Annotated in this window: 53 protein-coding genes; 24 read left to right on the top strand and 29 right to left on the bottom strand. The window is 68.4% G+C overall.

Features of this window, described 5'->3' with window-relative positions:
• Positions 1 to 75: 75 nt before the first annotated feature.
• Complete coding sequence (locus tag ON04_RS01575) at positions 76 to 735, bottom strand: TenA family protein (protein ID WP_010539816.1); 660 nt, start codon at positions 733 to 735, stop codon at positions 76 to 78.
• Positions 736 to 848: 113 nt separating this feature from the next.
• On the opposite strand from ON04_RS01575, the gene ON04_RS01570 reads away from it, so the two are divergent.
• The 3 genes from ON04_RS01570 to ON04_RS01560 are packed head-to-tail and all read left to right on the top strand — an operon-like array spanning position 849 to position 3,736.
• On the top strand, positions 849 to 2,243 hold the full coding sequence (locus ON04_RS01570) for a DHA2 family efflux MFS transporter permease subunit (protein WP_010539815.1): 1,395 nt from the start codon (positions 849 to 851) through the stop codon (positions 2,241 to 2,243).
• Between the two features lie 21 nt (positions 2,244 to 2,264).
• On the top strand, positions 2,265 to 3,287 hold the full coding sequence (gene moaCB / locus ON04_RS01565) for a bifunctional molybdenum cofactor biosynthesis protein MoaC/MoaB (protein WP_010539814.1): 1,023 nt from the start codon (positions 2,265 to 2,267) through the stop codon (positions 3,285 to 3,287).
• A 2-nt stretch (positions 3,288 to 3,289) separates the two neighbouring features.
• Complete coding sequence (locus ON04_RS01560) at positions 3,290 to 3,736, top strand: molybdenum cofactor biosynthesis protein MoaE (RefSeq protein WP_010539813.1); 447 nt, start codon at positions 3,290 to 3,292, stop codon at positions 3,734 to 3,736.
• A gap of 9 nt (positions 3,737 to 3,745) precedes the next feature.
• Here ON04_RS01560 and ON04_RS01555 read toward each other — a convergent pair whose 3' ends face one another.
• From ON04_RS01555 to ON04_RS01520, 8 genes are all read right to left on the bottom strand, one after another.
• Positions 3,746 to 5,242, bottom strand: coding sequence for an HNH endonuclease signature motif containing protein (locus tag ON04_RS01555; protein ID WP_238529194.1), 1,497 nt, complete (start codon positions 5,240 to 5,242; stop codon positions 3,746 to 3,748).
• Between the two features lie 115 nt (positions 5,243 to 5,357).
• Positions 5,358 to 5,987: a nucleosidase gene (locus tag ON04_RS01550; protein WP_033443949.1), complete on the bottom strand. Its 630-nt coding sequence runs from the start codon at positions 5,985 to 5,987 to the stop codon at positions 5,358 to 5,360.
• Positions 5,988 to 6,035: 48 nt separating this feature from the next.
• Positions 6,036 to 6,614, bottom strand: a complete 579-nt coding sequence (thpR, locus tag ON04_RS01545) for an RNA 2',3'-cyclic phosphodiesterase (protein ID WP_238529193.1) — start codon at positions 6,612 to 6,614, stop codon at positions 6,036 to 6,038.
• Between the two features lie 11 nt (positions 6,615 to 6,625).
• Positions 6,626 to 7,048 (bottom strand): fluoride efflux transporter FluC, encoded by a 423-nt coding sequence (locus ON04_RS01540; protein ID WP_010539809.1) that lies wholly within the window; start codon positions 7,046 to 7,048, stop codon positions 6,626 to 6,628.
• Positions 7,045 to 7,461, bottom strand: coding sequence for a fluoride efflux transporter FluC (locus ON04_RS01535; RefSeq protein ID WP_010539808.1), 417 nt, complete (start codon positions 7,459 to 7,461; stop codon positions 7,045 to 7,047). Before ON04_RS01535 ends, ON04_RS01540 begins: the two co-directional genes overlap by 4 nt.
• Complete coding sequence (locus ON04_RS15835; RefSeq protein ID WP_010539807.1) at positions 7,458 to 8,282, bottom strand: maleylpyruvate isomerase family mycothiol-dependent enzyme; 825 nt, start codon at positions 8,280 to 8,282, stop codon at positions 7,458 to 7,460. The genes ON04_RS01535 and ON04_RS15835 overlap by 4 nt, the downstream gene beginning before the upstream one ends.
• Positions 8,279 to 9,133, bottom strand: coding sequence for an acyl-CoA thioesterase domain-containing protein (locus ON04_RS01525; RefSeq protein ID WP_010539806.1), 855 nt, complete (start codon positions 9,131 to 9,133; stop codon positions 8,279 to 8,281). Before ON04_RS01525 ends, ON04_RS15835 begins: the two co-directional genes overlap by 4 nt.
• Positions 9,130 to 9,765, bottom strand: a complete 636-nt coding sequence (locus ON04_RS01520) for a TetR-like C-terminal domain-containing protein (protein WP_010539805.1) — start codon at positions 9,763 to 9,765, stop codon at positions 9,130 to 9,132. Before ON04_RS01520 ends, ON04_RS01525 begins: the two co-directional genes overlap by 4 nt.
• A 128-nt stretch (positions 9,766 to 9,893) precedes the next feature.
• Between ON04_RS01520 and ON04_RS01515 the strand changes: the two genes are divergently transcribed.
• Positions 9,894 to 10,619, top strand: coding sequence for an enoyl-CoA hydratase/isomerase family protein (locus ON04_RS01515; RefSeq protein WP_010539804.1), 726 nt, complete (start codon positions 9,894 to 9,896; stop codon positions 10,617 to 10,619).
• A 95-nt stretch (positions 10,620 to 10,714) separates the two neighbouring features.
• Here ON04_RS01515 and ON04_RS01510 read toward each other — a convergent pair whose 3' ends face one another.
• On the bottom strand, positions 10,715 to 11,053 hold the full coding sequence (locus tag ON04_RS01510) for a histone-like nucleoid-structuring protein Lsr2 (RefSeq protein WP_010539803.1): 339 nt from the start codon (positions 11,051 to 11,053) through the stop codon (positions 10,715 to 10,717).
• 99 nt (positions 11,054 to 11,152) lie between these two features.
• Positions 11,153 to 11,860, bottom strand: a complete 708-nt coding sequence (locus ON04_RS01505) for a sirohydrochlorin chelatase (protein WP_010539802.1) — start codon at positions 11,858 to 11,860, stop codon at positions 11,153 to 11,155.
• A 60-nt stretch (positions 11,861 to 11,920) separates the two neighbouring features.
• Here ON04_RS01505 and ON04_RS01500 point away from each other — a divergent pair, with 60 nt between their 5' ends.
• A complete protein-coding gene (locus ON04_RS01500) occupies positions 11,921 to 12,703 on the top strand; it encodes a lysophospholipid acyltransferase family protein (RefSeq protein ID WP_081477099.1) in 783 nt (260 codons plus the stop codon).
• An 11-nt stretch (positions 12,704 to 12,714) separates the two neighbouring features.
• Here the strand turns inward: ON04_RS01500 and ON04_RS01495 are convergent, their stop codons facing one another.
• The 3 genes from ON04_RS01495 to ON04_RS01485 are packed head-to-tail and all read right to left on the bottom strand — an operon-like array spanning position 12,715 to position 16,045.
• On the bottom strand, positions 12,715 to 13,575 hold the full coding sequence (locus ON04_RS01495) for an NAD(P)-dependent oxidoreductase (protein ID WP_010539800.1): 861 nt from the start codon (positions 13,573 to 13,575) through the stop codon (positions 12,715 to 12,717).
• Positions 13,572 to 14,354: a phosphoadenylyl-sulfate reductase gene (locus ON04_RS01490; RefSeq protein WP_010539799.1), complete on the bottom strand. Its 783-nt coding sequence runs from the start codon at positions 14,352 to 14,354 to the stop codon at positions 13,572 to 13,574. The genes ON04_RS01495 and ON04_RS01490 overlap by 4 nt, the downstream gene beginning before the upstream one ends.
• Complete coding sequence (locus ON04_RS01485) at positions 14,351 to 16,045, bottom strand: nitrite/sulfite reductase (RefSeq protein WP_010539798.1); 1,695 nt, start codon at positions 16,043 to 16,045, stop codon at positions 14,351 to 14,353. Before ON04_RS01485 ends, ON04_RS01490 begins: the two co-directional genes overlap by 4 nt.
• A 159-nt stretch (positions 16,046 to 16,204) precedes the next feature.
• Here ON04_RS01485 and ON04_RS16810 point away from each other — a divergent pair, with 159 nt between their 5' ends.
• Positions 16,205 to 16,351, top strand: a complete 147-nt coding sequence (locus ON04_RS16810; RefSeq protein ID WP_193350573.1) for a hypothetical protein — start codon at positions 16,205 to 16,207, stop codon at positions 16,349 to 16,351.
• A 70-nt stretch (positions 16,352 to 16,421) separates the two neighbouring features.
• Here ON04_RS16810 and ON04_RS01480 read toward each other — a convergent pair whose 3' ends face one another.
• Positions 16,422 to 17,327 (bottom strand): patatin-like phospholipase family protein, encoded by a 906-nt coding sequence (locus ON04_RS01480; RefSeq protein ID WP_010539797.1) that lies wholly within the window; start codon positions 17,325 to 17,327, stop codon positions 16,422 to 16,424.
• Positions 17,328 to 17,384: 57 nt separating this feature from the next.
• On the opposite strand from ON04_RS01480, the gene ON04_RS01475 reads away from it, so the two are divergent.
• Complete coding sequence (locus tag ON04_RS01475; protein ID WP_010539796.1) at positions 17,385 to 18,854, top strand: alanine/glycine:cation symporter family protein; 1,470 nt, start codon at positions 17,385 to 17,387, stop codon at positions 18,852 to 18,854.
• Complete coding sequence (add, locus tag ON04_RS01470; protein WP_010539795.1) at positions 18,851 to 19,819, top strand: adenosine deaminase; 969 nt, start codon at positions 18,851 to 18,853, stop codon at positions 19,817 to 19,819. The genes ON04_RS01475 and add overlap by 4 nt, the downstream gene beginning before the upstream one ends.
• Here add and ON04_RS01465 read toward each other — a convergent pair.
• From ON04_RS01465 to ON04_RS15830, 3 genes are read right to left on the bottom strand one after another with little or no spacing between them, the layout of a single operon-like run.
• Positions 19,809 to 20,549 (bottom strand): serine/threonine protein kinase, encoded by a 741-nt coding sequence (locus ON04_RS01465; protein ID WP_238529192.1) that lies wholly within the window; start codon positions 20,547 to 20,549, stop codon positions 19,809 to 19,811. The genes add and ON04_RS01465 overlap by 11 nt on opposite strands.
• 45 nt (positions 20,550 to 20,594) lie before the next feature.
• Entirely contained in the window at positions 20,595 to 21,563 is a 969-nt protein-coding gene (locus ON04_RS01460) for a serine hydrolase (protein ID WP_141564587.1), read from the bottom strand.
• Between the two features lies 1 nt (position 21,564).
• Positions 21,565 to 22,137 carry a hypothetical protein gene (locus ON04_RS15830; protein WP_010539792.1) on the bottom strand — a complete coding sequence of 191 codons (573 nt, stop codon included), beginning with the start codon at positions 22,135 to 22,137 and terminating at the stop codon, positions 21,565 to 21,567.
• A 167-nt stretch (positions 22,138 to 22,304) separates the two neighbouring features.
• Here ON04_RS15830 and ON04_RS01450 point away from each other — a divergent pair, with 167 nt between their 5' ends.
• Together ON04_RS01450 and ON04_RS01445 are read left to right on the top strand one after the other, a co-directional pair.
• Positions 22,305 to 23,159, top strand: a complete 855-nt coding sequence (locus tag ON04_RS01450; protein ID WP_010539791.1) for a hypothetical protein — start codon at positions 22,305 to 22,307, stop codon at positions 23,157 to 23,159.
• 158 nt (positions 23,160 to 23,317) lie between these two features.
• The gene (locus ON04_RS01445; protein WP_010539790.1) at positions 23,318 to 24,004 is read left to right on the top strand and encodes a hypothetical protein; all 687 of its coding nucleotides are present in this window, start codon (positions 23,318 to 23,320) and stop codon (positions 24,002 to 24,004) included.
• A gap of 24 nt (positions 24,005 to 24,028) precedes the next feature.
• Here the strand turns inward: ON04_RS01445 and ON04_RS01440 are convergent, their stop codons facing one another.
• Positions 24,029 to 24,409: a DoxX family protein gene (locus tag ON04_RS01440; RefSeq protein WP_010539789.1), complete on the bottom strand. Its 381-nt coding sequence runs from the start codon at positions 24,407 to 24,409 to the stop codon at positions 24,029 to 24,031.
• Positions 24,410 to 24,605: 196 nt separating this feature from the next.
• Here ON04_RS01440 and ON04_RS01435 point away from each other — a divergent pair, with 196 nt between their 5' ends.
• From ON04_RS01435 to ON04_RS01425, 3 genes are all read left to right on the top strand, one after another.
• Entirely contained in the window at positions 24,606 to 25,664 is a 1,059-nt protein-coding gene (locus ON04_RS01435; RefSeq protein WP_010539788.1) for an NAD(P)-dependent alcohol dehydrogenase, read from the top strand.
• A gap of 132 nt (positions 25,665 to 25,796) precedes the next feature.
• Positions 25,797 to 26,180, top strand: a complete 384-nt coding sequence (locus ON04_RS01430; RefSeq protein ID WP_010539787.1) for a hypothetical protein — start codon at positions 25,797 to 25,799, stop codon at positions 26,178 to 26,180.
• 53 nt (positions 26,181 to 26,233) lie between these two features.
• Entirely contained in the window at positions 26,234 to 27,265 is a 1,032-nt protein-coding gene (locus ON04_RS01425) for a DDE-type integrase/transposase/recombinase (protein ID WP_010539786.1), read from the top strand.
• A gap of 728 nt (positions 27,266 to 27,993) precedes the next feature.
• On the opposite strand, the gene ON04_RS01420 is transcribed toward ON04_RS01425, so the two are convergent.
• The gene (locus tag ON04_RS01420; RefSeq protein WP_141564585.1) at positions 27,994 to 28,947 is read right to left on the bottom strand and encodes a WXG100 family type VII secretion target; all 954 of its coding nucleotides are present in this window, start codon (positions 28,945 to 28,947) and stop codon (positions 27,994 to 27,996) included.
• 38 nt (positions 28,948 to 28,985) lie between these two features.
• Complete coding sequence (locus ON04_RS01415) at positions 28,986 to 29,294, bottom strand: hypothetical protein (RefSeq protein WP_010539784.1); 309 nt, start codon at positions 29,292 to 29,294, stop codon at positions 28,986 to 28,988.
• 200 nt (positions 29,295 to 29,494) lie between these two features.
• On the opposite strand from ON04_RS01415, the gene ON04_RS01410 reads away from it, so the two are divergent.
• Together ON04_RS01410 and ON04_RS01405 are read left to right on the top strand one after the other, a co-directional pair.
• Positions 29,495 to 30,085 carry an HD domain-containing protein gene (locus tag ON04_RS01410; RefSeq protein WP_010539783.1) on the top strand — a complete coding sequence of 197 codons (591 nt, stop codon included), beginning with the start codon at positions 29,495 to 29,497 and terminating at the stop codon, positions 30,083 to 30,085.
• A 6-nt stretch (positions 30,086 to 30,091) separates the two neighbouring features.
• Positions 30,092 to 30,946, top strand: coding sequence for a T3SS (YopN, CesT) and YbjN peptide-binding chaperone 1 (locus tag ON04_RS01405; protein WP_033443948.1), 855 nt, complete (start codon positions 30,092 to 30,094; stop codon positions 30,944 to 30,946).
• 7 nt (positions 30,947 to 30,953) lie between these two features.
• Here the strand turns inward: ON04_RS01405 and ON04_RS01400 are convergent, their stop codons facing one another.
• Positions 30,954 to 31,580 (bottom strand): hypothetical protein, encoded by a 627-nt coding sequence (locus ON04_RS01400; RefSeq protein ID WP_081477098.1) that lies wholly within the window; start codon positions 31,578 to 31,580, stop codon positions 30,954 to 30,956.
• Positions 31,581 to 31,708: 128 nt separating this feature from the next.
• Here ON04_RS01400 and ON04_RS01395 point away from each other — a divergent pair, with 128 nt between their 5' ends.
• A complete protein-coding gene (locus ON04_RS01395; protein ID WP_010539780.1) occupies positions 31,709 to 34,645 on the top strand; it encodes a PD-(D/E)XK nuclease family protein in 2,937 nt (978 codons plus the stop codon).
• Positions 34,642 to 38,085 (top strand): UvrD-helicase domain-containing protein, encoded by a 3,444-nt coding sequence (locus ON04_RS01390; RefSeq protein ID WP_010539779.1) that lies wholly within the window; start codon positions 34,642 to 34,644, stop codon positions 38,083 to 38,085. Before ON04_RS01395 ends, ON04_RS01390 begins: the two co-directional genes overlap by 4 nt.
• On the opposite strand, the gene ON04_RS01385 is transcribed toward ON04_RS01390, so the two are convergent.
• Positions 38,078 to 39,193, bottom strand: a complete 1,116-nt coding sequence (locus ON04_RS01385; protein ID WP_010539778.1) for a DNA gyrase subunit A — start codon at positions 39,191 to 39,193, stop codon at positions 38,078 to 38,080. The two genes, ON04_RS01390 and ON04_RS01385, sit on opposite strands and share 8 nt — an antisense overlap.
• A gap of 238 nt (positions 39,194 to 39,431) precedes the next feature.
• On the opposite strand from ON04_RS01385, the gene ON04_RS01380 reads away from it, so the two are divergent.
• Positions 39,432 to 39,794: a hypothetical protein gene (locus ON04_RS01380; protein ID WP_010539777.1), complete on the top strand. Its 363-nt coding sequence runs from the start codon at positions 39,432 to 39,434 to the stop codon at positions 39,792 to 39,794.
• On the opposite strand, the gene ON04_RS01375 is transcribed toward ON04_RS01380, so the two are convergent.
• On the bottom strand, positions 39,781 to 40,620 hold the full coding sequence (locus tag ON04_RS01375; RefSeq protein ID WP_141564583.1) for a tyrosine-protein phosphatase: 840 nt from the start codon (positions 40,618 to 40,620) through the stop codon (positions 39,781 to 39,783). The two genes, ON04_RS01380 and ON04_RS01375, sit on opposite strands and share 14 nt — an antisense overlap.
• 105 nt (positions 40,621 to 40,725) lie before the next feature.
• Here ON04_RS01375 and ON04_RS01370 point away from each other — a divergent pair, with 105 nt between their 5' ends.
• Positions 40,726 to 41,676: an SMP-30/gluconolactonase/LRE family protein gene (locus ON04_RS01370; RefSeq protein ID WP_010539775.1), complete on the top strand. Its 951-nt coding sequence runs from the start codon at positions 40,726 to 40,728 to the stop codon at positions 41,674 to 41,676.
• A gap of 7 nt (positions 41,677 to 41,683) precedes the next feature.
• Here the strand turns inward: ON04_RS01370 and ON04_RS01365 are convergent, their stop codons facing one another.
• Positions 41,684 to 43,282, bottom strand: a complete 1,599-nt coding sequence (locus ON04_RS01365) for an adenylate/guanylate cyclase domain-containing protein (protein ID WP_010539774.1) — start codon at positions 43,280 to 43,282, stop codon at positions 41,684 to 41,686.
• 109 nt (positions 43,283 to 43,391) lie between these two features.
• Between ON04_RS01365 and ON04_RS01360 the strand changes: the two genes are divergently transcribed.
• Positions 43,392 to 45,119, top strand: a complete 1,728-nt coding sequence (locus ON04_RS01360) for an AMP-binding protein (protein ID WP_010539773.1) — start codon at positions 43,392 to 43,394, stop codon at positions 45,117 to 45,119.
• A gap of 47 nt (positions 45,120 to 45,166) precedes the next feature.
• On the top strand, positions 45,167 to 46,225 hold the full coding sequence (locus tag ON04_RS01355) for an SMP-30/gluconolactonase/LRE family protein (RefSeq protein WP_010539772.1): 1,059 nt from the start codon (positions 45,167 to 45,169) through the stop codon (positions 46,223 to 46,225).
• On the opposite strand, the gene ON04_RS01350 is transcribed toward ON04_RS01355, so the two are convergent.
• Positions 46,209 to 46,601, bottom strand: a complete 393-nt coding sequence (locus ON04_RS01350) for a DUF4870 domain-containing protein (protein ID WP_010539771.1) — start codon at positions 46,599 to 46,601, stop codon at positions 46,209 to 46,211. The two genes, ON04_RS01355 and ON04_RS01350, sit on opposite strands and share 17 nt — an antisense overlap.
• A gap of 92 nt (positions 46,602 to 46,693) precedes the next feature.
• On the opposite strand from ON04_RS01350, the gene ppc reads away from it, so the two are divergent.
• Positions 46,694 to 49,510: a phosphoenolpyruvate carboxylase gene (gene ppc / locus ON04_RS01345; protein ID WP_029457445.1), complete on the top strand. Its 2,817-nt coding sequence runs from the start codon at positions 46,694 to 46,696 to the stop codon at positions 49,508 to 49,510.
• A 120-nt stretch (positions 49,511 to 49,630) separates the two neighbouring features.
• On the opposite strand, the gene ON04_RS01340 is transcribed toward ppc, so the two are convergent.
• The 3 genes from ON04_RS01340 to ON04_RS01330 are packed head-to-tail and all read right to left on the bottom strand — an operon-like array spanning position 49,631 to position 52,083.
• Positions 49,631 to 50,812, bottom strand: a complete 1,182-nt coding sequence (locus ON04_RS01340) for an MFS transporter (protein WP_010539769.1) — start codon at positions 50,810 to 50,812, stop codon at positions 49,631 to 49,633.
• Positions 50,813 to 50,836: 24 nt separating this feature from the next.
• Entirely contained in the window at positions 50,837 to 51,523 is a 687-nt protein-coding gene (locus ON04_RS01335) for a LysE family translocator (RefSeq protein WP_010539768.1), read from the bottom strand.
• Entirely contained in the window at positions 51,520 to 52,083 is a 564-nt protein-coding gene (locus ON04_RS01330; protein ID WP_010539767.1) for a methylated-DNA--[protein]-cysteine S-methyltransferase, read from the bottom strand. The genes ON04_RS01335 and ON04_RS01330 overlap by 4 nt, the downstream gene beginning before the upstream one ends.
• Before the next feature lie 223 nt (positions 52,084 to 52,306).
• Here ON04_RS01330 and ON04_RS01325 point away from each other — a divergent pair, with 223 nt between their 5' ends.
• Positions 52,307 to 53,356, top strand: a complete 1,050-nt coding sequence (locus ON04_RS01325; RefSeq protein ID WP_010539766.1) for an esterase/lipase family protein — start codon at positions 52,307 to 52,309, stop codon at positions 53,354 to 53,356.
• 9 nt (positions 53,357 to 53,365) lie between these two features.
• Positions 53,366 to 53,553: hypothetical protein (locus ON04_RS16920; protein ID WP_010539765.1), on the top strand; the 188-nt coding region annotated here is incomplete at its 3' end.

Raw genomic sequence — 53,553 nt, 5'->3', positions numbered from 1 at the left:
GATGCAGGCGATTTCCTCTTCGCGGCGGGGGCGCGGCGGGGCGGGGCGCGGCGCGGCGCGGCGGGGCGGGGCCGCTCAGTTCGCGGAGTCGAGGGCCTGCTGCCAAAAATCTGCCTCCAGGCGCGTGGCCGTGCGGAACACCTCGGTGAGCTCGTCCAGACGCCGGTCGGACAGGCCGCCCGCCGTCAACGCGTCAAGCTGGGTGACCGCTGCGCGGGACGCGGTCGTGAACTCCTCGCCGGAGTATTCGGCGATCCATTCGCGGTAGGGATGATCGCTGTGCTCGGCGAGCCGAGGCTGCAGGCGAGCGCCTATCTCCGCGTAGCCGATCGTGCACGGCGCCAGCGCGACGTGTAGATCCAGCAGGTCACCGGCCATCCCTGAGTCGAGCACGTACCGCGTATAGGCGACGGTGGCCTGCTTCTCGGCGGTCGCCTCGAGCTCGGCGCGCGGGATGCCCCATCGCTCGGTCAGCGTCAGATGCAGTTCGGTCTCGGCGAGGATCGCTCCCGTCGCGGCGTGCGCGGCCTTCAGGTCGGCGAGTGTGCGGCTCTTGTAGGTGGCCAGTGCGTTCGCGCGGGCGAACTGGACGAGGAAGTGGAAGTCCTGGATCAGGTAGTCCTGGAAGACCGGCGACGCCAGTGTGCCGGCGCCGAGCTGTTCAATGAAGTCGTGCCGCGTGTAGGCATCCCACTCAGCAGCGCAGCGGTTCTTCAGGGTCTCAAACAGGGTCAACTCGGGTCTCCTGACCTACTCGACGGGCGGACAACGATCACTGGATCCGTCTCGAACCTCTCGAAGTGTGCCATCCGCTACTGCGCGGCCGGACCTGGCATACTTCCCGATAAATGGTTGCCTCGTCGTCGTCCCCGCCGGTTCCCGAGCGGCAGGCGTGGCTCGCTCTCACCGCCCTGTGCGCCGGGCTGTTCATCACCCTCATGGACCAGGCGCTGGTGGCCGTGGCGCTGCCGAGCATCCGCGCGGACCTGGGCGCGAGCATCAACCAGACCGTGTGGGTGGTGGCGGTCTACCTGCTCGCCTTTGCCGCCCCTCTCCTCGTCAGCGGCAGGCTCGGGGATCGCTTCGGGCAGCGCAACGTCTACCTGGCCGGCATGGGGGTGTTCACCGCGGCGGCCACCGCCGCGGCGTTCGCGCCGACCATTGAGCTGCTGATCGCGGCCCGCGCCGTTCAGGGGCTCGGCGCCTCTCTGCTCAATCCGCAGCCGCTGAGCATCATCCACCGGGTCTTCGCGCGAAACCGTCGTGGTGCCGCGATGGGCATGTGGAGCGCCGTGGCCAGCTCGGCCGGCCTGTTCGGCCCGATCCTCGGTGGGGTCATCGTGGGCACCGCCGGGTGGCGTTGGGTGTTTGCCCTCTACATCCCGTTCGGGCTGCTCGCCGTGGCCCTCGTCGCCCTCCTGGTCCCGCGGCTGCCCACCGGTGTCGGCCGGATCGACCTGGTGAGCGCGGTGTTCGCGATCGTGGCGGTGCTCGCCGTGACCCTGACCCTCCAGCAGGGGCCGGACCTGGGTTGGCCGCTCTGGTTGTGGGCGGTCCTCGCCGCAGGGGTCGCGGCATCGATGGTGTTCGTCTGGTTGCAGTTCCGCGCCCGCCGCCTCGGCGTCGACGCCCTGATGCCACCTGCGCTGTTCGCCAACCGGAACTTCGCGCTCGGTTCGTTCTCGGTCTTCACGCTCGGCTTCGCGGTGTACTCGATGAACATCCCAATCATGCTCTACCTGCAGACAGTGCAGGAATTGTCCGCACAGGTCGCCGGGCTCATGATGATCCCCACCGCCGTGGTCTCGCTGGTGGCGGCCCCGTTCGTCGGTCGTCTCACCGACCGCACCCCGCCGGGCGTGGTGTCGACGTCCGGCTTCGTGTCGATGATCGCGGCGATGCTGTTGTTCGCGACCATGATGACTTTCAGCGTCCCGGTACCGTGGTTGCTCGTGCCGTTGGTGCTGATGGGCGCGGCCAACGCGATGTGTTGGGCGGCGAACTCGGCGGTATCGATGCGCGGCCTGCCCCCTGATCTCGTCGGCGCCGGCTCGGGCGTCTACAACACGTCGCGCCAGGTCGGTGCGGTGGTCGGTGCCGCCGCGCTCGGTGCGGTGATGCAGGTAGGCATCCAGGCCACTGACTTCGCCACCGCGATGGGACTCACGTTGGTCCTGCCCGCGACGCTCCTCGTGGCGGGCGCCTTCGCCGTCGCCCGGTTCCAGCCCGACTCACCGCAGTGAGCGTCGACTAGCGTGGAAGACATGGCAGATCCGGAGCTCACCCACCTCGACGCCGAGGGCCGCGTACGCATGGTCGACGTCGGCGACAAGGCAATCACGACCCGCACCGCCACCGCCGAGGGCATTTTCCGCACGCACCCGGAGGTGGTGGTGAAGATCGCCGACGACGCTCTGGGCAAGGCCGACGTCCTGGCCACTGCGCGCCTGGCCGGCATCGGTGCCGCCAAGAAAACCTCGGAACTGATCCCGCTCTGCCACCAGATCCCGCTGAACTCGGTGAAGGTGCGCTTCGAGCCCGATGCCGACGCCGGCACGATCCGCGTGTCCGCGACCGCCAGGACCACCGGCCGGACGGGTGTGGAGATGGAGGCGCTGACCGCCGTGTCGGTCGCGGGCCTGACGCTGCACGACATGGTCAAGGCCGTCGATCCCCTGGCAACCATGGACGGGGTCCGCCTGGTGGCCAAGTCCGGAGGAAAGCGCGGCGACTGGACCCGCGAGTCCGATGACGACGACAACGACTCCGCCCACTCCACACGACCTGCCGCGCTCGACGTGGGCAGGACTGCCGTCGTGGTGGTCTCGTCCACGGCCGCCGCCCACGGAGACCGCGACGACACCAACGGCCCCGCCATCGAGTCCTGGCTGCGCGAGCGCGACTTCGCCCCGGTCGAGGTGCATGTGGTGGCCGATGCCGATGTGGCCACGGCCGTCGCCGAACAGGTCCGCCGGTCGCCTGCCGTGCTGTTGACCACGGGCGGCACCGGCGTTGCGCCCGATGACCGCACTCCCGAGGCCACCGCTCCGCACCTCACGCTGGCGCTGCCCGGCGTTGCCGAAGCAATGCGCGCGCGGGGCCTGGCCGCGACGCCGACCGCCGCGATGAGTCGTGGGCTGGCGGGTTTCGCCGGACGCAGTCTGGTGGCGAATCTGCCGGGGTCGTCCGGTGGAGTCCGCGACGGGTTGGCGGTCCTGGACGAACTGCTTGAGCACCTACTGCAGGTGCATGCCCACGGTGGCGGGCACAACTCGGAAAGGAATTGACCATGACTGAGTCTCGTCCGCTGGCCCGGATCACTGACTCCGCGATTGACCCGCGCGAGGTTGAGCAGGCCATCTGGAGCACCGCCGATGGTGCGATGGTCACGTTCTCGGGCATCGTCCGAGATCACGATGGCGGCCGCGGCGGTGTCCAACACATCGAGTACTCGGCTCATCCGAGGGCCGCCGACGTCCTGGAGAGGCTGTGCGATCAGATCGCCTCCGAGATGAGCGGTGCCGCCGGGCCTGTCCGGGTGGGTGCCGTGCACCGGGTGGGCGTGTTGCCGGTCGGCGAGATCGCTGTGGTGGCAGTGGCGGTGGCGCCGCACCGGGCGGAGGCATTCGCGGCGTGCTCGGATCTCATCGAGCGGCTCAAGCACGGAGTGCCCATCTGGAAGCGTCAGCTCTTCTCCGACGGATTGTCGGAGTGGGTCGGCGTCGGCGACTGCTGACACGCGTGGTCAGGCGGAGCGGGCCTGCGTGCTGGTGCCCGGCGGATTAGCGATGTAGCCGTCTGGAGACATCATCCGGTCGACGTATCCGCCCCACGCGCGTTCTCGGATGCCGTCACGCGCCCGCGCCAACGGGCCCCGGGGTTTTGTGCGGTGCTGATGCCCGGTGTCGGTGGTGATGATGAGTTCCCCCAGCGGACCCGGCCTGTAGGCGTTGGTGCCGAACGTCTTCTCTCGGTGGTGCTTGCGGCACAGGCACACCAGGTTCCACTCCATCGTGGGGCCGCCCAACTCGGGTTTTTCCCGGTCGAAGGCGATCACGTGGTCCACATCACAGTTGCGGGCAGCCACCGAGCACCCCGGATGGCGGCAGGTGCCGTCCCGCAGCCGGATCCGCTCGGACAACGCCGTGGGGATCACGTAGCGCAAGGCCCGGTCGGGACGGTCCACCGCACCTGGGGCGGGGTCGATGACCTCGAACCGGACCCGCGCATCCTCCCCCTCCAGCAGTTCCCGGCAGAGCCAGTCGAAACTGCTGTACGCCCCGTCCACGAACTCCACACGGTTCGGCACGCCGCGCACGGCTGCGGATATTACGCTGATCCGGATCGCTTGACCTGCTCCGGCGGCGTTGCCCAACGACGGGCGGGGCAGGTCCGCTCCCACCCGCACGTCACCGAGCTCGATCCCGTCCTCTGCGCCTGGGCCCGCGCCGCGGCAGGCCCCGGCGCAGCTGTTGCCTGTGTAGACGGCCAACGCCGCCAGGGCATCGGCGCGCAGTTGGTCCATGGTTCCCGGCACACCGTCTTCGAAAGCGGCGCGAGCATCGGCCTCCAGGCGCTGACGCAGTAGCTCCGCCTCCGCCACCGGCATTCTTGCCCACAGTGACGCCATCCCGTTGCGATCGGGGCGAATCCGCACCTTGCGGGTTCGGATAGCAGCCTCAGCGGCGTCCTTCGCCCCGGCCGGATCGTAGCGCTCGACCGCCCAGTCAATCCGCGAATCCACAGACCTGCGACTGGGCCGGTGCCCACCATTGAGGTCGTCGCGGATTCCGGCCATGACCTCTTCCTCGACATCGCGCACAATCGCGTCCGGCACGTCCGCGAGCCTGCACCCGAGATCGATCGCCAGCTGCTCCGGAACCAACCCCTTAAGTACCGCCGACCGCAGTCGAGGCAACCGGGTGAAGATCTGCACCCCGGCAGTCACCAGTCGCAGGGCATGCCAACACGTGAGCTGACATGCGGCCGCAAGGTGATCACGGGCACGGGCCCGCGGATCCAGTCGGGCGTACCCGGGGCGCCGGGAGGTCCCACCGCAGCCTTCGTCCTCCGCCTCGGCGGCGCGGGCCATCTGCGCGACCAGTATGTGCGCGGCCTGCAGCCGCGTGGCCGCCGCCAGATTCTGCCCGAGAGTCGCCGACCGCGCCGCGTCGCTGACCGCCTCGAAGTCGACCTCGTCTATCGAGTCACCCACAGCGGACAGCCCACTCGTCGTCGTCACTGTTGTCACTTCATCCACCCCCGAGCCGCCACCTACTAGAACATACGTACGATGCTACCGGCCGTGCCGCGCTAGCGCAAGCGTTCGAATAAGGCAAATGGTGGCGGATCGGCGCTCACCCCAGCCGGGTACCGACCCACTGCGCCAACACACGCCCACATGCGTCGACACTGTCGACCCAGGTGTCGCCGGCGGACTCGTCGGCGGGGTCGGACACATGCTTGACCAGCCGCGTAGGAACGCCGAGCACCGCGCCGGCCGCGGCCACGGCGTAGCCCTCCATGTCCACGAGGTCGGCGACCGCAGCGAGACGGTCCCGCAGGGGCCCGCCGGCCACAAAGCTGTCGCCGGTCGCCAGTACGGGCTGCGCGGGACCGCCCGGCACGGTCGGCATCCGCTGGTGGGGGTCCGGCGTAACCGCGCGGGCCACCGAGAGCCCCAGCGGCGGGCCGTCGTGTCGACCGGTGACGGCGTGGAGGGCGGGGTCGTCAAAGTCGTGCTGGAAGACGGTGGCGATCTCGTGGGTGCCCTCCATCCCCGGATGAAGACCTCCGGCGGTGCCCACGTTGACCAACTCGCGGGGCCTGGCCCCGCCTCCCAACGCATACGCCACGGCCAGCGCCGCGCGGACCTTGCCCACGCCGGTGACCAGCACCGGGAAGTCGGTCACAAAGTGCCGCGCCTCCTGCTCGAGGGCAACGACGATAAGAGGGCTCGCGGCATCAACGGTTCCGATCAGTTCCACGCGCCATACGGTAGCCGTCGGCGGGAGCACCCGGGATATCCGCCGGATTCAGCCCCCGGGCGGGTCCCACCAGCGTCGCTCGTGCGCGCCCAGCGGAAGCCGGGCCACCACCTCGTGGCGGGCTCGGCCGCGGGGTCCCTCCCCGAGGAACGAGTCGACCAACGCGATCTCAGAGACCTCCCAGTCGCTGCTCGAGAACGTGTCGAGCACCCGTAACCACGCGGTGGCGTCGTCACGGCCGGCCAGTCGGGCGAGGGTGAGATGCGGCCGGAACCGGGCACCGTCCGGGACGCAGCCCGCGGCATTCGCGGCCGACCGGGCGCCCGCGGCGAGGGCGTTGAGTGGCCGCTGGTCAGGCTGGTCGACGCCCGCCCACAGCACCTTGGCCCGCTCGACCGACGGGAACGCCCCGGCACCGGCGAGTCGCAGTCGGAACGGTTCATGCTTGCGGGCCACCGCCTCCAGCCGCTCGGTCAGCTCGTCAAAGCGCCAGTCGTCCACATCTGGGCAGAACGTCAGTGTGAGGTGCCACTGGGCGGGGTCGGTCCACGCCAGGCCAGGTCGCGGCTCGCGGAACCGCTCCATCTCTTCGCGTACTTTCTCCGGCGGCATTACCGCGACGAACATCCGGTGCCCCATCACCCCACCGTGGCCCACCACGCGCCGAGCCACAAGCCCACGGCGGCGACGGCAAACGTAGAGACCATCGTGCCCACCGCATATGCCAGCGCCATGCCTACCCGACCGTCCCGGGAAAGGCGCAAGGTGTCGTAGCTGGCGGTGGAGAAAGTTGTGTAGCCGCCGAGGAGGCCGGTACCGATCATGGCGACGGGCAGCGAGAGCTCGTCGGCCGCGCCGCCCGCGTACAACCAGCCGATGAGCAGCGCGAGGGCGAGGGAGCCCGACACGTTGATGAGGAACGTCGCCAGGGGGAACGTGCGCCGCCAGCGCGCCGACACCGCCACGTCCACCGCATGCCGCAACGCCGCGCCGGCGCCGCCCCCGAGTGCGATCCACCCGGCCAGCAGGGCGTCATCCCACGCCACGGGTGCAAAGGTCATGATCGCGCGTCCGCCCGTGCCCCGCTCGATCGCCGCGGGGACGCCAGCACGATCCCGAGAAGTGTGGCCACGGCACCAGCTGCCAGCGTGATGGCGCCGTACGCAACCGCGACGGGGAGTTCGCCTTGCCGGAGGAGCGTGGCGGCCTGCAGCGCGATGAGCGAGTAGGTGGTGAACCCGCCGCAGAATCCGGTGCCGAGCAGCAGTCGCAGTCCTCGTCGTCGTCCACCAGCCGCGTTTCCACCATCGGAGAGTCGGGTGAGCAGAAATCCGAGCGCGAACGCCCCCACGATGTTGACGGCCAGGGTCGAGGCGAGCGCCGGATCGGGGATGACCAGGGACACCACGACGCGCGCGTAGGTGCCGACGGCCCCACCGAGGGTGACCAGGGCGAAGGCGGCGGGGAGTCTCACGCCGTGAGCCCGGCCTCCAGGACAGCGTCCAACGCGGCGCGGTCGCCGGTCACCTCGAGGCCGGGGGCATCGGCGTCCACTCGGCCCCACAGGAGCAGAGCCAGCGTTTCGGGCGGGCCCGTGACCACAGCCTCGGGCGCGCCGTCGGCACCGGGCAGAACCCACTCCAGGTCCGAACCCGGATCCAACGCCCCCACGGGCTCGGCCCCACTCGCCAGCCCCTCGGGCGCCTGCAGCATCGCGCGCACCCGCAACGTCGCCGGCAGCTCGCCGCTGAGCAGCGCCATCAGTGGTCTCATAGAAGTGCAGAACTCGTCGACGGTGTCCACGGCCACGTCCTCGGACAGCGGCGTGGTCCCGGACGACCCCTGCAGCGCCTTCTCTAGGTCCCAGCGGTGGATCACGGTCTCATGCAACTGCCGTCGCATCCAGTACCCGGCGCGGCCGGGGCCGGCGAACGTCCAGGCGGGGTCGTCCGGGTCGCCGTCCGTGTAGATCTCGAGGGCATCGACGGCGAGATCCGCGTACCACCCGGCCAGCGCGGCGGCGCCCTCAGTGGCCGGCGGCGCAGACTCCATGACCGCGCGCATGCCGCGGGCCCGGGCGTCGGGATTCGCGTCACGGACGTTGGCTCCGCCCCACCAGTTGGCGGTCCCGATGTGGGCCACCAGGTCGTGGACCGTCCAGTCGGGGCACGACGGCACCGGCGTCGCGAGGTCGACCTCCGGCCCCGAGCCGTCACCGACCAGTGCGTACCTGATCAAACCGACCTGCGCCTCAAGGGCGTCGAGCATCCGGTCGCGGGTCAGTCGGCCGATCACGCGCGCGTCCCCTTCTCCGAATCGGAGACGGGGCCGCGTTTACTGAAGTCGATCTGGCGGCCCGCGTTGGACACGGCAAGGACCGTGCCGGTGCCAAACACGCCGTCGCGGTCGAACAACGTGGCCGAACCCACTGCCACGCCGGCGTCGCTGATGTGCTCGTCGGCCTCGATACCGATGTCCTCCGACCGCGGCAGGCGGGCCAGCGCCACCGTGAGGTCCGCGTTGATGAATCCGATGCCCTCCGTGCCCCAGTGCGACATCAGGCTGGTCGACTCCGCCAGCGTCGCGGCCCGCTGGAACGGGGTGGCCGGGGCGCTCTCGATCACGTCGAGCGGCCGGTGCCAGAAACTCTTGCGGCCGCTGCCCTGCGCGGCGCCCATCTCCGTGGACCAGCGGCCCGGCGCGGAGTCGCTGCCGAAGTATGGCCGCTGACCGGGGCGCAACGGCTCGGTGAGCACCTCTTCCGGCGGCTCGGTGACACGGCCCGAGTGCCAGATCTCGCCCGGCGGCTGCTCACCGTGCCGGAGTTGCACCAGCGTCGCGCGCGCGACGGCTCTGCCGTCCTGCTCGATGTACGCGTCGGACACGCGGATGCGGTTGCCGCTGCGCACTTCCTCCGTGCGGATGATCAGTGGCTCGAAGCGCACCGGCGCAAACAGGTCGACCGTGAGGCGGGCGGGTAAAAACCCCTCGAGGCCGTGCTCCTCCTGGAGGGAGCGTGCCGCCGCGGCGACCACCGCCGGCCCGTTGATCATCTCGTCACTCCAGGCACTACTAGCGAATCGGGTGGGCAGATACTCGCCGCCGGACCCGAGAGTGAAAAACGAGTAGGGGCCGTTCTCGCTCATCCGACAGCACCTTCCGCACGCGCGGCGCCGGACCAGGAGCGCAGGATGGCCGCGAGTTGCGTCTCAAAGTACTGCTCTGCGCTTGGCGACTCGCGCCACACACTCAACTCGAGCGACACGATCCCGTGCAGGGAGGCCCAGATGGCCGTGGCGGTCTCCAGCACGTCCGACGACCGGAAGACGCCCTCATCGACCAGCGCGTCCACCACTTCGAGCAGCGGCTCGCGCCACCGGGCTGCGGGCTCCTCGGTCCGATGCCGGGCGCCGGTGTGCGGCGCGCGAACGGGCTCAGCCACCACGAGACCATAGAGGCCCTGGTGGTCGAGTGCCCAGCGTCTGTACGCGCGGCACAGTGACCGCATGTCGCCCTCCACGCTGTCGTGCCTAAGCGCCTCCCGAAGCGCGGTGGCCAGCTGCCGGTCCGCCTCCTCGGAGACCGCCGCGAGCAGTCCCGACTTGCCGCCGAACATCGTGTAGATCGCGGTGGTGGACGTGCCCTGAGACGCGGCGAGGGGCCGCAGTCCCAGCTTCTCCGGCGTCGCGTCCGTCAGCCGCCTCGTGGCCTCGGCGAGGATCCCCCGCCTCAGCGACTCGTCGTAGTGAGCGTGGGCGGGAACGGAGCTTGGGGTCACCCAGGCAGGGTACGACGACGACGTGGTGATCGCGTCATATCAGCGTGGCGTGTCTCGGGAAGCGCAGTGATACAGACGTCACAACACTCCCATCACGCTGTCCTACCTGCGGGTCTACGCTGGCAGGCATGCCTACTGATCAGCCGATACCGAACCTGAGCCGCAACGGGCCCGTCTTTGTCCTACGCTTCTCCGAGCCGGCGCCGACGCAGACCGCGTCTCCTGACGATGCAGCCCCCGACAACGCCTTCTCCCCCGCGTTCCTCGACGTCCTGGACGCCCTCCTGGACGAGGTGGAGGCCTCCGAGGGGCCGGCCGCCCTCGTCACGACCGGCGTCGGGAAGTTCTACTCCAACGGGTTGGACCTGGGGGTCCTCGCCGGCGATCCGGACGGGCTTCCCGCGTACGTCTCGCGGGTACAGAGGGTGCTCGCCCGGCTACTGCAGCTCGAACTGCCGACGGTGGCGGCGATCAACGGACACGCGTTCGGTGCGGGCGCCATGTTTGCACTGAGTCACGATCATCGGGTGATGCGTTCGGACCGGGGGTTCTGGAACCTCCCCGAGGCGCAGTTGGGGATGCCGTTCCCACCGGGAATGAACGCGCTCATCTCGACCCGTCTGAGTCACGCAGTAGCGAGCACCGCCATGCTCACCTCCCGTCGCTATGGTGCCCAGGACGCGATGGCCGCCGGGATCGCGCACGAGGTCGCCGATGCGGACGCGGTACTCGACCGCGCAGTGGAGGTCGCCTCCGACCTTGCCCAATTCCGCGGGGAGAACTACGCCGGTATCCGCCGGGGTCTCGTGGCCGGAATTCTGACCCATCTGGTCGAGCCCATCGACGAGCTCTGAGCATGCCGGGTAACACCACAGGGCCCACATCCCTCAACGGGAATGTGGGCCCTGTTAATTCCGCGCGCTTTAACTACCGCTCGTCAATAGCGTTATCAGTTTGCCGCGGCGTAAGCATCCATGATGTCGGCGGGGATTCGTCCGCGATCGGAGACGTCGTAACCATTGGCGCGAGCCCATTCACGAATGATCTTGGTCTCACCCGATGAGGCCTTTGCGGAGGACTTACGTGCCGGCTTCACCTTGGTACCGGTCACGCGGCTCCCGTTCTCGATGTACGGAGCCATCACCTGACGGAACTGCTCTGCGTTCTCGTCACTGAGATCGATCGAATATTCTTTGCCTTCAAAGGCAAACGAGATGGAATTGGCCTCGCTTCCGAGGTCCGTTCCGTCGAGGTCGTCAATGTACTGCACCTGAAACTGCTGTGCCATTTTTTCTCCCTGCTCCGGCCTGTCCTCTAACAGGGCCATTATGCACGCAAGACTGTGGATACGCACACAAAAGAATTATCAAGAAATTCTCCGCGTTCTTCATCCATCGATAACCCCGCAATTCTCCAGGTATCTCCGCACCAGCAAATCGATGATCTCCGAGTGCGCGCCGAGTGGTTCGGAGGAGATATCGCCGCCCGCCGCGGCCATTTTGTTCGCGAAGAAGCCCGGCGCGAGAAGGTGGGTGGCAACCGCCACGCGACGATGCCCGGCGGCCCGCGCAGACTCGACAGCCTCGGCCACCGTAGGGCCCGCGGTGGAGGCGAAACCAGCGGTCACGGGCACTCGAAGCACTGTCGACAACATCTCGGCGAGAGCCCGGGTCTCCGCCAGTGACGACTCGTCACTGCTGCCCGCCGCGCCCAGGACCACCGCGTCCGCACCGAACGCCCCCATCGCGCCCGCCTCGGCAAGGCGCTGGACCAGCGCCCGCACGACCTCGGGCTCGGCTCCCAGGTGGGGTGTCTGCACCACCGGGCCGGGCGCATTGGCGCAGGCCTGGCCCACATCGTGGATCACGTGGAATCCGCGGGCGAGGAACGCCGGGACCACCACAGTCGGGACGCCGTCCTCCAGGACCCGTGCCGGGCCGGGCGCCTGCACGTCCACCCAGGCAAGTCTGCACTCCACGCCATCCGCGCCGGCCCGGAGACGCTTGCGGGTCTCGAGCAGGAGTCTGCCCACCACGCGGCGCCCGGTGGCGGAGCGGGTCCCGTGCGCCACCAGCAGTAGTCGGGGGCTCGTCATGGGTTCCAGCATGCCGCAATCCGGGTGCGCGGCCGCGGCCACTCGACGACAATGCGAAGAATGAACGCAGGTTCGAGGCGGAGGTCACATCCCGAGGTGACGGTGTCCAACTACGCGGCCGTCTACGACTACTACGGTCCCGGCCGCCGCAGTGACCGGTTCACGCACCCGCTACTGCGATTTGTCGACGCTCTCTACCGCCCGCGGCTGCGGATCCCCGACGAGACCGTGGCCGAGGTGCACCGGCTCCACCGCGAGGGGGTGGGCATCGTCGTTGCCGTCAACCATCCGTCGAAGCATGACCCGTTGGTCCTGGCCTCAGCATTGTTCGACAAGCGGATCCGATTCCTGTCGGGCGGGACCGGCCTGACCAAAGACCCGCTGTTTCGCAGCTTTCTACGCCCGGTATTCGAGTACACGGGCACCATCCCGGTGTTCCGCGCCAAGAACTACGAGGGCACCGCGACCGACGTGCACGCCGCAGCCGCGGGACGGCTCATCGACGTGTGCGTGGACAGGGTCGTGACCGGTGGTGTGGTGCTGACCTTCGTCGAGGGCACAAACTCCTCGGCCGATGACCTTCGCACCCTGCGCCTGGAGTCGGTCAAAAAGGGCGTGGGGCTGATGGTGGCCGGCGCCCGCGAGGCAGGTGCGCCGGTGGCTGTGCTGCCGATGGGCCTCGGCTATCAGGGTCGCGACCACAACACCCTGCCGCCCCGGCGTGCGGTGGCGGCCACCGGGCCGATCCTGCACTGGGAGTCCGGGCCGCCGCCCGGCGTCGACGACGTGCGCGCGGCGGTCCGCGGCGGGATCGACACGGCTATCACCGCAGCGTGGGCGTGAACGACCCCGCCTCAGACGACCCCCGGAACCAGCTGGAATTCCACCCCGACGGCCTCGAGCTCGCGGGCCGCCCTAGCCATCATGGCGGCGCCGGCGATCCGAACGACCCCAAGTCCGGCCGCGTACCGGGCAGCCACCAATTCGGCGACGTGGGCCGCGGGCAGGTCCGGTCCGATCTCAAGAACCTCGACGTCGTCGTCGAGCTCGGCCAGTAGGCCCGCATCGGTCACACCGTCCACCACCAGCACGTCGGCGGCATGGACCAGACGGCGGGCACGCACGGTGAGGAGGTCACCGTCGCCGCACCCACCCGCCAACGCCACCCAGCCGGTGTCTGTCCGGCGGCGTGCGCGCAGTCCGGTCGGCGCGGTGGCGAGCGCCCGCGCGACCTGGCGCCCCACCTGGACGGACCTGCGCGGATCACCCGAGTCCACCGCGATGCGCACCAGCCCGGCGGGCGTGGTGACGGCCGTGCGCGCGGGCACCCGCACCGATCCGAGCGCTGCATCCCCGGCGGTCACGCACCAGATCCGGCGCTCTTCGCAGAGCGCGGCGACCTCAGCGTCAACCACCGCGTTCCCGGTCGCGGTGTGCACCATCCAGGGCGTGTTTAGGTCGGCGGCGGTAAAGGACCGGACGACGACGACGAGATCGCCACACGCCCGCTCCGCGAGCTCAGCCATGGCCGGGTCCACGACGGGCGCCACCACCCGGACCCGTGCCCCGGCCTCCAGGAACGTCGCCGCCCTGCGGGCCGACACGGGGCCGGCGCCGACGAGCAGCACCTCGCGCCCGGCCAGCCCAACGGTGAGCGGGAGCCCGTCCAGCGCAGGCGCGGGTGCAGATGCGGGTGCTGTGAGGGACGCGGTCACAGGTGGATGCCGCACTCGGTCTTGGACGATCCCGCCCAGCGACCAGAACGCGGGTCGGCGCCGGCCTCGACCCGGTGGGTGCACGGCTCGCAGCCGATCGACGGGTAGCCGTCGTCGAGGAGCGGGTTGAGCAGGCAACCGTGCTCGGCCGCGTAGTCGTGGACCCGCTCGAGGGTCCACGCGACCAGCGGGTTGATCTTGATCATGGAGTGCTTCTCGTCCCACTCCACGATCGCCGCACCGGCACGGTGGTCGGTGTCCACGCGGCGCAGACCGGTGATCCAGGCCTCGTAGCCCGAGAGGGCGGCGTCCAGCGGCTCGACCTTGCGCAGACGGCAGCACATCTCCGGATCGGTCTCGAAGGGGCGCGGGCCTAGAGCGGCCTCGTGCTCCTCGCGCGTCGCCGGGCTGCGGACGTCCACCACGTTGAGTCCGGGAGTGGCGGCGAGGGCATCGCGGACACCCACTGTCTCGGAGAAGTGGTAGCCGGTGTCGAGGAACAGCACGTCCACACCAGGGGCGTGGGGAGCAGCCATCTCGGGCACCACCGTATTGGCCATCGAGCAGGCCACGGCCAGCGCATCACCGAACGTCTCGCCGGCCCAGGCCAGGACCTCGGCCGGGTCGATCTCCGCGTGCTTGCCGTAGATACCGCGGTCGTCGAATCGACGCGCGGCCTCGTCGGCGATCGCCTTGAGTTCCTCGGTGGTACGCCGACGACCGGGACCCGGCGTGAGCACCGTGCTGCGGGGAAGCAGGTCCAGGCTCACAGCGGTCATACGAGAACCTCCTCATCCGCTCGGTGTGCCCACTCGGCGAATGTCTCGCCGGCGTCGCGGTGCTCGACGTACGTGCGGATCACGCGCTCCACGTAGTCCGCCAGATCGGAGGTCTTCACCCGCAGCCCGCGGACCGTGCGGCCGAGGCCACCCTCCTCGCGGTGGCTCGCGGCCAGGCCGCCTCCGAGATGCACCTGGAAGCCGGGGGTGTCGCCGTCGAGAAGCTGGCCCTTCAGACCGATGTCGGCGGTCTGGATGCGGGCGCAGCTGTTGGGGCAGCCGTTGAGGTGGATCGACAGCGGCGTCTCCAGCGGGGCGTCGCCCGCAAAGCGCTTCTCCAGCTCGCCGACCAGCTCGGTGGCCGCATCCTTGGTGTCGACAAAGGCGAGCTTGCAGTACTCGATGCCCGTGCACGCCATGGTCCACCGGCGGAACGAACTGGGTCGGGCGTGCAGGTTGACCGCCGCGAGCCCCTCGATGAGGGCCTCGACCTTGTCCTCGGCCACGTCCAGGACGATCACGCCCTGATGCGGGGTGAACCGGATCCGCTGCGAACCGGCAGCCTCCGCCAGGTCGGCCACCTGAGTGAGAACCTCGCCGCCGGCCCGGCCGACGGTGGTGGTGGCGCCCACGAAGAAGCGCCCGTCCTTCTGCTCGAACACGCCGATGTGGTCGCCCGGAGCCGTGGCCTTGGCGGGCGCCGGACCGTCCGCGAGTTCGCGGCCGAGGTACTCGTCCTGCAGGATCTGGCGGAACTTCTCCACGCCCCAGTCCTTGACCAGGAACTTCAGGCGGTTGCGGGTGCGTTGGGCGCGGTATCCGTAGTCACGGAACACACTGGTTACCCCGTGCCAGACCTCGACCGCCTCCTCGGGGCGGACGAAGGCGCCCAGTCGCTGGGCGAGGAGAGGATTGGTGGACAGTCCGCCGCCCACCCAGAGGTCGTAACCCGCGCCCAGCTCCGGGTGAACGACGCCGACGAACGAGATGTCGTTGATCTCGTGCACCACGTCGAGGCTGGGATGGCCCGTGAACGCGGTCTTGTACTTGCGCGGCAGGTTGGAAAACTCCGGGCTGCCGATGTACTTGTCCTTGATCTCCTGGATCGCCGGGGTCGGGTCCACGATCTCATCGGCGGCGATGCCGGCGACCGGGCTGCCCAGCACGACACGCGGGCAGTCGCCGCATGCCTCCATGGTGGTCAGTCCCACCTCGTCGAAGCGACGCCAGATCTCCGGGATGTCCTCGATGCGGATCCAGTGGTACTGCACGTTCTGCCGGTCGGAGATGTCCGCGGTGTCGCGGGCGAACTCCGTCGAGACGCCGGCGATCACCCGGAGCTGGTCGGTACTCAGGGCGCCGCCGTCGATGCGCACCCGCATCATGAAGTACTCGTCCTGCAACTCGTCGGCCTCGAGTTTGGACGTCCTGGCTCCGGAGATGCCCTGCTTACGCTGGGTGTACAGGCCCATCCAACGGAATCGTCCGGAGAGGTCGTCCGACGGGATCGACGCGAACCCCTCCTTGGAGTAGACGTCCAGGATGCGCTGCTTGACGTTCAGCGCGTCGTCCTCGGACTTGAACTCCTCGTTGTGGTTCAGGGTGAGCTTGCCGTCGATCCTCCACTGACCCTTGGGCTTGGGAGCACGCGCGGGACGAGCGGGGCGGGGGGCGGCTTCGATACCGGTCATGGCGGCGACAGTAACCGAGGACAGACCAGTCTGTCTACTAAGGGTTGACTACCCTGCCGGCGGCTGGCGGGCGAACTTCGGTGGCGACCCGGAGGCAACGGGCATAGCATATGAGACGTAGGTCACAGACAGTGGCTACCAATTCGAAAGGAACGCATCATGTTCTCTGCATTCTGGGCGAAGCTTGCCACCGGGTCGGCCGCGCTCGCGCCCTCCGTGGGCTCCGACGCCGTCGATGGCCTCCTGAACCTGCCCGCATACATTCTCGGAACCCTGAGCGGCGGAGCCGCGCTCTTCGGATCCTGATCACGGCTCGTCGCATTGAACGCCGCGGTCGCATACTCCAAGCGACCGCGGCGTTCCGCATCTATCGGACTCAGAGTCCGCAGAAGTCCAGCCAGGAGTCGACTTCGCGCCGGGCCTGTTCCCTGCCTAACGTGTACGCCTCAGCGAGCCGATCGATCCTGCGCTCGTAGCTGCGGATCATCACGCGATCGGGCCGGAACACAATCGCGCGCCCCTGCTCCTCCATTTCCTCAATCTCATCAAGTGTCTCGTTGTAGAGCGCCCACCTGTGCTGTAACGCCTCCCCCACCGCCGGGAATCGGCGAAAGTACGACCGGTAGAACGGCGTGAGCCGGCGTGGCGGGGCCTTGCGGTAGCCCTTCGGCTGAGTGAGCACCACCAGGAATCTCTCGAAGCCGGCTTCCTGTGCCGCGGACAGCGGCACCCCGCCGTCGTGGCCGAGCGCGCCGTCGACGTAATACTCACCGTCGATCAGCACCGGCGGCATCCAGACCGGCATCGTCGACGACGACCGCACCATCCGCATGAGATCGTTCATCGAGGCGACATCGTCCTCGTTCCAGAAGACGGTCTCACCGTCCGAACATCGGAACGTCCCGATCCGAACCGCGGTCTCGCTCGCGTCGAACGTCGTGAAGTCATACGGCAGCGCCTGGTCCGGTAGTCCGGCCTGCTCGTAGATGTATTCGGCATTGAACAAACCCTTGCCGCGAGCAAAACTCCGCCAGTCCCCGAAGTTCGGATCCGCCGCCATCTCCACGAAACTCTTCCGCGCGCGGATCGCGTCGCGTGAGACGTAGTTCGCCAGATGGGAGGCGCCAGCCGAGATGCCCCCGACCAGACCGGCGTAGATGTCCGCCTCGATGAGCGTTTCCACGACGCCGGCGGTGTGCACCGCCCGCATCCCGCCGCCTTCGAAGAGCAGTGCAACGTCCGGAGCGGTCGGCTCCAGCCCTGTCGGTCCCGTGTCAGTCACACCCCCACCCTAGGAGCTTCAGTGGCGGGACCGCGCATACGTTACTACTGTCGACACGTGACCCAACTCACCGAACTCGTCGCCAGCGTCAACGACGTCTACTGGTACGGCGTCATCGCCCTACTCCTGTTCGCCGGCCTGTACTTCTCCGCCAGAACACTGATCGTCCAGGTCAGGATGTTTCCGGAGATGCTCCGGACCATCGCGGAGAAGCCGTCGGACATCGAACCGGACAAAAAGGGCATCTCGGCCTTTCGCGCGTTCACCATCTCCGCCGCGTCCAGGGTGGGCACGGGGAACATCGCTGGTGTGGCGATCGCCATCACCGTCGGCGGGCCGGGAGCGGTGTTCTGGATGTGGCTCATCGCGATCATCGGCGGGGCTACGGCGTTCATCGAGTCCACCCTCGCGCAGCTGTACAAGGTCAGGGGCAAGGACTCCTACATCGGCGGCCCGGCGTACTACATCCGCGACGGCCTCGGATGGAAGCCGCTGGCCGTCGCGTTCGCGGTGATCATCACCGTGACCTACGGCTTCGTGTTCAACGCCGTCCAGGCCAACTCCATCTCCCAGTCCGTCCGCAACCAGTTCGATCTGCAAGGCACCGGCGCGGGACTTGCGATCGGCGCCGGGTTGGCCGTCGTGACGGGCCTAGTGATCTTCGGCGGCGTACGACGCCTGTCCGCGGTCACCGAGATCCTGGTTCCGGTCATGGCGGTGGCCTACGTCGTCGTCGCTCTCATCGTCGTGGCCATCAACATCACCGAGGTGCCGGAGATGGTCTCCCTCATCGTCGGCCACGCTCTCGGTTTCCGCGAGGTCGCGGGCGCCGCTATCGGCGCCGCGATCATGCAGGGCATGCGCCGCGGATTGTTCTCCAACGAGGCCGGCATGGGCTCGGTTCCCAACGCCGCGGCCACCGCCTCGGTCTCCCACCCGGTCAAGCAGGGCCTGGTCCAGGCGCTAGGCGTCTACTTCGACACCTTGGTCGTGTGCTCGGCCACCGCGTTCATCATCCTGTTGTCCAACCCCGAGTTCGGCGGAGAGAGGGAGGGCATCACCCTCACCCAGGACTCGCTCGCCTCGCAGGTCGGCGACTGGGGCGTGCCGTTCCTCATGGTGGTCATATTCTTCCTGGCCTTCTCCTCGATCCTCGGCAACTCGTACTACGGCGAGGCGAACATCAACTTCCTCCGCGAGAGCCCCAAGTCGATCAACGTCTTCCGCGCACTCGTGTTGGTCGCGGTGGTCGGTGGCTCGCTCGGCTCCGTCGATCTCGTGTGGGGGCTCGCGGATCTGTTCATGGGCTTCATGGCCACCATCAACCTCATCGCGATCATCCCGCTCGGCGGACTCGCCGTGGCGTTGCTCGGGCACTATCTGCAGCAGAAGGCCCAGGGGCACAACCCGGTATTCCACAGCGATGACCTACCGCAGGCCAAGAACGTCACGGCCTGGGACGGCAGCGATCCCATCACGCACCAGCACATCGCCGACGACGCCCGCGAGGTCAAGGCCGAGGAATGACCGCTCGTGCCCGGTTCACGGCCCTGCCCAAGGCACATCTGCACCTGCACCTCGAGGCCGCGATGCGGGAGTCAACGCTGCGCGAATGGTGCGCCGAGGACTCCTTCGAGCCGCCGCCGCTGGTCGACTTCGCGGACTTCACCTCGTTCCTCGATGCGTACGGTCTGCTGATCGAGCTGCTCCGGACCCCCGAGCGGGTGGCGAGGATGCTCGACGAGGTGGTGGCCGACGCGGCCGCACAAGGTGTGGTGGCGTTGGAGTTCGCGTCGATCCCCGAGAAAGCGGTGGCGTTCGGGTCCGCTGACGAGGCGCTCGAGTTCATCCTCCCGACCGCCGCCGACGCCGGACGCCGGCATGGTGTGTGGACGGGGTCCATCGTGAGTATCGACCGCGGGGCCGGACCTGATCACGCCGTCGAGGCCGCGCGACTGGCCGCCCGGTTCGCCGACCGGGGTGTGGTGGCGGTCGGCCTGGTCGCGGACGAGCGCGGCAATCCGGTGGCCGGGGCAGCCGAGGCGTTCGCGATCGCTCGTGACGCCGGGCTCGGAGTGGTGCCCCACGCCGGCGAACTGTCGGGCCCGGACGAGGTCCGGGCCGCGGTGACCCTGGGGGTTGACCGCATCCAACACGGCGTTCGGGCCGTCGAGGACCCCGAGGTGGTGGATCTGTTGGCGAACAGCGGCGTTTGCCTGGACGTGTGTCCCAGCTCGAACGTGATCCTGGGGGTCTCTTCGTCACTCGAACAGCACCCCCTTGCGGCGCTACTCGAGGCCGGGGTGCGGTGTTCGATCAACGCCGACGACCCGCTGCTGTTCGGGGTGGACGTGGTGGACGAGTACGTGCTGGCCCACGAGCGGATGGGAATCCCGGAGCCCAGGCTCATCGGCTGCGCCCGGACGTCAGTCGAAGCTTCGTTCGCGCCTGATGCGGTCAAACGAGATGCCCTGGCGCGACTCAGCAGGTGACGAGCTGGGACGGATCACTGGTGGTGTCGAGCCACCGCCCGTAGGCGCCGCCCGGTGCGACCGCCACGTCCGCACACACCTCCGCCCTCGTGTAACCGGAGTCGCGGTACACCGCATAGATGACATTGCCGTTGTCGTCCCTCTGCCGGAGCGACGGGCACGACTGGTCGGTCCGCAGGTACTTCGCACCAGGATTGTTGGCCAGGGCGGTCCGGATCTCCGACTCGTAGGCCCCCGGCGTGACCGCCGAGTAGAGGACGACGATGCCCCGGCCGTCGCAGCTGGGGCGGGTGATCGGCGTGGATAGACCGAGGTCGCCACTGCCCCCGGTATTTTCTTGCGGCGCGGCCGGGGCCTCGGTGGACTGCGTAATCGTGGTGGTCTGTGTGGCCGTGGCGATCTCCGAGGTCGAGGCGGTCTCTCCGGTGGTGGACGTCCACGGCGTCATGGGGGTGGAGCCAGCCCGGTCGTCAGCCGCGACCACCCTCTCCGCGCCCCCGCCCGAGTTCGTCGCCAGCACCACTACACCGGAGCCGCCGAGGACCACTCCGAGCGTCGCCAGCAGCGCGCCCACGACAACTCCCGGCCGCGTCCGGCCCGGCCCCGCGTCCGCCCAGTCGGCGTATCCCGTGACCGCCGGCTCGCTACCAGCACGCCCGCCGGCCACCATGAGCGCGATGCCCGCCACGAGCGTCAGTACACCGGCGACGAGCAGGATCAGAGCAATCATGTTCACAGGGGGAATCGTCTCACTCTCCAGGCGGGCGCGGGGGCGTCAACGGCACTGTCCCCCGTGCAGACTTCCGGCCTCGGCGGCGACCCGGTCCGCGATCTCGCTGAGCTGCATCGCTCCGCTGCCCATGTCCGCGGCGTACGTCGCAATGGCCACGCCTGCCCTGCCGCCGGCCGTGTCGATCACCCCGAACTGCCTGACGAGATAACCGGTTCCGCCCGCACCTGGCCCCCATCCGCCTTTGAACAATGCCCCCGGCACCCGCCCGAGTCCCCACTGCTGCGAGGGGTCGATACGCGCCATCATCCCGAGTACGGCATCAGCGTCCGGCATGCACGCGACTCCCGCGGCGAACAGCGCCTGATCGCCGAGTGCCCACCGGGTCTGGCCGAAGATACTGAAACCAGGTCGCAGGCGACTGGTCGGGACGCGGGTGAGGCCGTCACCGCCGGCCTGCGCCATGACCCCCTCGACGGCGGCCGACGCTCCGGGCTCACCACCGAGGGCGGCCCAGAGAGTCTCAGCGGCGGCGTTGTCGGAGACCGTGATGGCCTGCTCCGCGACGCCGGCCAGGTCAGGAGAGACGCGAAGTGCGGCGATCGCGAGCGGGACCTTGATGGTGGACCATGCGACGTCGGTGCTGATGTCCCCGGCCGTGCGCAGCAGATCGGGACGCCCGACCGGCGCCACGGCCAGTCCTGAGCCGGCCGGCAGGGCCGCGGCGATCCGATCGAACGCGTCCGTCGCGGCGGGTTCGGGCTGGTCGGGCTCGGGGGCGGGCTCGGGGGCGGGTGCCTGATCTGCCACCCCGCCCTGGACCGGCGCGGTGACGACGGTGGTCACCGTCCCCCGCGGAGCGTCGACAAGAGCTGTGGAACACCCAGTAGCAACGAGGACGACGACAACGACGATCAGCACGACGACGAACGCAGTCCATGACCCACGAATCCGTACGGGGCCGGTAAGTCCGGTCTCGGATTCGGTGGCCGGCACCCCGGAGGTGGCTACCACGTCAGTAGAGGTAGACGACGGCGTTATTGCCACCACGACAGGTGACGACATCGCCCCCGGTGCAGCGCATCTGATAGCTCTGGCCTGTCACCGGGCTGTATGCGTCGACCGTGGCGGACTCGCCCGGACGTGCGGTATCGAGGTAGGCGTCGCGCACGGAGTTCGCAAACGGGCAACTCGTGGCCTGCGTGCCCCGGCCCGAGCGGGGCAGATCCGGGCCACCCGAGTCGCTGCACTCCTCGACGAGGCCGCCGGGCGCGGAAGCGCGGGTCCTCGTCGTCGTCGTCCGTTCGGATCTCGACGTGCTGGAGCCGGACACTGAGGTCCCCGTCGGCGCGGTCGAGGTAACGGTGACAATCTCTCCCCCGGTCACGGGGCCGCCGTCTCCCGAGCCACGGAGCTGGATCACCAGGACGACGAGAAGCGCCGCCACCAGGAGCACCACCGAACCGGCGGCCAGCGCGATGGCCAGCCCCCGGCCCGATGACCGTGGATCGGCCGCCGTCCAGTCGTATTCGGGCCCATCAGGCGTTCCCTGCTGGTACCAGTCGTGGTAGCCACCGTTTCCGGTCATCGCTCCCCTCCCGGACGATCCCGCGTCGTCCTGAGTCACCTAATGATCGCCTGTGGTTCGTGCGGCCAGGCTCGGATCCCCCAATGTCGGAGACCTCCACTACCATTCGATTACTACACGATCCGCGTATCCGGCCCGACGTCGGACTAATAAGGAGTTTCTTCGCGATGACCGAAGATGACCGGTCTGCGGCCTCAGAGCCCAAGCCAGCACCCGGACCGGAACCGACACAGCAGTTTCCCACGTTCGACGGCCCGCCGGCCGCCTACTCGCAGTGGGAGTCCGCAGAGGCCTGGAAGCAGTCGGGCCACCAGCCGCCCGGCTACCCGCACCCCGGTTACCCGCAGCCGGGCCAGCAGTACGCCGGGGCCGCAGCCGCGATAGCCACTAACAGCGCGCGTCGCGTGAAGTCCATGCCGTGGCAGGAGCGGGTCATGCGACTGCCCGGTGCGCTCGCCGTCTTGGCGGGATTGCTCACGTTGATGAGCTGCCTGTTCTCCTGGTGGGCCATGTTCGACCGATCGATGGGCGAAATGGTCGAGTACACCGTGGCGCCGTTCCGGGGGGTCTCGGCCTCCAGCGGGAGCCGCTGGGGCGACATGGCAATGATGAACTCGCTCTCCGGGTCCGACCTCGACTCCGTCAGGGCGATCACCATCTCCATCGGGATCCTCCTCGTGGTGGCGGCCCTGTGCCTGGTGGCGGGCGGAGTACTCGTCGCGATCGCTCGCGCACAGCTCCTGGGCGCCTCACTGATGCTGCTGGGAACCGTGTTCCTCGGCTATGCCCGGATCCCCTCCGAGATGGTCGGCAATCTCGCCGAAGCCACCACCAAGGCCGGCTCCGCCCTGACCGACCCGACCGACGTCTTCTCCGACCTGTTCGGCTCGATCATCCCGGAGGCCCGGTTCGGATTGGGCCTGTCGACCTTCGCCATGACCCTCATGACGCTGGCGCTCCTCATCTACCTGGGAATGATCATCTACCGCGAGACGATTCGGATCAGGAGGTGGATGGCGTGAGTGGACCACAGGAATTTTACGATCAAAACCAACCCCCGCGAAACCAGAACCAGAGTCAAAACCAGAGCCAGCAGCAGTTCGCCCCGCCCGGCTATCCCCAGCCCGGCTACGCCCCTCAGCGACCCCCACGTCAGAGGTCGCAGCTCGGCACACGGCTGATGGCGTTCACCCTCCGTGACATTCCGGCGCTCGTCGCGGCTGGCATCACTATGGTCATGGGGCTGCTGCTCCTCATCGCGCCGAGCCTGGCATGGATGAGGGACAACTCATTTGACCTCGTCGACGGCACCATGACAGTCAGCGCACGGGGGTCGATAGGCCTCAGCTCCGCTGCCCAGCGTGGCCTCTCGAACAGCGACGCCCTCGAGCTCGGCTTCTTCGAGATCATGCTTCGGACGATGCTCGACCCTCTCGCCGGGATGCTGACGCTGTCCGCCGTGCTCATCCTGCTCGGTGGCCTGCTCATGCTCACCACAGCCCGCCAACTCGGCGCGGTCGTCGCGATCATGGGTGTCGTCCCCCAGGTCATCATCGCCGCGGTGACCATACTGGCCGTGGTGATCACCGACGACTCGCCACCGTCGTCCGAGCCGTCCGATATCACCTCGGGGGTCAGCGCAGGAGCAGGCCTGTACGTGACGGTGGTGGCGTACGTGATCGTCATCATCTGCGCGGCGTTGGTCGCGCTTCGACGCGAAGGTCCCCCGCCGGCCGCTGCGACCACACCCGGGCCGGCGTTCCAGCCGCCAGCCGGCCCGAGCGCGCAGTACCCGGCCGCGCAGCCGGAGACACAGCAGCAGTCTCAGCATTACGGCCCCGAGGACCAGCCACCGACCGGTAGTTAACCAGGACTCCGCCGCGGCGTCAGCTCAGGCGCTGCGGCGGATCCGGTCGGCCGCGAGAATCATCGGCACCTGCAGTGGCAGTCGACCCCACGCGATCACCTGGTACGGCCACACCGGCTTGTTCCGCCACGCGCGGACCATCTGCATGTTGCCGGGTAGAACGCCCAGGAACAGGGCCATCGCCGCGGCGCCGCCTAGTGCTCGGGTGTCCCGGTTGGCAAGTAGCCCGGCCACGGCCAGTTCAACGACGCCAGACCCGTACGTCCAGGTTCGCCGACTACCGGGCAGCTCGGGCGGAACGAGCCCGTCGAACTGTCGGGGCGCCACGAAGTGCAGCACGCCCATCGTCCCCAGAGCAGCGGGCATCGCCCAGTACCGGACGGCCTTCGCGGTGGAATATCTCATACGCCGAGACTACGTCCGCAGGCATGCAACCCACACCGTTCCGGCGGTAGGCAGCACCTACTGGCCGGATGCCGTCAGCACTGGTGAGGCGCCGGTCACCAACGCATCGGGTTGAACGCGCTTACTCTGGCGCAGAGAGCCGTCAGGCACCTTTGCCTGCCAGGCACTCGTTATCCCCGATCCGAAGGAGACCCACATGGACGTCGCCGCCTTCACCGCGACCGCCCCGGACGCCCCACTGGAGAAGACCACCATCCGGCGTCGGGACACCGGTCCAGAGGACGTGCAGATCGAGATCGAGTTCTCCGGCATCTGCCACTCAGACATCCACCTCGCCCGCGGCGAGTGGGGTCGCACCCCCTACCCGGTGACGCCGGGCCACGAGATCGTCGGCATCGTTCGCGAGGTCGGCTCCGAGGTCACCCGCCACAAGGTCGGCGACCGCGTGGGCGTCGGCTGTCTGGTGGGCGCCTGCCACGAATGCGCGTCATGTCTGGCGGGCCAGGAGCAGGAGTGCGAGCGCGGATCCGTGGCAACCTACGGTTCACCGCTGCCCGAGGGGCATCCCGAAGGCCCCGTGACCCAGGGCGGGTACTCCACACACATCGTGGTGGAGGAGCAGATGGTCGTCTCCGTGCCAGAGGGACTCGACCCGGCCGCCGCAGCGCCCCTGCTCTGCGCGGGCATCACCATGTTCTCACCGCTGCGCCAGTGGAACGTCGGCCCCGACAGCAAGGTCGCCGTGATCGGCATGGGCGGCCTCGGACACGTGGGCGTGCAGCTTGCGGTGGCTATGGGTGCCGAGGTCACGGTGCTCTCCCAGACCACGTCCAAGCGCGACGACTCCCTGAAATTCGGCGCCGTCGAGCACTACGCGACCGCCGGCGACGAGGGGAAGGAGAACCTACGGAAACTACGCGGGACCTTCGACGTCATCCTCAACACCGTGTCCGCCAACCTACCGCTGGACCGGTATCTCGGCGCGCTCAAGCCGCGTGGGGCGATGGTGGAGATCGGCATCCCGACCGAGCCGATGTCCCTCCGTGCCGGCTCGGTGACCGGCGGACGAAAGATCCTCACCGGCTCCATGATCGGCGGCATCCCCGAGACGCAGGAGATGCTCGATTTCTGCGCCGAGCACGGTGTCACAGCGCAGATCGAACTCATCGCCGCGGACAAGATCAACGAGGCCTACGACCGAGTGGTGGACTCGGACGTCCGGTACCGGTTCGTGATCGACGCCAAGACGTTCTGATAGGTCAGCGCCAGCCGAGGAACCGCATCCCGAGCAGAGTGACGCCGATCGCGACGGTCGACAGTATGAGGACTTCGCGTGAGCCCTGAGGGGCAGGATGGTTGTGAACCGGAGGTCAGGGAGTTGATGGCTATGAGTGTGACGGTCGAACCTCGGCAGTTCACGCCGGATCAGATCCGGGAGCACGTGTTGGCCTATACGCGGACCAAGCACGGGAGGAAAGCGGCGTACTTGGAGGTGCATGAGATCGGACGAGATCAGATGTACCGGTGGCGGGCGGCGTTCACCGACGGGGACCTCGACTCCGGCAAGATCCCGCGTCAGTCTGGTCGTATGACGCACAAGGATATCTCCGAGATCGAGCGACTCAAGCGACTGCTCGCCGAGCGTGATTCCCAGATCGACGAGCTCGAAGGTGAGATCGATCGGTCCCGGAAAGTGGCTGATGCGCTGGGAAAAGCTATCGACGTCATGCACTCACATGGCGTCGAACCCGACAAGGCGGAAAGCGACTGACCGACCAGCAGCAGGCCTGGTTCGACGAGCTCGTCGCCGCCGAAGGTCGACTGTTGGCCGAGCTCACCGGCGCTGGAACGACGCAGACGGCCGCGATGGCGTTGATCGGGTTGGCCAAGTCGGCGCTGCACTACCGGCGAAATCCCAGGCCGGGCGTGGCCGAGCCGATTGCGCACCGCGATCGGCGCCAGCCCACGGCTATCACTGACCAGGAGCGGGCGTGGATTATCGACCAGCTCAATGCCCATGACGGGGTGCCGGTCGAGCAGGTCTACTACCTGAGCCTGGACCAGGGTGAGGGCAGCTTCGTCAGCCTGGCCACGTTCCACCGCATCGCCCGGGTGATCGAGCGACCCTCGTGCCGTCGGCAACGCCGGGCCGGCACCCCAGATGCGGCTCGGCGACAGGCCCCGGACCTGCGGGCCACCGGCCCGGGGCAGGTGCTGTGCTGGGACATCACGGTCCTTCCTGGGCAGTACCGGGGACAGTCGTTCGCCTTGTACGCGGCGATCGACCTGTTCAGCCGCAAGGTGGTCGGCCACACCGTGCAGCCGCGTGAGGACCACATCGTGGCCGCGAAATGGATGGGCAAAGTGCTCGATTCCCTCGGCGGACGAACCAGGGTCGTGCACTCGGACAACGGCGCGGCGATGACCTCCAACAAGATGAAAGACCTGCTGGGAAAACGGGGCGTGACCCACTCACTTTCTCGGCCCGCGGTCAGTAACGACAATCCCCACATCGAGTCCTGGTTCTCCACCGTCAAGTACCACCGCCAGTACCCACAACTGTTCGACGACGTCCACGATGCAGCCAGCTGGTGCGACGAATTCATCGAGCACTACAACAGTGCCCACCGGCATTCCGGGGTCAACGGATACACCCCTGACCAGGTCTTCTCCGGAACCTGGCGCGAAGTGCACGCACGCCGTCAAGCCAGCGCCGACCAGGCCTACAACACCACGCCCATCCGATTCCGACGACCACCAACCGTGCCCGCCCCGCCCGAGCACACCCGCCTGGCCGTCACCGCACGCAAAGCACCCACCGCGACGAGCACAGTCGAACAACTACTCGCGGCTTAAACCAAACAAAAGTTCAAAAGAGGTTGACACCAAGCGAGTGGTCGTTTTTCCAGGCCAGCTCAATGAATAGCCGCTTGAACTCAGTATCAGACCGCCGTAAAACCCGGCCGAATACACTGGATATTTCTCAAGGTCACGAAAAAGTGTCGCAACATACTCGCGAAGTCTTCTTCGCTCCGATCTCGCGTGCCGACCCGGCATCCAACTGACTTCCTGTCACCCCACGCGACTCACAACCAGTACGAAATCCCCCACACGCCCGGTCCAGACCCTGTTCGCTCGCCGACTCTCCTGGCATCGCGCCCGCCACGTCCGCAGTCACATGCGAGAAATCGACGTCTTCGATCGGGTCGCCAGCATCGCAGAATACCAAAACCGCATACTCGATCTTCGGAGCATCTGCTCTGATCGTCCCGTCGGGCACGGGCCCTCCTCGTCGTCGGCCGAATGGCGAAGAGCCACTCCCCGCAGTCGCTCTTCCGCGGAAGAGCTTCCCGCATCAGGTGAAAATCAAACCCCAGAGCAATGTCAGAATGAAGATTGCGCTGCCGAGTACGAGAATCAACCGCGTTTGTTCGTTCCTCCACGCCAATAACACGAAGAGGCGCTTGAACTCACTCCATCTACCGGCCCAGTATCCGGGTCCGTCATCGAGAGCTGGATACTCGTGGGGACCCGCAGGACCCTGGGGTGACCCGCGTCGCCATAGCTTCTCTCCGTAGTTCATATCATCCCTCTGGTCGCTCATCGAAGAACCTTTCGTGCGCTTCATCTCCGGCCTTCTGCCCCAGGTAAGTACCGACAACCGCCCCAACCCCAGCGCCCACAAGAGTGCCGACCGGGCCGAAAAACGTCCCGGCGACTGCCCCTGCGGCGGCGCCGCCGGCTGCTCCCCCCACAACGGCACCCGTCGTCTCAACAATGGCCTCACCGGTCGAGGTTTTCCCCTCGGCATGGGCCTTCATCCCGTCGAATAGGGTAAGTCCCGTTCCCAGCGGCCCGGCTGCCTTCCCCAAGACCCGCAAGCCCTTCGCCGCGTTCCTTCCGAAATCGTCCGGAGCGGGATTTAACTTGTGCTTGCCGCGGGTTTCCGGATCGAGTTCCGCGGCCAATGCGGGATAACCCTGGCCCATCGCCCCTGTCATCGCGTCCACCCCTCTAGCTGGCCACGGGTCGTCCGGGCCCGGGATCGGCGAGCGGTCAACCTTCGGTGGAATCGCGTGATGGAGTCGGCTGGCGATCTCATCGATCTCGCGCCCGAAGTGCTCGTCGAGCGATCGCACGGTGTCGAGCGCCGAATTGATGGCCTCGGCGTGCAGGTCAACGGCTCGCTGATCGGCAGTTTGATCACCGCGACCGCCGCCGGGCCCCAGCGCCCGAGCAATCGATGTGTCGGTGACCGCGAGGCCGGCCGCCTCGGCGTCCCCAATGCGATCCCGTACCGACTGCACGGCCGGCCCGAGCGCCGCGTGTGCTCGTCGCACCGTGTCGGCAAGGTCTTCGAGTCCGTCGGTCAACCTGGTCACATGGTCTTTCTCGCCTTCGACCGCGCCCAGGACAGCATCCGCCGCGAGACCATCCCAGCCCTCGTCCAGCGCTTCTGCTCCGCTGACGAGCGCCCGGCGGGCGTCTTCTGCTGCCGCTCTGCGCTCACCGAGCTTCTCCCCGGCCGCGATAAGCACAGCCGTGTCCCAGCATCGAACGTCCCCGACCGAGTAGCTCACCGCTTGGCCACCGCCTCGAGAAGTGCCGCGAAATCCTCGTCAGTCGCCTCGAGAAACCGGTGAACCTCGCCCGCGAAGTCGGCCAGGCCCGCGAGTCTGCCCGAGCCACGCGACGCAGCAACCGCCGCCGCTCCACACGCCCGGTCCAGAGCCTGCTCGATCGCAGCCCCTCCGGGCATCGCGCCCGCCACGTCCGCAGTCACATGTGAGAAATCCATATCGTGAACCAGGTCGCAGGCATCGCGGAACACCGAAACCGCGTGCTCGATCTTCGGAGCATCCGCTCTGATCGTCCCGTCGGGCACGGGCCCTCCTCGTCGTCGTCCCCGTCTTTTCCGGGCCGTCACCTTTCGCCCTCACGATGTACGACGTACTCACCACCCCGATCGGTTCCATCGTGTCGTACCCGTGGTGTCTACTCAGAGTGTGGAGGGAGCCCCGGCTCCGCCCCACAAACCCAGCGGCGTCGCCCGGCGCTGGGAGTCCTCCCCTAGAGGAGTTCGCAATGCCACTTACCTGGAGTCCCACCGTCGACCGCGCGCTCGCGGTGGCCGCCCGCTGTCACGAAGGCCAGACCCGCAAGGACGACCCGACGCCCTACATCGCCCACCCCGTGGCGGTGGCGATGATCGTCTCCGACTTCACCGACGACCAGGACGTGGTGGTAGCCGCCCTGCTCCACGACGTGCTGGAGGACGTGCCGCCGTCGGTTTACTCCGCCGACGACATGACCGCCGAGTTCGGAGCGCGAGTCACCGAGATGGTTCGCGGAGTGTCAGAGGAGAAGACCGCCGGCGAGGAAACACCACCATGGCGAATTCGCAAAGAGGGCTACCTCGCGCAGTTGGCCACGGATTCCCCCGAATGCCTGCTCATCTCGGCCGCCGACAAGATCCACAATCTGCGCTCCATGGTCGTTGCGCACGACCGGATGGGCGAGGAGATGTGGGGCCTCTTCAACGCCGGACCGGAGGAGAAGCTGTGGTTCTACAGGTCCATCGCCGATGCGGTGACCGCGAGACTGGGCGAGTGTCCCGCCACCCGTGACCTACGTCGGGCGGTTGACGACGTGGCCGCGCTCGCTCCGGCGCAATGACCGGTCATGCGTGATCAACTCTCCGGCCCGGGCAGCGCCTCCCTGCGCCCGGCCGAGGACCCGTGGGAAGGGTTCGAAGAGAGTTTGACCGGCCTTCTTCGGAGGTCAGGGGCGGTCGGAGCAATGGAGTTCTCGGCTCCTACCGAATCCGCCGGTGGGCAGGGTCGATGCCTCGTCCAGCTCACCCCTGACGGCGTCGCCTGGGTGACCGTTCGTGCGGCCGACCAGCAACTCATCGACGAGATGGTGGCGTGGACCGAGCCGACCGACCCGGCGCGCGTGGCAGGCTCCGTTGTGCAGGCCTGCCGAGACCGGCTCATGGTCCCGCACCCGCAACTGCTGACGTTGCGGTGCGAAGGTCCGGTCGGTCTGCACACCGGGTCGCTGCGCCTACTCCGCGCCGACTCGGTTCCCCTCGGCCAGGACCCGGCCGACTATCCGAACGCCGTCGACGTGGCCGTGGAGGTCGAAGACCACGAAGACGCGCGGGAACTGTACGAGACGCTGGTCGAGAGGGTTACGGGCCGGCCCTGCGTCGTGGACGACGACGGGTGTCTCGTCTTTGATCACGACGGCCACCGGATGCACGTGGAGTTCACCGAAGGTCTGCCCTACGCGCGGATCTGGGCGTGGGTCGTGCGGGGAGTGCGCTCGCGGTCGGGTGCGGCACTCGAAATCGCCCGGCTGAACCTCGAGGACGAGCTCACCACCTGGGTGCTGGACGGGCGTCACATCCTGCAACGAACCACCGTGCCGGTCGCCCCGTTCCTTCCGCGGCACGCCCAGACCGCATTGGAGCATTTTCTCTTTACTTTCGCCAGCACGCGCGACACCATCGCGCACAAGCTCGGGCCGCGTTAGCCCGAGGTCAGCCCGCCCAGAATTGAACCATCGGCTGGCTGGAGAGTAGTTCCCCGCCCTCATAGATCAGCATCTCCGAGGGGTCGATGACGTACATCACGCCATTGTTAGTGGCTGTCGCGGAGCGGCCGAAAACTTCCGGGTCGTCGATCTCCACGCCCGATCCACCTGACGATCCCCGATAGTAGTAACGGCCGTTATCCGGATTGACGCAGATGGAGAACGACGCCTGGGTGGTCTTGCCGATCATCGCGGCCGGGTCGCCGGCATTGCATCGCGCCTGGCTATTGGAGACCCACCCCGATGAATCGGCCCCGGAGGGAATTGCCGTAGACCCCTGCGGGCGCGTGCGGGGAGCCTCGCGGGTCACCGTGACCGTCTCCTGTTCCGGCGGGGTGGTGTACTCGGTCACCGGGGGCCGGGACGACGGTGCGGACGGGCTCGACGATGATGCCGCCACCGCCTGCCCCTGCTGGCTCGCGTAAGTTTTGTCGGGCCGGAGTGCGAGGTAGGCGATCGCCGCAAGCAATGCCAGCACCAGGACCCCCAGTACCGCGACAGCCACGATCACCGGAGCGGAACCTTTACGCTGCGGTTCGGGCTGATACTCGTATCCCTGCCAATGCTGAGTCATTTTTGCGCTCCCTCTGCTCCGTATGCCGCAGTTCCAACCGGCTTGAGCGGAAGATAGCAGCAGACTCTGACGCCTCACCCCCGGCCGATCGGCCCGACCTTGTCGTACCCGTGGGGCACCATGTCGGTGTGACCGGATCCCAGGACCCCTCGCTCTCCACCACCGCGGCCATCGCCACCGAGGTGCGTCTCGCCCGCGGCACCGACCCGCTCGGCCGTATCACCGTCATAGTCGCATCGTTCGGCGCCGCCCGGGACCTCGTGAGGGCGCTCGCGTTAACCGGTGGCGCCTTCAACGTTGCCGTGCGGACGGCCGCGCAGGTGATCGCGGAGCTAGCCGGCCCCGTCCTCGCCCCTCGGGCGGCGCTGCCGTTCCCACTCCTGGCCGCGGCGGTGGACAAGGCGCTGGACGCCGACCCCGGGCAGTTGGCGGCGGTCGCCTCCGAGCCCGTCACCGGTCAAGCGGTTGCCCGGGCCTGTCTTCGACTGGGCACGGTCGATCCGAGCACGGTCACGCCGGAGACGCCGCTGCACCGCGAGGTCCTTCGACTGGGCTCGCAAGCCCACTCCACAACCGGGCCCGCCTACTACACGCAGTTTGAGGCCGTGACAGTCGCGCTGGAACGGCTGGACAACCTTGGGCACGTCGTGCTGGCCGCGCCTCTGCGCGGAACCAATGCCGAGCAGCGGCTGCGTGAGGCGCTGGACGGACGCGGGATATCCGCGCTGCCAGGGACGGGGACGGACAATCTCGCGGGTGCGGCCGAGCCCGATACCCCGGAGGCCGTCACAGGGAGCCATGTTGTGCACGCGTCGGATTCGGACGACGAGGTGCGGGCCGTGATCCGCTTCGTCCGCTCGCGTCTAATCGCCGGAATGCCCGGACACAAGATCGGCGTCTACTACCCGTCACCGGACCCCTACCTGCGGCTACTGCACCGCGCGTTCGGCGAGGCTGGTATCACCGTCTACGGGCCGACCGACTCCGGTCCGGGCCGCTCCCCCTCCGGACGTTCACTCATTCGACTGCTTCAACTCGACACTGACCTCATGCCCCGCGCCGAACTGCTGTCAGTCGTGGCCGAGGGCGCGGTGGTGCCGTTCGACCGCGATGGTGTGCCGGTCTCGTCCCGGAGGCTCGAACTCCTTACCCGCACCCGGTTTCCCGTTATCGGCGGCAGCGACTGGGACCGGCTGGCAGCTGCCCTGCATGACGAACCCCAGAATTTCCACGACTCCGATCGCGCGGCGGCCACTGCCCTTCTCAACCTGATCGAATCGATCCGATCCGGTCTGGCCGTCGTCGACGCTGCACGCACCTGGTCCGAGGTCGCTACTGCGGTTGGTGACCTGCTCACCTCCACGGCGCGGCAGACTCCCGACCACGCGGCCGTCCTTTCCGCGGTCAACTCTCTCGCCGATCTGGACGCGATCGCCCCCGCGATCACCCGGGACCGCGTGGTGGGGGCCGTGACCACCCGACTGGACGCGATCAGCGACCGGATCGGAGAGGAAGGTGTGGGAGTAGCGATCGGGCCCATCGACGACGCCGTCGGGCGAGATCTGGACACCGTGTGCGTGGTCGGCATGGCGGAGGGGCTGCTGCCAGTCCTCCGCAGGCCCGACCCGCTCCTGCCGGAAGGTTCCGTGGAGCCTTCAGTGTCCGAGGTGCTCGATGAGCGTTACCGGGTCCTGCAACTCGCGCTCGCCTCAGGAACGGCGCACCGGCTGTGTTCCTTCCCCCGAGGCTCCATGCGCGGTGGCGGCGACCGAATCCCCTCACGCTGGCTGCTCCCCACACTGTCCCGACTCGCTGGTGTCAGGGTCGACGCGACCAGTTGGCAGGAGACCGTGGCCGGATGCGAGGCGATCACCGCGGTGCCCTCGTTCGTAGACGGGGTACTGACCCCGCCGTCCATCCTCGGCTCCGACCCCGCTACCGCAGCCGAGCTCCGTATCCGCGAACTCGCCGCCGACGGGTGGCAGGTCCGGGCGGACGCCCCCGGACCACTGCTCCGAAGCCACGCGATGCGGCGCGATCGCCGGCTTGGACGGTTCAGTCGCTTCACCGGCGACGTGTCGGCGGCAGCGGACCTGCTCACCGTGCTCGACCGTCCAATCTCCCCCACCCGGCTCGAGGACTGGGCCCAGAGTCCGTACCTCTTTTTCTTGGGGACGGTCCTGCGGGTCCGGGTGCTCGATGACCCGGCGGCGGACATCGAGATGGATCTGCGCGACTACGGCGAACTCGTCCACGCGATTCTTGAGCGCTACGTCTCGGCGCGCCTCGAGAGCGGGTCCGGTCCGGATCGGGACCAGCTCATGAACGCCCTCCGGATCGAGTGCGAAGCCGCCACCGCCAGCTCTCCCGGGCTGGTCGCGTCACTCTGGCGGCGCCGGGAGGCCCTATTGGCGGCCGAGCTGGACGCGTGGTTCGAGGCAGACAGCGCTGATGCCGACGAGGGCTGGCGACCCGCCGCCACCGAACTCACCTTCGGTCGAGCTGACCCGGAAGGCTCGACCCTCGAGATCCCCTACGAGGTAACCACCTCCCGCGGAGCCCAATCGCTGCTGCTCGCGGGATCGATTGACCGACTCGACACCCGGAGCGGCACCCAGCGTGTGACCGACTACAAGACAGGTAAGCCGCCCAGAGATCCCGACCGCCCAACTGCGGAGGATCCTACGATGATGGGTACGAGGTTCCAGCTGCCGCTGTACGCCGCGGCCGCGGCGAACGCCCGCGACATGCCTGTCAGCGAGGTGCGGTACTGGTACTGCACTGAACGCGGAGGATTTACTCAGGTAGCCCTCCCCGTCACCGACGTCCTCATGGAACAGGTCCGCGCGGACGTGGGTCACCTCGTGGACGCCCTGCAACGGGGCTGGTTCCCGCTGAAGGGCGGGCGTGGCTCGTCGCGCGACCTCGCAGATCTGCTGGGCGGTGCGGATCTCGATCGCACCTGGGAGCAATTGTCGCGACGAGAACCGGTGGCGTCACACCCCGCGTTCGCGGGGATCCTCATCGCAGACCACGCCGAGAACGGATCGGAAACGTCCTCATGACCACACTTCCCGACCAAGCCGCCCGTGACAGGGTCGAATCCGACACCGCCGCCACCCTGTTCGTCGAGGCGGGGGCCGGCACGGGCAAGACCCGCGCGCTGGTCCGACGGCTCAGCACGCTCCTGCTGGAGGACGGCATTCCCGTCGATCGGCTCGCCGCAATCACCTTCACCGAAAAGGCCGCCGCCGAACTCCGCGACCGCCTCCGCATGCACCTCGTGAGTCAGCGTGGTCGCGGGGACCGCCGAGCGGAGAATGCCCTGGCCGGGCTCGACACCTCCGCTATCGGCACCCTGCACTCGTTTGCCCTTCGCCTGCTGTCGGAGAACCCGCTCGAAGCCGGGATCCCGCCCCGGGTCACCGCACAGCAGGCCACAGCCGAGGACACCGCGGTGGAGGCCATGTGGCAGGAGTGCGCGACCACACTGTTCGGCAGCGGTCCCACAGCTGACCGCGATGGAACCCTGGCACGGGCGGTCGACGACATTCTCGACGCCGGCACCAGCACGACCTCGTTCCGCGAGGTCGTGGAAGCCCTACACCGTGATTGGGACCGGCTGCCCACCGAGCGGCTCCACGACGGATCGGATCTGCCTCCGATCCCGGATCTGAGCGAGGTCACGGCCCGCGCCGCGTCGGTCACCGCCTGGCGTGACCAATGCCAGGACCAGTCCGACCTGCTGTACCAGACCCTGAGCAAGCATCAGACCTGGCTGGAGATGCTGGAGACCGCACTGGGAGACCCCACCGCCTCGCCGACCTGGGTCGAGATCGTAGGAAAGCCGTTCGGACCGGGAACTGGCGGCAAGGGCGACAACTGGGGCGGCGGCGACGTGGTGAAGGAAATCAGAGACGAGATCAAACTGCTCGCGCCGCTCTGCGAGAAGGTCATGGCCGCGCACTGGCCGCCCCGTATCGCCGTGGTGTTGGACGCTCTCATTCCCATCGTCCTCCGCCATGCCGGAGATCGGCGCCGGCACGGCACACTGCAGTTTCATGACCAACTCGTGTTAGCCCGCGAATTACTCCAGAACCCGGACGTCCGTGAGCGGGTACGCGACAAGTACCAACGGATCCTCATCGACGAGTTCCAGGACACCGACCCCATCCAGTTAGATCTGGCCGAGTTGCTCACCGCCGCAGTCGACCGCCCGGGGCCGGAGCCGGGTCGGCTGTTCACCGTCGGCGACCCCAAACAGTCCATCTACCGGTTCCGTCGCGCCGACATCGCCACCTACCTCCGCGCCCGGGGAAGCGACGCTCATGCCACGACGGGGATCGAGATCGAACGGCTGAGTACCAACTTCCGGTGCTCCCGGTCCGTGCTGGAGTGGGTCAACTCCGTGTTCACAGAAATTCTGGTCCCGATCGATGGTGTCCAGCCCGACTACCAGGCACTTGATCCCGCGCCGGACCGGCAGCCTCACGATCCGGCCCACGGGCCGACGCCGTTCGTCTTCCGGAGCGAGGACGTGCCCGCTCACTGCCCCGAGGACGCCAAGGACACTGACGTGCGTCACTGGACCGAGGCGTCAGATGTAGCGCGCGTGATAGCCACCGCGATCCGGGAGAAGTGGACGCACGAGTCCAAGACCGGCGATCATGCCCCACTGCGACTCGGAGACATCGCAATCCTTCTCCCCTCCCGCGCGGCGCTGCCCATGCTGGAAACCTGCCTCGACCACGCCGGGATTGACTACCGGACGGAGGCCTCCTCGATCGTTTACGGGACGTCGGAGATTCGCGACCTTCTGTTGGCAGTCCGAGCCATGGCCAACACCGCAGACGAAGCCTCGCTCGTGGGGGCCCTCCGTTCGCCACTGTTCGGCTGCGGCGACGACGACCTGCTGCGCTGGCGATCCGGAGGCGGGACCTGGGCACCCGGTGCGCGTACGCCCGAGGAATTGTCAACCTCGCCGGTCGCAGAGGCGATGCGCTACCTCTCCGGACTCTCCCGCCAGACGCGGCGCCCCGGTGAACTCCTCGAGCGTCTGGTCAATGACCGCATGGTGTTCGAGTCTGTCGCCGAGTCTCCACGTCGACGCGACCTGTGGCGACGTATCCGGTTCGTGATCGAACACGCCTGGCAATGGGAGGAGTCCGCCGCTGATCCCGCTCGTGCCGACCTGCGTGAGTACGCGGACTGGGCACTGTCGCTGACGGCCGAGGACGCCAGGGTCCCCGAGGCCGCGATCCCCGAGATCGGCGTGGACGCGGTGCGGATCACCACCATCCACGCTTCCAAGGGGCTGGAGTACCCGATGGTCATCCTGGCCGGGATGAGCCGCAGGTGGCCGAGCGATCGCAATCGACTCCTGTGGACGGACGACGAGACCCCGCGTCCCGTCACCCGATTCTCCGCAATGGTCAGCGACCCCGCGTTCACCCGGGCAGCCGACCACGAGAAAGCACACTCCCTAGCCGAACGGATCCGACTGCTTTACGTGGCCACCACCCGAGCCGAGAGTCGTCTCGCGGTGTCCGGTCACGGATACGCGCTCGGTAAGGGCAAGAAGCCGCTACAGATGTGGGGAAAGCTCCTGGGATCAGTTGTCGAAGAGCACGACGCTCCCGACCTGGTCGACTACGGCCCGGACCTCCTGAGCTCTTCGCCCGCGCCAGCGGTTGACGTGCCCGACGAGCAGGAGTGGGCCGAACGCAGTCGGACCGTGTCCGACAGAGCCGCCGAGCGCGCCGGCTGGTCTGCGACCCGGATCGTGCACCCAACGACGGCCGGGACAGAAGTGGGCAACCATGCGGAGGCCGATCAGGCGGAGCCAACGAAGAGGCCGCCGCTGCCGGAACGGCTCGCAGCCGCACTGCGGGACCGCTTCGAACCAGCCCCTGCGCGACCCGCAGAACTGCCACCCGCACCACGGCGTGCGCCACTGGCATCGGGACCCGATGTCGGCACCGCCGTGCACCACCTCGCAGAGCACACCGATCTGGCGAGGCTGCTCTCCCCGCCCGAGAACCGGGGGGCCGCGGCAGCGATGGAGGACTGGGAGGGCTGGGCGGCGGATCAGATCGTGGCCCTCGGGCTGGGCGGGGGGCTCCGCGGGAGCCGGGACCCGAACGCGGTGGCCGAGATGGTCACCGTGACTCGCAACGCCCTGACGTCCGAACCGGTCCTTCGGGCGGCAGGCAGGAACCACTGGTCCGAACTACCGGTGGCCGGACCGCTGACCACAGCCGATGGCGCGACCGTCGCGGTGGACGGCGTCGTGGACCTCGTGGTGGAGGAGGCCGACGGGTCGCTGGCCGTCATCGACTACAAGACCGACGTCAGCGTCACCACCGCTACCGTCGACGAGTACCTGCTGCAGCTCTGTGCCTACGCCGAATTGCTCGGAACCACCACCGGCAGGACCGTCTCACGAATCGAGCTGATTTTCTGCCGCAGCACTCCCCCGACGGTGGTGACGCGCGAGCTCAGCTGAGGTTTGTCCACACCACGCGATCGCCCACGACACTGGCGAGTGCCGAATCGCAGGGCTCACCTGCAATGAGCGCCTGATATAACTCGACCAGCAGGTGCACAACCGAATCCCACATTCGATGCAGCGGCTCGTTGCCCCCGTACGCCCAGACCACACCCGCACCCGGACCACTGCGGTAGGACACCGCGTAGCCAAAACCATGCCGCTCGGCGACCGGCCACATGCGGGACGCCCACCTCACGCCACCACCCGGTTCCGAACCGAGCGAGCCGGTGGCCATGGCGTGTTCGAAGCGCACAGCCTGCGCGTCGAACGCCTGAGCAGCAGACAACGGATCCGCGAACGGGAACAAGCCCTCCACCGAATCCAAACCCGTCCTGCTCAGGTGCCACAGCAATGTTCGTAAGCCTGTCGCGTCGTCGACGCCGCAACTGTCCAGCAGTGAACCCGCAGGTTTAGCGGGATCGCGGGGATCATCGGCCCCAGGGTCGCCGGACGGTCTGATCCCGAGGAACTCGGCGATCGCCTCACAGAGCTCGCCGATCTGCTCGTCGAGCACGACGTGCGACTCATCAGCCCGCGATGTCGAGCGTCGAACCGACGGACCCTCGATCGTCGCGGCCGGAGACGGTTCGTCCCGGAGCGGCGCCACGGATCCGAGCGCGGGTGCAGTCGCGGATTCCACAGCGCGGAACTGCGGAAACGAGTCCAACGGCAGTGGTTCAAGTGCGGGCCCGGAGCCCCAGCTGAATTCGGCAGCCGCGTCGGCCGCAGGGACCGGCTCGTCGGCGGGAATGGCCGGCAGGACGCCCGTGACATCGGCCAACATCTCCAACCGGTCCCGGCGGTTCTCATCGATGCGTCTGCGCTCCGAGCGCGTGAACGTCATCACGGGGAGGGTGAGCAACACGGCGGCCTGGCGGCCCGTGAAACCGAAGCCGAGCTTGAGCGCCCGTCGCGCCTCGACCGGCGATTCCGCGTCGCGAATGACCTCCATCACCGCATCCAGGTCGTCGCACGCCAGCAGAATCGCCTCGGCCTCGTCCCAGGCGCGACCAATCTCGTCCCCCGGCTCAAACCATCCACCGACCGCTCCCGATGCGTTCACAATTGCCCCCCAATCCGTCGACGAAGTCCGACCCGACCTCATCTGACACCCGAGAATCCTACGCCTGCCCCCGGTCCGGCGACGACGCCCAGGTGTCGACCACCGGCGGCCGCGACAGAGGAAGGTGTGAGTAATCTCTCCGCTGCCGACAGCGCTGTGACCTGCACCGACGAACTTCACCGCGTTTCCTCAACAAGCATGGCGATCGCGCACCGCGCTGGTACGTAGAGTTCGGGTCATGAGTCAACTACTGTCACTCGAGGAGCGTTCGCGGGATGGTTCCGCCACTGCCTCTCCTGCTGCCGGCGACGCTCCCGTCAATACGGACATGACACATATCGCCGTCTTCCCGACGCCGCTGCACACGCTAGGCGCCGCCGCGGTCGGCATTCTGGCGGGCCTCGGAGCGGTCTACCTGGTGGCGTCGCGCCTGGCCGGTACACCCGCGGCTGTGGCCGCCATGGTCATGATCTTCGCCGTGACAATGGCCGGCCCGCTGGTCCAAGCGCGGGCGGGCACCGAGCTCGGCCGAGTGATCGCTGTGGCCCTCCAGTCCATCGTGTTCGGTGGAGTGCTGGGCGCGCTGGTCATCGTGATCTGAGGCGGGCACCGAGCTCGTCGACGAGGTCGCCCTCGAGTCCCGTTCCGTCGATCAGGTAGCGACGGACGTCGCCGTACTGCGAGTTGAGCGCGTCGAGCGACCGGCGGATGTTTGACTCGTCGACCTCGAGGAGCACTGCGATCGCCTCGGCCTGATGAGGCATCTTCACCTGGACGTACTGCAGGATCGCGTCGGTGAGCTCCCTGTTGTGCTCCCGGGTTAACAGGTAATCCGCCACCACGTCGTCTTCCGCCACCCCGGCGAGCAGCTGCAGCACCGCCGAGATCCAGCCGGTACGGTCCTTGCCGGCAGTGCAGTGCACGACCGATGCGCCGGACGAAGTGGCGACTTCGCCGACCGCGCGACCGAACGCGGCGCGCTCGTCCGCACCGAGCACGAACTGCTCGTAGGTCCGGGCCATCTCGGTCCGGGCCTCGTCGACCGTGACGATTCCGGAATTCATTAGGGTCGCCGCTGTGGAGTTGCCCTGGAGGACGTCGATATTGACGTTCTTAGCACCGGGGACGGGCACATCCGGCTGCATGGATACCTCGCCGGTCGACCGGAGGTCAACGATGGTGGACACACCGAGGCGCTCAAGGACGCCCACGTCTCCATCCGACGCCGACACCGCTGCGGACCGGTAGACGACTCCGCGGGCCATCGAACCCGACTGCTCGAGCGAGTACCCCGGGCCGGCCACGTCGCGAAAGTTGTGGATCCCGGACAGTGTCACAACGCCGTCGCTGCTCTCGAGGCGGCTACGGACCGCACCGTCGTCGGGACCCGTTCCCATCCCAGCGCGTCCACCCTGCTCAGCACTCATCGTTCTCCTTCTCGGTCAAGCGGCGCCCGCACGGACGCACCGTCTCCTCCCTACCCGATCATCAAGTAGCCGATCGTCGACCCAAAGTCATGCTTGGATACCCCCATGTCGAACCGCGTGCGCTCCGCGACCGCTCTGGCCGCCGTCGTCTCCTTCACTGTCCTCGGGGCGTTCGCCGGTCCACCCGCACTGGCGGCGGACCTGTCTCCGGGATCCCTCTCGCCGTTGCCCACGTGCGACGGACCGGCCCCGCGCATCACCCCGTTCGGAGACGCCGCCGCGCCGGTTCTGGGATGGCGCGAGAACCTGGTGTTCGACGGGCGGGGCCGGATGTGGGTGTCCGGAATGCTGGCCAACGAGGTGGTGGCATACGACCCGGGAGGTCGCAGGGTGGCCTCCGTCCCGATCGACTCTCCGGGCGGGCTGGCGCTGACGCCCGAGGGCGAGGTCGTCGTCGTCACCGGCGCGACGCCGACGGCAACCCACTCGAAGATCTTCGCGTTCGACCCCGACTCCGCTCGCCCCGCGCCTCGGCTCGTTACCACGCTGGCGCCCGGCAAGAACGGCCTGGCCGTGGACGCCGCGGGCAACATGTACACCACCGGCCTGTTCGCGCCGACCATCACCAAGGTGCGAGCTGACGGCACCGTCGACGACGCGTGGTCGGCAACGGCGGCGGTCGGCGGGACCAACGGGATCGTCATCCGCGACCGCACCGCCTACGTCACCGTGACCGCCTCCGTCGACACGGTGGTCTACGAGATCCCGCTCAGCAACCCGATAGCGGCGCGCCCGCACGTCCTCACCCGACTGCCGGCCCTGGCACGTGGCCTCGACGACCTCGCGGTGACCGACGATGCGCTCTACCTCGCGGGCCTGACCGGCGGCGAGATTCTCCGCGTCGACCGATGGACCGCCGCACCATGTGTGCTGGTGGGGGGCATCCCCGGGCCGACGAGTGTGCGCGTGGCCGAAGGGTTCGGCGGGTACGGCCCCGGCGACCTGTTCGTCACCTCGGTCGACGGGAGCATCCGGCACGTGGCGATCGGAACGTAGCACTCACCTAGACCCGCGTCGCGTCCACGGGCCACGTCAGGACCGTGGGCTCGGGCCGGCCGCGCAGTCCCACCGGTGCGCCAGTCCGCCAGAGTGCGGCCTCCTCGGGTGTTGCCGCATCGCGCGCGGCGCCCGACGCCAACACCCGAGTCGGATGCGACTTGGCGAGCTCACATAAGCGGGCGGCCTCGTTGACGGCATCCCCGATCACCGTGTACTCGAACCGCGTGGCCGACCCCACGTAGCCGGCCACCACCTCGCCATACGAGACGCCGATGCCCGTGCGGTAGGCGGGCAGCAACTCGGCGAGCGCGTCCCCGAGCCGTCGGGCCGCCGTGAGCGCAGAGGTGGCCGAATCAGCCAACGGGACGGGCGCCCCGAAGACGGCCAGCGCAGCATCTCCCTGGAATTGGTCGATGAACCCGCCCCTGGCCTCCACGTTCTCCACCACCACGTCAAAGAAGTCGTTGAGCAACTCCACCACCTCCGAGGCCGGGCGGGTCGCGGCCAACGTCGTGGAGCCCACCAAGTCCACGAACAACACCGCGACCCGCGTCGTGTCGCCGCCCAGGCGCGGCTCCTGCAGCTCAGCAGCCCGCGCGACCTGACTTCCCACGTGGCGCACGAACAGCTCTCGTAGTCGCTGCCGCTCGCCGATCATCTCCGCCATGTCGTTGAAACCCAGCTGGAGTTGGCCCAGCTCAGTGCCATCGAACACGTCGACGCGGGTCGCGAGATTGCCGCCGGCCAGCTCCTCCATCGCCCAGCGGACCGACAGGATGGGAGCGAGCATCGCGGTGACCAGCAACCACCCCGCGGCGATGCTGACGATGAAACCGGAGACACCGATGAACGCCAGGATCATCGCCAGCCGCGACACCGACACGTCGTCCGCGGTGCCTGTGTGGACGGCCAGGACGACGAGCGCCGCCATCGGCAGCCCGAGCGCCACCACCCAGACCCCGATGAGGCGACCCCGGATCCCGACGAACGGCCGCATCGGCGTCGGCGCAGCCTTGAGAGCGATCGCGGTGAGTGGGCGCACCGAGATCTCCGCGACCAGATAGCCCAGACCACAGGCCATCGCCCCACATGTCACCACAGCCACCGACAGGACCGGCAGAACGGTCGGATCGACCATCCCGTAGGGAATCACCGTCACCACGCCGCCGACCACCCACAGGGCCGCGGTGAGCAGGGTCAGCCGGAACGGCACCGCCAGGCACAGCCGCTGCTCGTCCGGGGTGGGAGACCGATTCTCATCCGGCCAGCTCAGCCACCGGCGGACAACCCAGGTCAGCCAGACCAACCCGAACGACACCATCGCCAGCACGACCAGCGGCGTCACCACGAGGGCCGCGGTACGGTACCGCCCCGAGGTGAGTTCATCGAACGGCAGCAGTAGCCACTGCAGACCCACAACGCACGCGATGCCGAGCAGGTGCGTGACCAGCACCGTGGACGTGAGAACCTGCTGCACTCGTCGTTTCCGCCGCGACGGAGGCTCCACCACCACGCCGAGCAGCCGGGTCCCCCACGGTGGACGTGTCTGGTCACGGTCGTTGAGCACGAATGAATCCTCGTCGATGCGGTCGTATCCGGCCATTGTCCGCCGAGACGGACCGCCCCGCGGATGAACTGACCACCCTGACACCCGTCAGAATTGCTGGCCGTTCCGGGTATCCGCGGCCATTCGTTGACCTAACCTCCGATGCATGACCCAACCTGACTTCAACCCCGGCCACGCCATGCAGCACGAGACGTTCGGCGAAATCCTGCTGGATCGATCGACCGATGATCACCCCGGTCTGCTGTTCGAGGACTCGCAGTGGTCCTGGCGCGAGTTCGTGGCCGAGGCCGCCGTGCGCGCGGAAATCCTGCACGGCTGGGCGGACGAGTTCGCCCACGCCTACGCCGATCGGCCCGCGCCGTATCGCCGCCTCCACGTGGGGATCCTGCTGGAGAACGTGCCGGAGTACCTGTTCGTCCTGTGCGGAGCCGCCCTGGCGGGAGTCACAGTGGTGGGCATCAACCCCACGCGACGCGGCGGCGAGCTCGCCTCCGATATCCGTGGCGTGGACTGCGACGTGGTGGTGACCGATGCCGCCGGCAGTGCGCTCCTGCACGGCCTCGACACCGGCACGATTGCCCAGTTCGACGTGGAATCCGACGACTGGCGGCAACTGTTGGCCGGCCATCAGGGGGCTGAGCCGCGCCTGCTGTCCGACGACGCGCGCGACCCCCACACCCTGCTCGCACTGCTGTTCACCTCGGGCTCGACCGGGGCGCCCAAGGCCGTCATGTGCTCGACCGGCCGACTTGCGATGCTCGGCACCATCAACTTCCGCAACCTGGTCCGCAGCGACGTGGCCTACAGCGCCATGCCCCTATTTCATGGAAACGCCCTGTTTGCCGCGTTCGCGCCGTCCGCCTACATCGGCAGCACATTTGTCATGCGTCGCAAGTTCTCCGCGTCCCGATTCCTGCCCGACGTCCTGCGCTATGGCGCCACCTACGTCAACTACGTGGGCCGGTCGCTGTCCTACATCCTGGCCCAGCCGGAGCAGCCGGAGGAATCCGAAACCGCTCTCCGCATCGTCTACGGCACCGAGGCGTCCGTCCACGATCGTCGCGAATTCACGCGCAGATTCGGCGTCGAGCCCGACGAGTCCTACGGCAGCAGCGAGGGCGGTGTGGTGATCGCCCGCACCCCGGACACCCCTCCCGCAGCACTGGGCGTACCCGGTGACTACATGAACCTCGCGATCCTCGACGCGAACGGCGACGAGTGCCCCGCGGCCGAGTTCGACGCCGACGGCGGACTGGTCAACGCCGGCGAGGCGATCGGCGAGATCTGCAACCTCACCGGAGCCGCGATGTTCGAGGGCTACTACCGCAACCCCGAGGCCACCGCCGAGCGCAACATCGGGGAGGTCTACCACTCCGGCGATCTGGGCTACACGGACTCGGACGGATTCTTCTACTTCGCGGGTCGTTCGGGCGACAAGATCCGCGTGGACAGCGAGAACTTCTCCGCCGGCCCGGTGGAACGCATTCTCGACCGATTCCCCGGAGTCCTGGTGGTGGCCGTCTACCCCGTGCCCGACCCGCGGACCGGCGACCAGGTGATGGCGGCCATCCAACTCGAGCCCGGCGCGTCCTTCGACCCCGCCGCGTTCTCCGAGTTCTGCCGCACCCAGCCCGACATGGGCACCAAGTGGGCGCCACGGTTCGTGCGGATCATGGAGGAGATGCCGGTCACCGCCACGCGCAAGATCTCCAAGCCCAGCCTGCGGCGGGAGTCGTGGATCGAGCCGGGCGAGGTGTACTTGCGGGGCGGGCCGGAGGGAGTCGACGACGAGTACCGCCCCCTGACCGACGCCGACCGCGCCGCGCTGCTCGCTCGGTACGAACTCCACGGCCGCCGGCCCGCCGGGGTGTGAGGTCGGCACGGCACACATGCGTGCACCGCTGATGTGAAGATGGAGCCATGAAGCTACTCCGCCCGGTGGTCGCGGCCCTCGTCGTCGTCGCCCTGCCCGTCCTCACACCCGTCGCCGCGGCGGTCCCACCCGGTTCCGTCGTGGGCGCCGCCACCTCGGTCGGACCGGCGGCGGGCTCGGCGGAGGCGCTGCCGTCCGGCTCCCACGCGGGTTCGGTCCGCGGGCTGGACCTGGGGTCCGGCGTGACCACGTCCTCCGAAGCGCCCGCGCCGATCGCCCCGTGTTCCGGGCCCGCGCCCACGGTGACGACGTTCGGCGACACCCCGCCGCCCGTGCTGGGCTGGACCGAAAACCAGGCCTTCGACGGCCTGGGGCGCCTGTGGGTGTCCAAGACGTTCCTGAACCGCGTCGACGCTTATGACGACGACGGCAACGTGGTCGCCTCCGTCCCCGTTCGCGCACCCGGTGGGATCGCCTCGGGCCCGGACGGGCGGATGCACGTCGCGGCCGGGACCGGCTACCTCGCCGACCGCTCCGACCTCGTCAGCTTCGATCCCGCGGTGGCCCGGCCCGAGGTCCGTGTCGAGACCCGGTTGGACAGTCGCAAGAACGGGCTGGCGGTTGACGCCCACGGCAACCGCTACCTCACCGGCCTGGAGGATGCCGGCCTGACCAAGGTGGGCCCGGACGGCGAGGTGGACGTGGCGTGGTCGCGGGCGGCCGCGCTCGGGGTGGCCAACGGCATCGCGATCGACGACGAGACCGCCTACGTCACCCAGTCCACCGACCGGACCGTCGTGCACGTGGTGCCGCTCGACCGTCCGGCCGACTGGACCACCATCGAACTCACCGTCCCGCCCGTCGCGGCGCGCGGGCTCGACGACCTGGACGTCACGGCCGACGCCCTCTACGTGACCTCGTGGACCACCGGCGAGGTGTACCGGGTGGACCGGACCTCCGGTGAGGCGTGCGTGGTGGTGGGCGGCATCCCGCGGGCGACGAGTGTGCTGGTGGCCGACGGGTTCGGCGACGTCGGCCCGGACGACCTGCTGGTCACCTCGCTACACGGGCCGATCCGTCACGTCGCGGTCAACGCAGCACCTTGATCTGGAACGGGTAGTTCATGGTCCGGCCCTTGGTGGCACGCAAGGTGCCCATGATGTGGCCGATGATCTGCCCGAGGAACGAGATCACCAGCAGCGGCACACCGACCGGGATCGCGATGATCGTGATGATGCAGATCCAGCCCACGATGCTCATCACCCAGAGGCCGAGGTTGAAGTTAAACGAGCCCGCGGCGGCCTGGCGGACGAACGGGCTGCGGTCCTTGTAGATCAGCCACATCACGAGCGGGCCCACGAACGACAGCCAGCCCGCGGAGATCACCATGGCGATGAGGCTCGCGGCGTGGGCGAGGGCCGCCGCGGTGCGGTCGGAGTCGGAGACGACGGGGGTGGGCGAAAATCCGGGCTGCTGGGTCATACTCCCCAGTCTTCCAGCCACACGGGCCCGCCACATCGGGAAAGACCCCGGGATTCACGCGAGTGTCGTACGGCGCGCCTACCCTTGCGGCCATGGCCGATCAGACGCAGTCCGAGCAGCCCGCCACCGACCGGCTCGACGAGGCGGTCCGACCTCTGCGTGACGACGTGCGGTTCTTGGGCTCCCTGCTCGGCGAGACCGTGCGCGAACAGGCCGGGGAGCGGATCTTCGACCTGGTGGAGACCGCCCGCCGCACTGCGTTCGCCGTCCGGCGATCGCACGCCGACCGCGACGAGGTGGCCGCCCTGTTCACGGACGTGCCCGCCACCGACGTGATCCCGGTCATCCGCGCGTTCTCTCTCTTTGCGCTCCTGGCCAACGTGGCGGAGGACCTGCACCAGGAACGGCGGCGGCGGATCCACACGGCCGCCGGGGAGCCACCGCCCGCCGGGGATCTGGAGGCCACGTGGGCGCGGCTGGCCGAGGCCGACCCGGGTGACGCGAGGCTCGAGGCGGTCCGGGCCACCGCCAGCGTGGCACCCGTGCTCACCGCCCACCCCACCGAGACCCGGCGGCGCACCGTCTTTGAGGTCACACGCCGCGTCCACGAACTGATGCGGCGGCGCGACGCCCTGAACTCCGGGCCGCGGGACAGGGTTTCCGAGCGCGAGATCGCCGACGTGGAACTGAACATCCGCCGCCAGGTGCTGATCCTGTGGCAGACCGCCATCATCCGTAGCGAACGCCCCCGCATCGAGGACGAGGTGATGGGCGGACTGCAGTACCACGAGGCCACGCTCATGAACGTGATCCCGCCGCTCAACGCCGAGATCGCGGAGCGCCTGGGCTGCGGCGACCGCGCCGTAGTGAGACCGGGCTCGTGGATCGGCGGCGACCGCGACGGCAATCCCTACGTCACCGGCGACGTGGTGCGGTTCGCCACGACCAAGGCTGCCGAGTTGCTCCACCAGCATTACGCCGAGCAGTTGCGCCAGCTCGAGCGGGAGCTGTCCCAGTCGCAGCGGGTCGTGGAGGTGCCCACCCCGGTGACGGCCCTCGCGGATTCCCTTCCGGCGGTCGGCGGGGACGTGAGTGCCTCCCGCGAGGACGTGCCGTTTCGCCGAGCCGTGCGGGTGATCCGCCGTCGACTCGCCGCGAGGGAAAGGTTGTTGTCGTCGTCAACGGTTGGTTCGTTCCCGTCGTGGTGCCTCGACGACGACGAGGCCTACCCCTGCCCGCAGGACATGCTGGACGATCTGGAGGTCATCGACGCGTCCCTCGAGGAATGCGGGAGTGGCCTGTTGCGGACCCCGAGGCTGCGGGACATCATCTGGGCGGTGCGGACGTTCGGGTTTCACCTGCAGGCGCTCGATATGCGGCAGAACTCTGAGTCGCACGAGGACGTACTCACCGAACTGTTCGCGCTGGCGGGGGTCAACCCCGACTACGCGGCGCTGGACGAGGACGCGCGTGTAGAACTCCTGCTGACCGAGCTCTCGCACGACAGGCCGCTGCTGGGTCCGCGGGCGGAGCTGTCGGAGCTGGCGGCGCGTGAGCTGGGCGTGATGCAAGCTGCCGCCGAGGCCGTGGACCTGCTGGGGCCCGAGGTGGTGCCGCAATACATCGTGTCGATGTGCGGGTCCGTGTCCGATCTGCTGGAGCCGGCGGTACTACTGCGCGAAGTGGGACTGTTCTCGGGCCATCCGGAGCAGCCGCGGTCAAGTGTGCGGCTGGTTCCGCTGCTGGAGACGATCGACGACCTGGCGGCCGGCGCGGGAATCCTCGACGCGGCCCTGGCGATCCCGCAGTTCAGAGCACTGATCCGAGGGCAGGGCGACATGCTGGAGGTGATGCTCGGCTACTCGGATTCCAACAAAGACGGCGGCTACCTGGCGGCCAACTGGTCGCTCTACCAGGCCGAACGCGATCTCACCGAGGCTGCAGCGCGCGCCGAGGTGCAGCTGCGGTTCTTCCACGGTCGCGGTGGCGCGGTGGGCCGCGGTGGCGGCAACTCGTACGAGGCGATCCTCGCCCAGCCACCCGGAGCCGTGCAGGGTTCGCTGCGGGCCACCGAGCAGGGTGAGGTGATCTCGGCCAAGTACTCCCAGCCCGGTCGCGCCCGTCGAAACCTCGAGGCCCTGGTGGCGGCAACGCTCGAGGCGTCACTGCTCGACGTGGAGGGGCTGGGCGAGAACTCACACCAGGCGTACGAGGTGATGGCGGATCTCGCACGCCTGGGCAGGGATGCATACGCATCGCTCGTGCATCACGACGACGGGTTCATCGAGTACTTCACCACATCTACGCCGGTGAGCGAGATCGGTGAACTGAACATCGGGTCCCGGCCGACGGCTCGCAAGCAGACCTCGTCGGTGGACGACCTGCGGGCGATCCCGTGGGTGCTGTCATGGTCGCAGTCCCGCGTCATGCTGCCGGGCTGGTTCGGCGTGGGCACGGCGCTGCGTCAATGGGTCCACGCTGAGGGCGATGACGCTGCGGACGCGCGACTCGCCACGCTGCGGCGCCTGTACGACGATTGGCCGTTCCTGCGCTCCACCCTGTCGAACATGGCGCAGGTCATGGCCAAGGCGGATATGGACCTCGCCGGCCGGTACGCCGAACTCGTCCCGGACGCCGAGGTGGGCCGACGAGTGCACGGAGTCATCTCGGACGAATTCGAACTGTCTCGCGAGATGCTGCTCGCGGTGACCGGACACGAGACGCTTCTCCACGACAATCCGGCGCTCGCCCGTTCCGTTCGCAACCGCTTCCCGTACCTCGAGCCGCTGAACGTCCTGCAGGTCGAGCTGCTGCGTCGATACCGTGCGGGCGATGAGGATCCGGACATACGGACGGGCATCCAGTTGACGATGAACGGCCTGGCCACAGCCCTGCGCAACTCGGGCTGACCCGCCGCCCCGGCGTCGCCATCGCCACCCGGCCACGTCGGCCACTGCCCCCGCCGAGAAGAGGATTTCGTGCAATCCCTCTCGCGCAATACAGGCGATTTCCTCTTCGCGGCGGGGGGGCTAGCGCAGCTGTCGGGCGGTGAGCGGAATCAGCAGAACGCACGCCACCGCCGTCGCCGCGATCCACGGAACCGGGCCCCCGAACCTCGATAGTTCCGCCACGACGTATGGCGTGGCCATCCCCAGATAGGCGAGGACATAGAACACGGCCACCAGGCCCGCGTGATCGCGGGGGCCAGACTGGAGTTCGACCTCGACCAGACCCGCCACCAGCAGCGTTGCGTAGCCGATGCCCAGCAGGACCGCGACCGGCAGGAGCCACAGCGCGCGCCCGGGAAGGCCCGCCGAGCCCGCCAGCGCCGCGCCGGCAGCCATGCCGAGTGCGGCGGCGGTCAATCCAGCGATCGGCGGCCGGGACGCGGGTGTGGCCGCGGCGAGCCGCCGGACCGCGGGTTGCACGAGAACGCCCGAGCCGAGCGTGACGCCCACCATCACACCTGCATACAGGGTGGGCCGGCCCCAGGCGTCGCCCCCGAGCAGGTCGGCGAGCACGGCGAACGACATGCTGGCACAGCCGAATACCAACGGGGCCCACGGCGCCACGCCCAGCAGGAATCGGCGCGTGCCGGCGGTCGCGGGAATAAGTGGGGCCGGCTCGGAACTGACACCCGGTTCGTACGGATCGGCAGCGCTCCACGCAACGAAGAGCGCGACGACCCCCAGCGCCAGGTGCGGCAAATACGGCGAGATGGTGGGCGCGGGAGCGAACTCCGCCACGATCCCGGCCACCAGGCCGCCGAGGCCGAAGCCGCCGGTCAGGGCGATCGCTGCGCGGCGTGCCCCGGTACCGGGCGGGGCGTCGACGGTGAGTTCACGAACCCACGCACTGCCTGCACCGAAGGCCGCGCCGGAGGCGAGACCCGCGAGAAATCGACCCAGGTAGAGCCACAGCGGGTCCTGCGACCCGAGGAGCATCAGCACCGTCGCTACCAGGGACAACACGAGTACCGGGCGCATGAGGACGCGGCGCCCGTTGCGATCGGACCAGCGGCCGGCCACAAGGAGCGTCGGCAGCAGACCCACGATGTACACGCTGAACATGGCGGTGACGCTGGCCTGGGACAGGTCCTGGCCGGTGCGGTACAGGTACAGCAGGGGCGCGAACTGGTTGGCGCCCCAGCCGACGGCGAACACGGCGAGGGCTGCGCGCACCCACGCGTGGTGACCAACCGGTGACTCCATGGGGCAGAACCTAACCCGACGACGTCACGCGAGCGCAGCGATGACGAACGCCACCCCCACCACGACGAACAGTCCGCTGGCTACGAGGTTGATCCCCGGCAGGAGGCCCGAGACACGCTCGTTGATCACACGGTGCGAGGCGACGGTTGCCAGTCCGCAGAACCATGCCAGTGCCACCGCGATCATCCCGGCGACGAGCGCGAACGACAGCCCGACGGACACCTGGCCGCTGAGGAACGGGGTGAGCACCGCGCCAAAGAACACCAGGGCTTTGGGGTTGGCGAGGTTGGTGGCAAGGCCTCGCGCGAAGTCGGCCCGGGGAAGTCGGCCGGGCCCTGACGCGGGTGGCTCGATGATCGCGGTGGTCTCGGTCAGCGCGGACTCGGTAGGGCCGGGGGCGGCGGGTGTGGCGGTCACTGCGCGGGTGCGCCACCAACCGCGCAGCCCGAGAATGCCGAGCGTGGCAAGGAGCAGCCCACCGGCGACCTGCAGAACGGTCATGACCTGCGGGTACACGCGCACGAGCGTGGCGACTCCGGCGAACGCGGCCGCCAGCCACACCGACAGCCCAGCGACGATCCCCAGCGCGGTGGCGAGACCATTGCGCCTGGCGGCCAGGGCGCGTTGGAGAACGACGACGACGTCGGGCCCCGGCGAGACCACCGCGATGGCCCATACGCCGAGAAGCCCCGTCACGTGCGCCGCGGTCACGCCGCCGATTCCATCGCGAGGAGACGCTGTTTGACGGCAAGCCCGCCCCGGTATCCGCCCAAACCGCCGTCGGATCGCAGGATCCGATGGCACGGCCACACCAGCGGCAGCGGATTGGTGGCGCACGCAGTACCGACCGCACGGACCGCACCGGGCCGGCGGAGTTCGGCCGCGAGCTGCTTGTAGGTGGTGGTTCGGCCGTAGTCGATCTCGGCGAGATGCTGTTGGACTTCGCCGCGAAAGCCTGTCGCGAGGCGGGTGTCCAGGGGCATGTCGAAGTGGCGACGGTCGCCGGCGAGATAGTCGAGAAGTTGGGCGGCGGCGTCGTCGAGGATCGCGGATTCGGCTGGCGCCGCCTGGACGCGGGAGCCGAGGCGCGCGGCGAGCATCTGCAGGACCTCCTGCCGGTCCTCCACCTCGAACGCCACGTACGCCAGGCCGCGCGGGGTCGCAGCCAGGAGGAGTTCACCGATGGGTGTGTCTGCGGCCCGGTAGAGAACGTCCACCGACTCCGTCACCAGGGCGCGGTCCGTGAACGCGTCGCGTGTGTCGTCAATCATTTCGGGATCTCCTTCTGGGCCGGTGCCCGGCCACTGCGACGTCGACAGCAGTCCGCATCATTCTGATCCTCCCCTCATCCGTGGCGTTCCGTGCGCCCGCCCCGGTACGGAGTCCACAGCCGCGGCACAATCCTTAGCTTTCGACCGTTCCCAATTCCGGGTGCGTCTCGCATACTTAACGCACCCCTCCCTCTCCACCCTCACTCCTCTGGAAGACACCGCGATGCTCCGCTCCCGCATCCCATCACTCCCCTCCGACCACGGTAGGTCTGTCCGCCGCACCGCCTCATCACGCCGCCCGGCCCGTGCACGGCTGGGGCGCGCGCTCGCGATCCTCGCCCTGGCAATTCCGGTCGCCGCGGCGGTCGACCACTCGAGCGCCACAGCCGTGATCACGCCGCAGGCGAACGCGCAGTCTGTCGTGCCCGCCCAGCCGCTTCAGGGCTATCTGCTCTACCTGGACCCCTCGGGGCAGCTCGATGAGTACGTGGGCGAGGCACTCAACGGAATCAACGGCCCACTCGGCGCGCCAGGCCCGCCCGCAGCAGTGGATACGACCGTCCCGTGCCGGCCGACCCCGGCGCATCCACGACCCGTGATCCTGGTGCACGGGACCTTCGACAACGGGCCCAACACCATGCCCCGACTGGGCGAACCACTGCGGGCTGAGGGCTTCTGCGTGATTGCCCCGACCTTCGGCGCGTATGCGGGCAACCCGGCTCGAGGCGGCCTGGACTCGATCGTCGGCACGTCGGGACCGCAGCTCGCGGCGGTGATCGACCACGTCAGGGCGGTGACCGGGGCCGAGCAGGTCGACCTGGTGGGCTACTCGCAGGGCGCCGCGATCGCCGGTTACGCCACCAAGGTGTTGCGGCCCGGCGCCGTGCATCGCGTGGTGTCCGTGGGCGGTTACTGGGGCGCGGATAACAGTGGGATAGTCCCGCATCAGCTGCCCCGTGAAGTCGCTGGGCTCGGACTGTGGGCCGCTAACCTGCGGGGACTCGCTGAACTCGCGCCGGGGAGCCCGATGCTCACTGCCTGGAATGGCTTGGACCGCACGCCGTACCTGCCCGGAGTCGGCTACACCCTCATCGCCACTCGCGGTGACCAGATAATGCCGCCTGAGCGCAGCTTCGTGCCGGGCCCCGGCGTCGAATGGCGGGTCACCGAGGACGTGTGCGGCGGGAGCCCGAACTCCCACGACGGAATGGCCACGGATTGGCGAACGCATGCGCTGGTCAGTCGCGCGCTTGGCGGGATCGGCGGCTGCTGAGGCTAGCTGATGGAGCTGTCGGCCCCGATTGCGCAGCTGGCGGTGGCGGTGGCGGTGGCGGTGGCGGTGGCGGTGGCGGTGGCGGTGGCGGTGGCCGAGTTTCACCACGCCTATCGGATTGCGCCACGCCTGTGGGATCCGTCAGGTGTCGCGGAATCCGATGGGTCTCGGCGGGCCGGGCGGGCCGGGGCGGGCGG

It is taken from the genome of Dietzia alimentaria 72, assembly GCF_000226215.1.
GTDB classification, from domain to species: Bacteria; Actinomycetota; Actinomycetes; order Mycobacteriales; family Mycobacteriaceae; genus Dietzia; species Dietzia alimentaria.
Note: the sequence above shows the minus strand (reverse complement) of the source record. Positions and strands in the feature narration are given on the sequence as shown.

Excerpts from the sequence above, each read along its gene's own strand:
- ON04_RS01505 (WP_010539802.1), bottom strand. The coding sequence starts at position 11,860 with ATGACGAGCCCCCGACTACTGCTGGTGGCGCACGGGACCCGCTCCGCC.
- ON04_RS15830 (WP_010539792.1), bottom strand. The coding sequence starts at position 22,137 with ATGACCGGAAACGGTGGCTACCACGACTGGTACCAGCAGGGAACGCCT.
- ON04_RS01570 (WP_010539815.1), top strand. The coding sequence starts at position 849 with ATGGTTGCCTCGTCGTCGTCCCCGCCGGTTCCCGAGCGGCAGGCGTGG.
- ON04_RS01525 (WP_010539806.1), bottom strand. The coding sequence starts at position 9,133 with ATGAGCGAGAACGGCCCCTACTCGTTTTTCACTCTCGGGTCCGGCGGC.
- ON04_RS01390 (WP_010539779.1), top strand. The coding sequence starts at position 34,642 with ATGACCACACTTCCCGACCAAGCCGCCCGTGACAGGGTCGAATCCGAC.
- ON04_RS01365 (WP_010539774.1), bottom strand. The coding sequence starts at position 43,282 with ATGGCCGGATACGACCGCATCGACGAGGATTCATTCGTGCTCAACGAC.
- moaCB (WP_010539814.1), top strand. The coding sequence starts at position 2,265 with ATGGCAGATCCGGAGCTCACCCACCTCGACGCCGAGGGCCGCGTACGC.
- ON04_RS01450 (WP_010539791.1), top strand. The coding sequence starts at position 22,305 with ATGACCGAAGATGACCGGTCTGCGGCCTCAGAGCCCAAGCCAGCACCC.
- ON04_RS01410 (WP_010539783.1), top strand. The coding sequence starts at position 29,495 with ATGCCACTTACCTGGAGTCCCACCGTCGACCGCGCGCTCGCGGTGGCC.
- ON04_RS01440 (WP_010539789.1), bottom strand. The coding sequence starts at position 24,409 with ATGAGATATTCCACCGCGAAGGCCGTCCGGTACTGGGCGATGCCCGCT.
- ON04_RS01515 (WP_010539804.1), top strand. The coding sequence starts at position 9,894 with ATGCCTACTGATCAGCCGATACCGAACCTGAGCCGCAACGGGCCCGTC.
- ON04_RS01490 (WP_010539799.1), bottom strand. The coding sequence starts at position 14,354 with ATGACCGCTGTGAGCCTGGACCTGCTTCCCCGCAGCACGGTGCTCACG.
- ON04_RS01405 (WP_033443948.1), top strand. The coding sequence starts at position 30,092 with ATGCGTGATCAACTCTCCGGCCCGGGCAGCGCCTCCCTGCGCCCGGCC.
- ON04_RS01445 (WP_010539790.1), top strand. The coding sequence starts at position 23,318 with ATGGCGTTCACCCTCCGTGACATTCCGGCGCTCGTCGCGGCTGGCATC.
- ON04_RS01375 (WP_141564583.1), bottom strand. The coding sequence starts at position 40,620 with ATGAGTGCTGAGCAGGGTGGACGCGCTGGGATGGGAACGGGTCCCGAC.
- ON04_RS01350 (WP_010539771.1), bottom strand. The coding sequence starts at position 46,601 with ATGACCCAGCAGCCCGGATTTTCGCCCACCCCCGTCGTCTCCGACTCC.
- ON04_RS16810 (WP_193350573.1), top strand. The coding sequence starts at position 16,205 with ATGTTCTCTGCATTCTGGGCGAAGCTTGCCACCGGGTCGGCCGCGCTC.
- ON04_RS01330 (WP_010539767.1), bottom strand. The coding sequence starts at position 52,083 with ATGATTGACGACACACGCGACGCGTTCACGGACCGCGCCCTGGTGACG.
- ON04_RS01435 (WP_010539788.1), top strand. The coding sequence starts at position 24,606 with ATGGACGTCGCCGCCTTCACCGCGACCGCCCCGGACGCCCCACTGGAG.
- ON04_RS01355 (WP_010539772.1), top strand. The coding sequence starts at position 45,167 with ATGAAGCTACTCCGCCCGGTGGTCGCGGCCCTCGTCGTCGTCGCCCTG.
- ON04_RS01560 (WP_010539813.1), top strand. The coding sequence starts at position 3,290 with ATGACTGAGTCTCGTCCGCTGGCCCGGATCACTGACTCCGCGATTGAC.
- add (WP_010539795.1), top strand. The coding sequence starts at position 18,851 with ATGACCGCTCGTGCCCGGTTCACGGCCCTGCCCAAGGCACATCTGCAC.
- ON04_RS01465 (WP_238529192.1), bottom strand. The coding sequence starts at position 20,549 with ATGATTGCTCTGATCCTGCTCGTCGCCGGTGTACTGACGCTCGTGGCG.
- ON04_RS01340 (WP_010539769.1), bottom strand. The coding sequence starts at position 50,812 with ATGGAGTCACCGGTTGGTCACCACGCGTGGGTGCGCGCAGCCCTCGCC.
- ON04_RS01325 (WP_010539766.1), top strand. The coding sequence starts at position 52,307 with ATGCTCCGCTCCCGCATCCCATCACTCCCCTCCGACCACGGTAGGTCT.
- ON04_RS01400 (WP_081477098.1), bottom strand. The coding sequence starts at position 31,580 with ATGACTCAGCATTGGCAGGGATACGAGTATCAGCCCGAACCGCAGCGT.
- ON04_RS01485 (WP_010539798.1), bottom strand. The coding sequence starts at position 16,045 with ATGACCGGTATCGAAGCCGCCCCCCGCCCCGCTCGTCCCGCGCGTGCT.
- ON04_RS01510 (WP_010539803.1), bottom strand. The coding sequence starts at position 11,053 with ATGGCACAGCAGTTTCAGGTGCAGTACATTGACGACCTCGACGGAACG.
- ON04_RS01370 (WP_010539775.1), top strand. The coding sequence starts at position 40,726 with ATGTCGAACCGCGTGCGCTCCGCGACCGCTCTGGCCGCCGTCGTCTCC.
- thpR (WP_238529193.1), bottom strand. The coding sequence starts at position 6,614 with ATGTTCGTCGCGGTAATGCCGCCGGAGAAAGTACGCGAAGAGATGGAG.
- ON04_RS01500 (WP_081477099.1), top strand. The coding sequence starts at position 11,921 with ATGAACGCAGGTTCGAGGCGGAGGTCACATCCCGAGGTGACGGTGTCC.
- ON04_RS01360 (WP_010539773.1), top strand. The coding sequence starts at position 43,392 with ATGACCCAACCTGACTTCAACCCCGGCCACGCCATGCAGCACGAGACG.
- ON04_RS01380 (WP_010539777.1), top strand. The coding sequence starts at position 39,432 with ATGAGTCAACTACTGTCACTCGAGGAGCGTTCGCGGGATGGTTCCGCC.
- ON04_RS01430 (WP_010539787.1), top strand. The coding sequence starts at position 25,797 with ATGAGTGTGACGGTCGAACCTCGGCAGTTCACGCCGGATCAGATCCGG.
- ON04_RS01540 (WP_010539809.1), bottom strand. The coding sequence starts at position 7,048 with ATGACCTTTGCACCCGTGGCGTGGGATGACGCCCTGCTGGCCGGGTGG.
- ppc (WP_029457445.1), top strand. The coding sequence starts at position 46,694 with ATGGCCGATCAGACGCAGTCCGAGCAGCCCGCCACCGACCGGCTCGAC.